The sequence below is a fragment of the Pantoea sp. MBLJ3 genome, from assembly GCF_000816655.1.
Lineage (GTDB): Bacteria > Pseudomonadota > Gammaproteobacteria > Enterobacterales > Enterobacteriaceae > Pantoea > Pantoea eucalypti.
Map to the genome: position 1 here is coordinate 459673 of NZ_JSUT01000029.1, position 56599 is coordinate 516271.

Genomic DNA, 56599 nt, shown 5'->3' on the forward strand with positions numbered 1-56599 from the left:
ACCACCGAGAACAGCGCACTGCTGGTCATTGCCACACCAATGGCGATCGGCGACATATGATAATTCTGCGTCATGATGACGGCGATAAACGGCCATGCCATGAAATAACTAAAGCGTATAACCAGCGTAAAAAAGAGAAGCGCATGAACTGTCGCCGGAAAAGATTTCAGCGTCCGGAATAATCCTGTTTCCGTACATTCCTCAGCCGCAGGTCTGGTCGTCATAAAATATCCTTATTTTGTTTCTGTAAGTGCTACGCAACGCAGTGTGCATAAAGCCTTAATATTAATAAGATTATTCTCCAGGACACGCAATCCAAATGTTAACTGATTGTTTATTTCCCCAGCTTATAGGGTAAAGGCTCCTGTTCGGAGAGCAATGTAAGGAAAAAAGTAATGCAGGGAATTAAATGCGGACATTACTGCTGGTCATGAAGGTGACCCGTTACCGAAGCCGTTCCGGTGAGCGCGTTGGCTGGCTTTAAGCGTTTAAATGTGGAGAAGAAATGAAAAACAGGGTGGCCAAAAATAGCCTGGGCAGGATTCAAAACTCATATTGCGGATAGCATTAAACGATTCGCGCAGTAAGCGCAACGCGGCGCTGATATCCACTGAATTGCGTTACTGCGCATCAACATGTTTATTTGTAAATATCAGCGGTGCCAAACAGGACGTTATTGCCTCCCGCCGCCACGATACGGTAGCTGCTTGCTCCCGCCGCCTGCGCTTTTGCTGCCAGATTGTCTTTTAATTCGGAAAGCGTAGTTGAGCCGCTGCTGTCAGAGACGCTACCGATAAGGGTCTTACCTTGTGGCATGGTGGTTTCCATTGCAGCAAAGCTGGATACAGAAACAGAGCCCAGAATTACAGCGGCCAGAATCATTTTTACGTTTTTCATATGTCACCTCAGAAAGTGGAATTCGCCAGGGGAAGCAAACGCTAAACTGTTGCTGCCCGATGTGAGAATTACACCATCGCAATGTATCGGTAACATATCGACCAGGGGTGAAAAGTGTACCGGAATTTCGCTCTTTGCCGTTATTACACACTGCGATACAAATCAGTGAAGGGTATCCGGCAATGTCACCGTCACCCGCAAACCGCCGTGTCGGCGGTTCGTCAGTGTCAGCTCACCGCTTAATGACGCCACCAGCTGCTGGGCAATGGCTAAACCCAGCCCGGTTCCACCGGTGGCCCGGTTACGCGAGTTCTCGATGCGATAAAAAGGCTGCATCACCGCATACATCTCTTCCGGTGGGATGCCGGGTCCGCGATCCAGCACCGCTATAGTGATCTGACCTGCATCCTGTTCCACCACCACTTCTGCGCTGCCCGCGAACTTCAGCGCATTATCGATCAGATTACTGAGCGTTCTGCGCAGCGCGTGCGGTCTGGTACTAAACGACCCGTGAAGTTTTCCCTGCAGCGTTACCTGCTGCCCCGTGTCCTGATAATCGCAGACCAGGCTGTCTATAAAAGCATGCGGCTGTATGCGGCACGGTTTTTCATCGCTGCTTTCACTGGTGCGCGCATAGGCCACGCCTTCGCGAATCAGCCGGGTCATCTCCTCAAGATCCTGCAGCAGTTTGCTCCTGACGTCTGTCTCACTCATCATTTCTGAACGTAGACGGATACGTGTTATCGGCGTTTGCAGATCGTGGGAGATCGCCGCAAGAATTTGCATGCGCTCTTTGAGATAGGCACTCATTCGCTGCTGCATGGCATTAAAAGCCCGTGCCGCATTGCGCACTTCAACCGGCCCCTCTTCCGACAGGCGCACCGTTTTATTTGAATCGGGATGCAACTGTTCTGCAGCCCGTGTCAGATCTGCCAGAGGCCTGACCGCGCTGCGCACCGCAAACCAGGCGGAGCCAAACAGCAGCACAAACTGCGCCACGAGTACAATCGGCAGCCAGCGGGCAAACGGCATATTACGCGGGGCCAGATCAATGCTGAGCGGGCTGCCATCACGTAAACGCAGATGCGCCATCATCTGAGCACTGTTATCAGGATTAACGCTGAAGCTCAGGGGATAGCGCGGGCCAAGCGCCCGCGTCAATGCGCTGGCCGTGTCCTGCAGGCGTTTTGTCTTTGGCGGCTGGCCCAATGGCGTAGCGTACATCAGATAATGATGATTACTGCGATCGAGACGTGTTGCCCATGCAGCGCGTTCACTGGCAGGAAGGCGATCGAGAATCGCAACGCTGGTGGCCACGTCATATTCCAGATTGCCCATCATCATGGCTTTGGCACTTTGCGCCCGCTCCAGCAGCAGCAGTCCCAGAGTTAATCCATTCGCCAGCAGTAACCCAAGCAGCAGGATCAGCATCAGCCGCGAGGCCAGGCGTTTAGGCCACCATTGCATCAGACGTTTCACGCGTTGGCCTCACGCAGTTCCACCGGCATCGCAAATACATAGCCCTCGCTGCGCACCGTTTTGATATAAAAAGGTTCGCGGGCATCATCGTTTAAGCGTTGACGCAAACGGCTGACCAGCAAATCAATGGAGCGCTCGAATAACTCGGCGTCTCGGCCCTGCGTCAGATTCAGCAACTGATCGCGATTAAGCACACGTTGTGGATGATCAACAAATACCCGCAGCAGGCGATACTCCGCGCCGCTGAGTGCCACCATCACGCCCTCTTTGTCCACCAGGTTACGCGACGTGGTATCCAGCACCCATTCGCCAAATGCCACAATTCGCGCCGCTTCTGAAATAACAAGATTGGGCGGCATCATGCGCGTACGGCGTAAGACGGCTTTTATTCTGGCAAGCAGTTCACGCGGGACGAACGGTTTGACCAGATAATCATCGGCGCCCATTTCGAGCCCGATGATGCGGTCAGTCTCTTCGCTTCGCGCTGTTAACATCAGCACTGGCGTGCCTTTATGTTTTCCACTGCGCAGTTCACGACAAAGTGTAAGGCCGTCATCGCCCGGCATCATCACATCCAGCACAATCAAATCAACCGGCATGCTATCGAGAAAGCTACGCATTTGCCGCCCGTCGGCGACCTCTGTCGTACGCAGACCGTTCTTTTTCAGGTATTCCGCAATCAGGCTACGAATTTCACGATCGTCATCCACGATCAAAATGTGATCGACATGTTCCACAGCGCAATCCTTATTTTCAGAGGGTGTGCAAACCGCTGTCAGCTTATCGCAGTTATATCGTTAGCGTTGCGGGCTTTGTACCGGAGTGTATCTCCCTTCCTCATCGATCCTGCGTCACCATCATGACGGGCGCGGCATTTGGTCAGAAACATTCCGTCATCCTGCTACATAAAAATACAAATCTCTTTCTCCGGGAAACAGTACCGATACAGGGCTTTGCTTTTATAGGCCAATGAAAGGCCAGTCCGGCCTTTGCTATCCTGTAAAGGGCTTGCTATGAACCGTACGCTTCGCTGTTTCCTGATTGCTAATAGCCTGCTGGTTTTGAGCCAGAGTGCAGGCGCACATGATCACCCCAGTGCCAATGCAACTGCCGTTCTTCAGGAGCAAGGCTTCTGGAAAGAAAATGAACAGGCTATGGACACCATGATGTCTCGCATGGCTATCGATCCTACCGGCAATGTTGATGAAGACTTTGTTGCCATGATGACACCGCACCATCAGGGCGCCATGGATATGGCCGTGGCTGAGTTGCGATACGGCAAAAACGAGCAGCTCAGGCGTATTGCGCAGGAGATCATTGTGACCCAGCAACAGGAGATCGTCGCGATGTATCAGGCGCTGGGTAAACCTCTGCCTCCGGCCGCACCCGCTCCCGATCAAGTCCAGCCAGATTCTGCGCCTGCGGCTCCGCAGGGAAACTAAGCCACACCCTGTGGCCTTTGAAACAATCGACAGTAAAAAGGGATACACCATGACAAGACCATTTGTATGCTCAATCCTTGCGGCAACAGTGGCGCTGGCGTCGTCGTTCGCCTGGGCGGGACAAGCGCCTTATGCTGCCTCTGCAGCGGACATCAGCGTGAGTCATCATGACCGCGTTTACGCAGCAGAGCAGTTCTCCAACACCGTTTCTGTTACCGACCCCGCCAGCAATACCCTGCTCGGGGTGATTAAACTGGGTGATGCGCAACCCGCCAACCTTAGTCCACTCTATAAAGGCCAGGTGCTGGTACATGGACTAGGTTTTTCGCCAGATGGCAAAACCCTTGCTGTTGTTTCAATTGGTTCCAACTCTGTCAGCCTGATTAATACCGCGACCAACGCAGTGAAGCATGTGACTTATGTGGGTCGATCACCGCATGAAGCGTTCTTTACTCCTGATGGCAAAGAAATCTGGGTCACCGTACGCGGTGAAAATTATATTGCGGTACTGGATGGCAACAGCGGGGAAGAGAAAACGCGTATTACCGTGCCTGGCGGTCCGGGCATGCAGATTTTCTCACCGGACGGTCAATACGGTTACGTTTGCTCCTCCTTCAACCCCGAAACCGTGGTGGTGGACGCAAAAGCGCATAAAATTATCGGCAGCATTAAACAGGTCAGTCCGTTCTGTCCCAATATAGCCGCCACGCCTGATGGCCGGCAGGTCTGGTTCACGCTCAAAGATGTCGGTAAAGTGCAGGTGTTCGATGCGCGCCCACCGTTTACACTGCTGAAAACCATCGACAGCGGTCCGATTACTAACCACGTCAATATCGTGCATAACGCTAAAGGCACCTTTGCTTACGTCACTATTGGTGGCCTGAACAAAGTAAACGTTTACCGTACCGATGATTTCCGTCAGGTCGCAACCATTCCGGTAGGCAATCTGCCACACGGCGTCTGGCCATCGGGTGACGGAAGTCGTGTTTATGTCGGTCTGGAAAACGCTGACGCCCTGACGGCGATTGATACCCTGAGCAATAAAGTGATCGCGACCATTCCAATTGGTCAGGCACCGCAGGCGGTGGTCTATGTGCCCAATGCCGTGCCGCAGGGCGATGGTAAGCAGAACCTTGTGCCGTTGGGCCTGGCAGGTAAGGCAGCACACCTGACACTGAAAGAGGTAAATGCTGCGCAAGGGGCGCAGCCTGCAACCACGCTGACCCTGTTCGATCAGGAGTTGACCCAGGTGTTGCAGGCATCTGCAACCGGGCTGGAACCAAAGCAGGCCTATCTGCTGGCGCTGTCGTCTGATGCTGAAGGAAAAGGTGAGCTGGAGCCACTGGCACAATTTATGACCAACCCGGCCGGTGCAGCGATCGTTAATGCCGTCGGTCCGATTCGTCAGGTGGTGAATAGCCATCATGCAGATGAACGACGTTATCTGGTGATTGTAAAAGGCACCGCCGATCAGCACGGTAAGCCTGTGCAGATTCAGGTGCGTTAATCCTCTCTTTGCTGCTGTCAGCCAGGTCTCCATGGGGATCTGGCTTTTTTATTGTTGCGGCAGTCAACAGACCAGCTCTGGTTCAGCGCTTCAGGTGTGGTCAGCGGCGATGGGCTACGTACCGGCAGACGATTTTTGCCTTTGCGACGAAAATTCAGTTTCAGCAGGCAGTAAATGCGGTGGATCCGCTTATGGTTCCACTGATATCCCTGCCGCTTCAGAACCTGAAAAAGCTTCGGGAAGCCGTATCGTGGATATCTTTCAGCCGCCGTCTGCAACGCGAAATAACGGGATCGTCAGCGTGCTGTCAGGACGGTAGTAGTAAACCGTTCTGCTCAGGTTCAGAGTCCTGCAGGCCTGACGGGTACTCCGTCCGAATGTCGTTATCAGATGCGTCACCCGCTCACGCTTAAAGGCTGGCTTCAGAGCTTTTTTTCGATAACGTCTTTCTGTGCCCGATTTTCAAGACTGAGGTCGGCAAACAGCTGCTTAAGCCGTCGGTTCACGTCCACAGGATTTTTTATCTTTTAATATCAGATGCTTCCATGCCACCCTATTTAGACTTCCAGTTATAGTATGTCGCTTCAGAGATCCCGGCCTCCCGGCAGACGTCTTTCACTGTTCGTGCGGCTTCAACCGACTTCATTACCGTGATGATCTGATGCTCAGTAAAACGGGCTTTACGCATAGCGATCTCCTTCGCTGGCGAAATGAGTATGCCGGAAGGTCTTTAAATGTGAATGGCACGATTATGCGGGATACTTACACTATCTAATACTGGAGGCAGAGCAGAATATTTGATTGCAGAATGTAAATAGCATAATGCTCGATTTTGGGTTGTTGAGTAGAGAATCGCCGAAAAAACACCACGATTAAGGACGGATTTTCAGTTTACATGCCTGAATAGAAAAGTATTGCAAAAAATATATATTATTATATTACAAGAACATATATCAATTTATAAAGCATGAAGGCACTCTAAATCTATTCTGTTTATATTCAGTTTAAAAGATCTGAGCAAAATTTATACCGTGCCGCGCTCAAGCAAAAGAAGAGACTTCATAATTATCAAGACCCATTCAGACAAATCAGATAAGTAGAACGATCATGATACAGAGTGGTCTTTGATAAGGATTTGCGGCTTGCGTCACGATATTTCTCTCAACTCAGAAATGCTGGAGTGTTGACCGATATGAACCCTGCGCTGAAACAACTTCACCCCTACCCGTTTGAAAAACTTCGAGCCTTACTTGCTGGAATTCAACCTGATAAAAATCTTACGCCTATATCACTGTCGATCGGAGAGCCTAAACATTCGGCCCCGGAAATGGTCAAACAAATGCTTATTTCCAGTCTCGATAAAATGTCGGTGTATCCCGCAACTCTGGGTATCCCTGAATTGCGCGAGGCAATCATAAACTGGTGTGAAAGGAGGTTTGGCGTCCCAAAGGGATGGCTTGATGCCAGTCGTCATGTTCTACCGGTAAACGGAACACGAGAAGCATTATTTGCCTTTACCCAGGCAGTTGTTGAACCTAATGTCGAAGGTTTGGTGGTCAGCCCAAACCCTTTCTATCAGATATATGAAGGTGCTGCGATCCTGGCGGGGGCGGCTCCGCATTACCTGCCATGCCTTGAGAGTAACGGTTTCATTCCTGACTTTGAGGCTGTTTCAGCGGATATCTGGACACGTTGTCAAATTGTATTCCTGTGTTCCCCAGGCAATCCTACCGGTGCACTTATCCCTCTTGAAACGCTAAAATCACTCATTAGCCTTGCGGATAAATACGATTTTATTATTGCAGCCGATGAATGTTACAGCGAATTGTACTTTGACGAGTTGTCGCCCCCTCCGGGTTTACTGACCGCATGCGCAGAGATGGGCCGTATCGATTTTAAGCGCTGTGTTGTTTTCCACAGTCTTTCAAAACGATCGAACCTGCCAGGCCTTCGGTCTGGATTTGTGGCTGGTGATGCAGAGATTCTCAAATCATTTTTGCTCTATCGCACATATCATGGCTGCGCAATGCCGGTGCATAGCCAGCTCGCAAGCGCCACGGCCTGGCGGGATGAGGCACATGTTCGCGACAACCGTTCTCTTTATCGGGAAAAGTTTGATGCGGTTCTTGAAATTCTGACCCCTGTTCTTAAGGTGAAGAAGCCTGACGGAGGCTTTTATCTTTGGGCCGAAGTCCCTGGTGACGATACCGACTTTTGCCGGCAACTCTTTAGTCATACAAATGTTACAGTCATCCCAGGCTCATATCTTTCCCGGGAGGTTGACGGCATCAATCCGGGCGCAGGCTGGATTCGAATGGCATTAGTTGCACCTGTTGCAGAGTGTGTGGAGGCGGCCACACGAATAAGGGATTTTCTGTCTACCTATCGTAGGTAAACGGTTACAGCATTTATGATAAACGCTAACCAGCCGGTGGTCTCAGATCATCTTCGACTTTGTTAACACCGGCTATTCTTAATTTTATCTGGTCAGGTTTTCATGCATACGGCGATCCATGCCAGCTGCAAGCTTTACTCCGCTTCACCGCGTGCCGTCGCATTAATCTGACTAAAAAGCCCTTTCGTCCAGGATGCATGACGTGCTTCGCATCCGATGAGAGTTGCTTTGACCCGCCCCAAATCACGAAAATTGCAGGCAGTAAGGAAAGATGTTATTCAGTTAAGACTTTTTTGCTAAACGATCTTTTTTGGGCGCTGCGCTTTCAGCGCAAAAATAACTGATTATTTTTGTCTTAAAGGCGGGGTCCGTCCTGTCGCCATATGCCTCACTTTTAATGCGCTCACGAAACTTACCTGCTAATTTCTCTGCGTTGATACCTCTTGCCGGGGCTCTCTCAGTGACATCAGGCAGAGCGTTGTGATCGCTGATAGAGAGTTCGCTTACTGATGGAAAGACTGAGGTGACCTCCTCAGGCGTTGAGGACGCCTGAAACGCACAGGTAACCCTGGCCGCAGACAGCCCTTCTACAGCAGCAAAATTTGACTGATTCATATCCGCAGGATGCATCAGCTTTAATCGTTAACCGGGTTCACGCAGCGTATGCTCTTTGGCCGTCTGAATGTCAGTGGCTAGCTGTCTTGCATCAGAATGAGATAACCGAAACGCGAATTCACCATGGATATCGCCGGGTATACGTGATGCTCAGGCGGGAAGGCTGTCGCAATAACCACAAACGGATCTACCGGCTTTTCAGCGAGCAGGCGCTGTTACTGCGCCTCAAACGTCCACGGCGCAATAAATCCGCGCAGCGCCGGCAGCCACAGCCTCAGGGACTGTATTCGAATCACGTCTGAGGCATGGAATTTGTCTCGGACGTGCTGTTTGACAGGCGACGACTGCGCCTGCTAAAGGTTATCGACCTTTACACCGACGAATGCCTGGGATCTGCGTCGGGCAGAATCTGCGTTCAACAGAAGTGGCAGAAATGCTGAACAGCATAACGCTCAGGCGTCCTTTGCCGCAGTAGCTAAAAACCGATAGTGATTCTGAATTTCAGGAAAAATGCTGGACAGATGGGTGTACGAAAGTGGGAGAAGGATCGACTTTCACGCCCGGGACCACCCTCGGACAACGCTACAGTCGAGTCCTTCAACGGCTGGTTGCGTCAGGAATGCCTGAATGATAACTGGCTCATGTCTCTGGAGGATGCACTGCACAAGATCGAGTCCTGGCGCATACTCTTTAACAAGAGACGTCCCCATTCTGCAGTGGGCTGGATGCCCCCTCCGAATTTGCCCAAAAATCTGCTGGTTGCCAGAATATGCAGCCATAATGAAGCCGGTTATTCCCGATTATGAATGGATCATATACGGGGTCAGAGTCACTTATGAAGACGTTACTAAAATCGGTGTATATAAATCAACGGGGAGCAGGTCAACAATGAATCTTCTCACTTTCTTATAGATATCCACTTTAGTTTTTAACTGTCACGAAAAATTCATTATAAAAGCATAATTCTGACTTTAATTTAAAATAAACAAAAATTAAATGAATGCAAAAAAAATAGCGTGGGATTTATTTTTAAGAACTTTTACCCTTGTAAAAAAACAACCGGGCGCTTGAGAATAATTTTCCAAATAAGGCCTACATTCAATCAGGATGGTTTTCAATATGTATTTTATGTTTTAATGAGGTTTGTGAAGAATAATTATCCCGCTCGTTAACTAAGACTAATGATTAGCAAAATTAACTACTATCACTTTCTCGGGGAGTTGGTATTACATCTCCTGTTATAATGAAAATGTACTTTACCTGCATAGTTAATCGTGATAAAAACAATCATTAGCCACTTCTCTAAAATCACTTAAAGCCAGCGTTAATAAGTGAAAAAAATTATTTTTTAAATGTTTAATCATGGCATAACGCTGTGCCTGTATTATATAAATCCTATTGTATCAGCAGCCTGTAATGATGACTATTTAGTTAAATGATTTTCCACACCTGGAGATGAAACATGCCTGATCATACTCATTTTATAGCTTTTGGTTTGATTGCACTTGCAATGGTGTTAACTCCTGGCCCAAACATGATTTATCTGATCTCTCGGTCTGTATGCCAGGGAAGACAAGCCGGGCTGATATCTTTAGGTGGTATCGCTTTTGCGTTTGTTTTATATATACTCTGTGCGGCATTAGGAATAACAGCTTTTCTGTTTGCCATTCCTTATGCATATGATCTACTTCGTTTTTCCGGAGTTGCTTATCTTTTATATCTGGCCTGGCAATCAGTTAAACCTGGAGGCAGGTCTACTTTCGCTGTTACAAATTTACCCATAGATTCCTCAAAGAAACTCTTTATCATGGGTTTCATTACTAATGTATTAAATCCTAAAGTTGCCATTATGTATTTATCTTTATTGCCACAATTTATCCAGCCAGAGCACGGGAGTGTACTGACTCAGTCTCTGGAACTCGGAAGCATACAGATTTCTATCAGCATGGTAGTCAATGCTACTATTGTGATGATGGCAGGAACTTTAGCCAAATTTCTTTCAAGCCGACCTGCATGGCTTAAAGCGCAACGCTGGATAATGGGTACTGTGCTTGCAGGATTGGCAGTGAGAATTGCTCTGGAATCAAAAAAATAAAAATTATGCGTTTGTGGCGATTTTGTTCAGCGTCCGGCTACTGCCGATTTGGGGCTTCTTCGTATCGCGACAGTCATTGAGATCGTCGGCGCAACTTGTAGTGAACTTAATATTACACTTTAACAAACTCGCCGCGCTCCGCCTGTTTCATTGACTCATTAATATGCGCAGCGTTCGCCGGGTTGCTAAAGAGATACACCGTTTCTATCAGTGCTTCATACTCTTCCGCATGAACTATCACAACATCAGGTGCCTCGCGGCGCAAAATGCGCACAGGCTCAGCGTCGTCGTTGACCCGCTTCATCGTATCTGCGAAATGTTTACGGGCATCGGTAAAATTGATTGAATACATGTTATTAACTTCCATCAGTTAAAGAGCAATATGCAACCTGTACTCAAGTAACTACAATTTAAAATTTGCCCGATTTCTTGTCAGGACGACGCCCTTGCAACGGAAAGATTAAGGAGGGAGCCAGGAAGTCTGATCTTTAAAATTCTTATGACATCAATTAAGTCTGTCGGTCCTCAGTTGGGAATGCATATGCTTGTCGTGCTACGCAGCCATAAATGCTACTCATTTATGGGTGTGGAGCCGGTTGAGAATCGCTGAGGCACGTCGGTACGTCGTCGTCCCCGCATGTCGAAATAGGTCCGTGACCTGATACCTACAGATTAGTACATCCCGATGTTAGCAACGTCCATTCCTGGTTTAAACCGAACTAACGCCAAGCCAATGTCCGCTAATAGCGAAAGGCGGACACTGGCAATTTTGCTCTCATAAAAGTGACTATAGAAACAGTTGAGATTCAAATAACGAGAATAAGGAAATTCAGGACGTTCTTATGAGTAACTTTTATTTTTAAAGGAGGTCGTCAACCTGTGTCATAAAAACTTCTCTGCAGTCGCTTTAGCAATGCAGATGGCAATTACCGTAAGTGCGAGTCTGAGCGTCTCTTTTTCGGGCCAGGAGGGGGCTAGCCGGAGCTGGGCATCGTAATCGTCACGCCTATAGGGATAACACGAGCCCGGTCTGGCAAATCGCACACCTGCCACAGCGGCTAGCTGGACGATGCGACTGGCAGTGCCGGGAAGTACATGCAGGCTGACAAAATATTCCCCTTCAGGACGGGACCATGATACGTGCTGCTGGCAGCCTAAAACCGAAGAAAAAATGGCATCAACAAGTTCAAACCTGGGCCTGAGAACCTGACGATGCTGTTCCATCAGAGCCCGTATATTCCCTGGGCTCTTAAGAAAACGAGCCTGCCGAAGCTGGTTGACCTTATCAGGACCGACACTCCTGACGGATGCATGCCTGAGCCACCATGTCTTATTGGTGCCAGACGCCCCTATAAATGCAACGCCGGCACCCGGGAGAGTCATTTTTGATGTTGAGGCATAAATCGGTACACGGTCAGGATTCCCATGACGCACGCAGTCATCATAAATACTCGCTATCATGCGATCGTTTTCTGCAAGCGGATGCACACAATATGCATTATCTCAGAAAATCCGGAAATCAGGCGCTGCCGGGGATCCAGTTTCTCCTGCTCAGCAGGTATGGGCTTCAGCGTGCCAGAAAGGTTCATGTATTATCCTGCAGAGCATCAAAAAAACGACTGTGTAAGAATCAGAAAGAGAGTTCAAATCGATAATTTATAGGCGCTTATTCAGTTGCTGAATAATGCTGAGTATCCCGGGCTGCCAACCTTGACGAAACCTTATGCCATCAGCAGGATGGCATTCCGGACATAAATAATGAGGAATGGTTCAGGATATGACACCTCTCGTACTGATCCCCGGGTTCATGCTTGATGAAACTTTGTGGGATGACTTCATCGACGTTTATCCGCCCGGTCAGACGTTCTGCCGCGTCAGCCTTGGTCAGGAAGAAAGTATTGCCGGGATGGCTGCCGGGATCGTCGCGTCGCTTCCTGAGCGTTTTGTACTGGCAGGGTTCTCGCTGGGAGGATATGTTGCCCGCGCTATAGCCGAAACGGCTCCGGAAAAAGTTGCCGGCCTGGTCCTTATTGCCACTTCACTGCGTGAAGACTCATACCGACAACGAGAACGGCTGGATGCTGCTGTGCTTTCGGGTGAGTTCAGGGGGATAAGTCCTGCCGCTATCAGGCATTCGCTTCATCCGAAATTTCATGATGATACAGCTCTGCTGGGGCGTATTCGCGAAATGGGAAAACGCCTTGGCCCGGAAGTATTCAGAGCCCAGTCCCTGCTGAAACGCGGAGGAATAACCGTCAGGCAACTGACCTGTCCGGTGCTGATTATTGCAGCCGGAGAAGACAGGCTCAGAAGCCTCAGTGAGGCGGCTGAACTTTCTGAACTTTTCCGGTGTCCGGCAGAAATCATTGAAGGCAGCGGGCACATGATACCGCTTGAGAAACCCAGGGAACTGGCTCAGATGATTTCAAACTGGATTAGCCTTAATGGCCTGTAATTACCTTAAAAGTCAGATTACCCTGCAAACCCTGTATATCTGCTCCCTCAGCCACAGGTGTGCCGCATTGTTCTCGTCACGCTTATGCCAGTAGAGGTTCCAGCTAACAGGCTGGGCTTCAAAGCGTAGTTCTATCCTCTGAAGCCCGGAAAAAAGAGGTGTGGATGCCATCTTTTCTGACACTACCGAGATGAGGTCGGTTTTCACTAATACAAAAGGCAGCGTCAGCCAGTGCGGTGTCGTGACGGCAATCTTTCGGCTGAAACGCTGACCTGACAGTATATTGTCCACAAAGCGAACATCCGCAGAACTCGTTGCAACGTGCAGATGACTGGCGCTAAGAAACTCAGACAGTGTCAGCGGTGCATCAGATAGCGGATGGTTCTGGCGCATTATACAGTTGAGCCTGTCGGTGATAACGGGGTCGCTGACAATTCCAGACGTGTGACGGAGTTGAGAGCTGACTATACAATCCAGGTCGACGTTTTCCAGGGCAGGAATTGTTTTATCGACAGGTGTGTGCTCAATATTAATTTAATACCCGGGGCTGACCTGTCACGATAGACAACAAATCAGGTAGCAGCATCAGGCCCAGCAAATCTGCCATACGGCCCGAGAATGACTGCGTACTTTTTGCCTGTACGAAGGTCACTTCAGACATCATCAGTCGCTCCGCTTCCTTCAGGATCTTCGTCACGCCAACGCTGATTTCCACCGCCCGCGGCGTAGAATAGTCCGCAGATTCATCATTTGAAACCGGTAGAGAGAGGGCCAGGAAATTCAGGATATTATTAGCTGAAGAATGCCCAGCGTCGCGACGGAAATAATCAGTGTTGGTAACATCGACAGCCTGATGGCACAGCCTGCCGCAACGATCAATGCAATGATTTGTGCCGGATTTCCGGAAGCAAAATAAGGAGCAATAGCAGAAATCATCACGCATCCCGGCGCACTTTCCAGCACGCTGCGCGTGCCGGGACTCAGGCTACGGTTCCTCAATATAAGATAACCCAGGATGCGCGTCAGATAGGTGACCACTGCCATACCCAGAATTGTCATGCATGCAGCCAGTGTCATTTTACTTTCACTCCCCGTACCCATGCTGAAAATATGCCGCTGAACGTCCCTGCCAGCACATAGGTATGGCCAGGTACCAGACGATAACAGACTGCGGCCACCGTCAGGCTGATAAGCCAGGGGATGGCTGCGTCCAGGCCTTTCCACATGCTACGCAGGAGGACGATAAAGGTGGCAGGAAAAGCAATAGCAAAACCGTACTGCTCAATGTTTCCAAGCACGGGGCCCGCAAGAAAACCCGTGACTGAAAATCCAACCCAGACGGGATAAAACGGAAAGCTGGCCCCCAGGTAATAAGCCATGGTAAACGACTGCTCAGGCGGTAAAGTGGCAGCGTTTTTTAGCATTTTCGCATAGGTGACCGCCCAGCCCTCATCGGCCATAAAAAATAAGGCAGGTAATATCTGACGACGGGGAAGATGCTTGATATAGGGCGTCAGGGCTGCCCCCATTATGATGTGGCGACTGTTAATCAGGAACGTCAGCAGAATAATGGTCAGCACCGGCAAGGGCTCGTGCCAGAGCTGTATAGCGGCAAATTCCGATCCTCCAGCAAAATTCAGCGCCGTCATGAAGCCTGTTTCGGGCAGGGTCAGGCCCGATCGGGAAGCCTGAGCCCCCAGAATAATTGCGTAAGGCGCAATTGCCATGAGCAAAGGAGACGCATCCTTAACACCCTGCAGGAAGGAATCGCTTCTCGTTATGCTGTTCATATTATTTTTCCGTAATGGATTAGTTGAGCCATGCGGGCCAGGCAATCTGAAAAGCCTGATACCGGCGGGCCTTCTGGTTTTCTGTTTACTTCATTTCGTTCAGCTGATGAGCGGCCAGGGCACCCAACCGCGATATGGCCATGCGGTGCCTGTCCGTCAGTTCAAAACACGCCGCCATACGGAAACAGTGATTGAATGCCCGGCTTCCGGAGCACAGAAGGCCTGGCATACATAGTATTTTTTCATCCAGGGCGGCATGAAATAGAGCCAGTGTGTCGGCACCTTCCGGCAGCTCAATCCATAAAATAAAGCCTGCCTGCGGGCGGCTGACACGAGTGCCTGCTGGAAAATAATCTGCAATACAGGCTCTTACAGCATCAATCTGTCGTTCATATAATCGCCTGAGGTGGCGCAGGTGCAGGTCATATCCGCCGTTCTCAAGGAATATCCCCAGGCTTTCACTCAATAATCCGGACTCAGCGACAGTGGAGGTAAACTTCATCTGCCTGGCGACATCGCGAAAGCGTCCGGCTTCCAGCCAGCCAATGCGAAAGTCTGGCGCAACCGTTTTGGTATAGCTTGCACACACCATCACCCAGCCATCACGATCAAAGGCACGAATGTTGGGTATGCAGGTATCGCCAAACTGCAGTTCGGCATATATGACATCCTCTATTACGGCGAACTGCCGGGTTTCAGCCATGCGGGCCAGGCGCTGACGATTTTCTGAAGGCATGACAAAGCCAAGTGGATTGTGGCCACTGGGTATCGTAATCACCGCGGAGATTTTTCGCTGCTCTGCAAGAGATTCAAGGGTATCCAGGCACATTCCGCTCTGAGGATGGGTAGGCAGATTCACAATACGACGGCCAAGATCCTCCAGCATAGGGTACAGGTTGTAAAAAGTAGGTGATTCAACGGCAACGGTATCACCGGGAAGGGTTGACGCCCGGACGGCCAGGCTAATGGCCTCCATGGTGCCGTGAGTGATGATTACGTCATCGGGAGAGAGGATCATGCCGGTGTGCAGACCGCGTCGGGCAATCTGTGAGCGCAGGCGGGGGGAGCCGGGCGGCATGGCGTAAGTTGTGCTGAACCCGGATGCTGAGCGCAGCAGCTGGGCTGTGATTTTTTTCAGCCGGCCGGCAGGATAAAACCTATCGCCAGACGGGCACGCAAGCGCAAGATCAGTACAATCCCCGCGCAGCTGATTTTCCAGAATAACGGATAGCAGCCGGTTCAGACCGGATAAAGGCACCGCGCTTTCTCTGCTGTTCACCGAACTTTCCTGCAGGTGGCAGAGTTCAGGCAGGCTGTCGCGGACATAATAGCCGGATTGAGGTCGTGCGGAGATCAGCCCGCGATCCTCCAGAAGCCGGTAAGCGGTTTTGACCGAGTTAACACTGACGTCATATTGTCCCGCATAATGTCTGACGGACGGAATACGTGTACCGGGCGTCAGTTGTCCGCGCAGGATTGAGCGCGCGATGTCATCCGCAATCGTTTCATATAGATGCATATATGTCATATTTCTTGATCAGGATGGACTCAATTTATATCAGGCCATGTGGCCTGACAATGCTGTTTTTATGACAATTTCACGCGTCAGTTCCCGCCAACTGTGACCATTAATATTGATGATTACTGTGGCTGTAACCATTCAGTCAGTTACGGTATTATGAGAAATATGTTTGCTATATTTCACGGCTTCGATGAAGGGGGCTGTTTTCAGACTGGTCGATCTTTTTTCTTCATTTCCAGCGTAATCCGTTTGCGGTCATCATGAATGCCCACTGTTTATCTGAGGGGCAGCTGATAAAGCGGATACAGGGCACGCGGACGTCTGTCTGAATGAGGTGCAGGCTGCTCCTTTCAGCTGGCAATCAGATAGCGGACCGCTGGCATGACGGAAAACCGGGCGGAAGAACCTGCCGGCCCCCTGACTCATCACGCGGGCACTGAGCCGCCCAGCCCTGTTGCCTGCCCGGGCTGGGTCGGTCAGACTGAGACAGTCTTCGTAAACGTTAAAGATCCATTCTCAGCACCATGCGAAACTTCACGTCCCCCGAACGCATGCGCTGATAAGCACTTTCAGCCTCAGCCAGCGGTGCCGTTTCAATCTGTGCACGTACGCTGGTCAGCAGACTGAATTTAAGGGCACGTTCTGTTTCGTAAGGTGTGCCGGTAAGAGAGCCCTCCAGCCTTAACTCGTTTCCGACCATTGCTCCGGGCATGATCAAAAGCGGGGAGCTGCCGGCACCCACAACCATAAATTTACCCTGTGGTGCGAGTGCTTTCACCAGCCCGGAAGCGGCCTCGCTGTTGGTAATAGTCGTCAGGATAACCTGCGCGCCGCCAGCCTTTTTAATTTCTGCAACGGGGTCCGACTTTAGCGTATCAATGTACTGATGAGCCCCCAGGTTAAGGGCATCCTGCCTGATATCACTTCCGCGTCCTACCGCGATAACTTTGTAGCCCATTTTTTGTGCATACTGTATGGCCAGATGCCCCAGACCACCGATACCCTGAATAACGACTGTATCACCGGGCCGGGCGCCTGATTTGGTCAGCGCGTTGAAAGTGGCAATCCCTGCACAGAGCAGCGGAGCCGCCTCTGCAGAGAGCAGATCGTCGGGAATGAGAACCAGCCCCGTGGCACGCGCCAGCATTATTTCCGCATAGCCGCCATCGCAGGAGCTGCCGGTGACAGGCTGATCAGTGCAAAGCACAAACTGACCCTGCCGGCACTGCTCGCATTCGCCGCAGTATCCCCCCAGGCGCCCTACACCGACCCGCTGCCCTTCAGAAAGGTACGAGGGAACGCCCTGCCCCAGAGAGAGTATGCGCCCCACCACTTCATGGCCTGGAATGCGCGGATAAGTCGTATTCTTTTCAAGCCCCTCAACTGCGCCGGAATCCGCCCCGCAGATGCCACAAGCCTCGACCTTCAGAAGAACCTCGCCATAACCAGGCACGGGCACTGGGCGCTCTACCAGTTCCATTCTGCCTGGCTCGGTAATCTGCATTGCCTTGAATGTATTCATTTTTCATCCCACTGTTTGATATAAAAAAGTATTTAAGGGCTGTCGGACGAGCAGCATTTTTGCAGTGGTGCTGCCGGTACGCGGGAATCTGATTTCAGAATTGGGCAGAGGCAATATCGCTCGCTGTGCCCCTGCGCCGGGCCTATCGCTCCTTAGTCTGATAATGCCGGCCGGTTCTTCCGCTCAGGCTTTTCAGCCTTTCATCGTGACGAACTCTTCGGCAGCGGTGGGATGAATTGCCACGGTATTGTCCAGATCTCGTTTGGTCGCGCCCATTTTGAGTGCCACAGCAAAGCCCTGAAGGATTTCGTCCATACCTTCTCCGATGCCGTGAATACCCACAACCTTCTCATCGGGCCCGGCGCACACCAGTTTCATCTTTGTCGCCTGACGGTGGGACGTTACTGCAGTGAACATCGCGGTAAATGACGCACTGTAAATTTTAACGTTCTGGTCGCCGAATTTTTCACGGGCCTGGGGTTCAGTAAGACCGACAGTGCCGACAGGTGGGTGGCTGAATACGACAGTGGGGACATTCTGGTAATCCAGATGCTCATCCGGCCTGTTGTTGAACAGGCGCTCAGCCAGGCGACGACCGGCGGCAACGGCAACCGGCGTGAGTTCAAGCTGACCGGTAATATCACCAACGGCATAGATGCCTTCCGCAGAGGTGTTCTGATATTTATCCACAGTGACGTAACCTTCATCACTGAGCGCCACCCCTGCTGCCTGAATGTTTAAGCCGGATGTATTGGGTTTACGGCCGGTTGCCCAGATCACGACATCCACTACAATTTTTTCCCCTGAAGCCGTGACCACCGCCACAGAACCATCCGGCTCTTCTGACAGAGACGTGGTAATGGCCTGACGGTGGAGGCGAAGCCCTGATTCATCCATCATGGCAGCCAGGGTATCCCCGAGCAGAGGATCAAAATGGCGCAGAGGTTTATCACCGCGAACCAGAAGATGTGTTTCCGTACCGAGAGAATGCAGCACGCCCGCGAGCTCAACGGCAATATAACCCGCGCCGATGACGGCTGCCCTACGGGGCTGTGCGCTCAGTTCAAAGAAACCATCCGAATCAATTCCCAGCTCTGCGCCGGATACAGAAGGACGAACGGGGTGCCCGCCGGTGGCGATAAGAATATGATCGGCCGTCAGCGTTTCGCCATTGACCTCAATACTGCGGGGGCCGATAAAGCGGGCTGTTCCCTGAATGACTTCAACCGCGTTCCTGCTGAGCACCGCATCATAGGAACCGTGAATGCGCTCAATGTACTCACTGCGGTTTTTCACCAGCGTAGCCCAGTCAAATTCACACCCCGACACGCTGAAGCCATAGCCGGAACTGTAAGTGCGGATGGTTTCTGCCACCTGTGCGGCATACCACATCACTTTTTTTGGCACACATCCCACGTTTACGCAGGTTCCGCCGATGGGCCCCTTCTCAATAAGGGCACATTTTTTTCCATGCGCAGCCGCGCGATTAACGGAGGCGATTCCGGCGCTGCCGCCGCCAATTGCAATGTAATCAAAATGTCGGGTCATAGATATTCTCCAGCCAGCCTTCAGAAACGGGAAGCCGGCGCGTGCTGATTCACGCCCCCGGCCGTAGATATTCAGTTCTTTCTTACGAGTTTCTGCTGCACCTGCCTGACGCCCTCCAGAGAGGCCTCAACTGCACCTGCAAGGTATCCCGGAAACTGCGCTGACCATTCACTGCCTATTCCGCGCAGGCAGTCCGCCCACGCTCCGTGGTCAGGGTAAGCAGCTGGAACCGTATGTCCGGCCTGAATGAGTAAATCTTTTTCCGTGGCGGTAAAGGGGTCATCTGCCCAGTCCTTTAAGTATTCAGCAACGGGCTCCCCGGCTTTCTCTCCAAACAACCGGATGAGCTGCGCCCGGCATAACAACTTCAGGTTTTCCTCACTGGTAGTCCACCGTGACCGTGCCGGGATGCCGATAAAGCCGAAAAGGGCACTAACCCGGCCTGGAACGGAGGCATCATGGATCTCAGCCATGGGGCCGACGCCACTCCGGGCTTCACCTGACAGTCCTGCCTGTTGCCAGAAGTCATGCTCATAGATGGCCACATATTTGGCATGAGGGGCCATCCAGGTGCCGGTACCGGCCCACTCCCCGGTCAGCCGGGCAGGAAGTGCCGGAAGGTATTCGATACGGGCGGCGAGAGCAGGAGGCAAGGCCAGCAGAACGGCCTGCGCCGTAAACATACGACCGCGTTGGTCAGACGAAACGGTATGTACCTGAACCTTACCGACGGTCCGTTCAATGCGTATGACGCGGGCGTCGGTGACAACCTGTTCAGCTGCTATCCGCGCCTCCAGGCGCTCCGTGAGCTGGCGCATCCCGCCGGCGATCCGCATAGACGGAGGAGACGAAACATAGCCGGGATGACGGGAGGGGGACTGATGGTGAGCGCGTTCATAGAGCATGTCGCCGTCTTCAGCCTGTGGTATCAGCGCAATATCCAGCTCGGCCGTCAGGGCTGCCAGTTGGGGTTGAAAAGAGGGCCAGATCCAGGTTGCGCCAAGGTCAACCCGCCCTTCCGCTTCCGCCCCGCTTAGGGAGGGAGCCGGTCCGCCTGCGCAGGAAATGATCCTGCCTCCGGTCTGCGCCCGTGCTTCCAGTACCACATAGCTGATACCGGCCTTTTCAAGCTGGTAAGCGGCATAAAGTCCGCTGAGACCCGCGCCGATAATGGCGACCTGCACATGTTCATTCATGCCGGGAACCCGTCAGCGCCGCCTGACCCAGATGGCCGGTTTTAAGATAAATTAAGGTACTGGTCTCTCCGGATGTCAGGCAGGGAATGTCACCCGCGGGAAACCGTAGCCAGCTGCCGGCAGGCCATGCCTCTCCGTTTTCATAAAGGGTGCCGCTGAGCACGAGAATTTCCGCTCCCCTGTTCAGGGCATCCGGCAGGATCGGGCTGTGAGGGTGGAACCGGCGGAGCGTCGCCTTTTCATACGCATTGCTGAAAAGCGGGCATTCCTCGCCGTTAACCGCGTCATGCCAGTTATCACGGTCGTTCGTGTCCAGCCTTAAACGGGCATGCTCGCCCTGCTGCATCTGCCGCAGTTTCACAAAGATCGTGGCGCCACTGACACTTGACGGCCTGTGCGCAGAGTCAGGCGGATTCCGCATATACCAGCCAGCAGGATAGTGATCCTCACCCTCTGAAAATACGCCGGAAAGCACCAGAATTTCTTCTCCGTCCGGATGATAATGTTCAGGAAAATGAGAATCAGGCAGGTATTTAACGATGCTGGTTGCGCGCGCTTTTTCTGCGCCGGTCCGATCAAGCATGACACGATCGACTCCCGTCCGGGGGGAAGAGACCCAGTCATAATCTGCGGGTCTGACAGAGGCCCGGCGGGCGAAATCGTGATTAACTAACATTGTTTTATCCATTTCAGCACGACGGCGCTCAGCACGCGGGTGCGAGGCGCCGTCGTCAGTTGCTTACGGTTTTGGTAATGCATCAAACGCATCAAGCGCGTGTGCCGTATAGGTCAGAGCCGCACCGGTATTCAGTGAAATTGCGACGGCGAGGGCTTCGGCGATTTCTTCCCGGGTAGCGCCATGTTTCGCCGCCGCTTTAACATGAACGGACAGACATCCGTCACAGCGGGTAGTGATAGCCACGGCCAGCGCAATCAGCTCGTGCGTTTTCTTATCCAGATGCCCCATCGCCGACGCACCGGCATCCATTTTCATCAGGCCTTTCATGAACTCTGGCTGCAGTTTTGCATACTCGCCCACTACGCCAAGCAGTTCATCGCGATGGCCATTCCAGTCTAAAAGCATAATAATCTCCGGTAGTTAATGCAGAGTTAAGGCGAAGCGTTCGCCAACACGTCAGGCAACGGTGTAAATACGGACGTCCGGTGCGCTGTTAAGATAGGGTTTCAGCGCGGCTACCACGTCCTGTGTGAACAGCGGGGATGTCAGGTAGGCTTCCGCCTGAACTGCAGACGTAAAGCCATGTAAAACCTGAACATCTTTATCCCGCACGAGCAGTTCTTTGGACTCAGCACCGTCAATACTTTTCAGAAAAGACGCTTTATATTTCTGATAAATACCGGCGGCGGCTTCACGATGTTCTTCACTGATATTCAGCGTAATTTGCAGATAAGCCATACGGTACTCCTTGTCGGAAGTTGTGGCGGATCCGGTCTCCGTAACCTGGAGCCGGAATAAATTGATGCGACTTAACATTTTCAGGGAGGGATTTGTTCTGCCTCATCATGCATTACCCTGTCTCTGTTGCGCATTATGGGAAGGTTACCTAAGGTGGACAACCCAGATAATCTTGACTGTCGGAAAAGAATTTCTTTCTCATATCAAAATCTCTGTCCATCTCAATGCATTGCGTGCATACGAAGACAGCGCGCGCCACCAGAGTTTTTCAATGGCGGCTGAAGAATTACATGTCACGCCTGCAGAGCCGTCGGACAACTGGTCAGAACGCTCGAGGATACGGTGGGCTACCTTCTCTTTCAGAGGCACGGTAACCGTCGGGCGGGTCTGGTGCTTACTGAACCGGCATCCAGAGCCCTGCCTGACATACAGGCGGGGTTTGACAGACAGAGTCTGGGAATGACGCGTCTGCGGGAAGGCGCTACGGGCGGGACACTGAACATCACCCTGAGTCCTGCGCTTGCGGTGAATTGCTGCTGCCGCGCATCGAGGATCTTCAGAGTCGCTGGCCGGATATTGATATCCGGCTTCCGGCATTGAGTGTTCAGGACGATATCAGAAGCTGGCGGCGGGTGCGGTTGTGCCCGAACGTTTCTCTGCATTCACCGCGGGCCTGGTATTTTGTCTGTCAATACGGTTGTGAAAATCTGCCCAGAATTGCACTTTTTTCGGCAGTGGATACGTGAGCAGGCCGCACAGTGAATTTTAACTGCTGAGTTGACTGTCACTGACGTCCTGAACCAGCCAGTCGTGCAGTATTTTAACTTCAGGTCGCATCCTTGAATGCTCTGACATGACGAGATAATAAGACCACGTCAGGGGCCAGCGGTGCTCCGGGAAAAGCAATACCAGCTGGTTGGTATCGATCAGTTGTTGCACCAGTGCGCGCCGCACGACCGCCACGCCACGCCCGCTGAGGGCGGTCATGATCGCCGCTGCCGTTGAGTTGATGTGTAAAGTTGTGGTGCCTGCAGGTGGTGCCTTGAGCCGTTCGAAAATGGTATCCCATGAAGGAAATCCGGCACCTGGATGGGGGGTGTCATCCTGTATCCGTTTTTCACCGGCCAGCCACTGCGGCGAGGGACGGGCACCCGTTCCAAGAAGCCGCGGGCTACAGACGATGACGGCTTCCTCATCCATCAGCCAGGTTTTGCTGAGGCCTGCCCAGTCGCCAGGTCCGCACCTCACGCCAAGATCGGCCTCGCCATGAATCACGTCAGACAACCGTTCCGTAACGTCAAGACGGATATCAATGTTCTGATGTTGCTCTGAAAACCGGTTGAGGCGCTCCATTAGCCAGTTCATCAGCAGAACCTGGGAAGCCGTTAACAGGATCACCGAGCGCGCTCTGCGCCCGCGCAACTTGTTCAGCCCTGACTCAAGCTCATCCAGGCCATGTGAGATGTCCTGCAGGGCATCCTGAGCCTCACTGACCAGCGTTAATCGTGTTTTTCCGCTCCGGGAGCGCAACAACAGGGGATGTCCGACCCACTCTTCCAGTGCCCGGACCAGTTGCCCAACGGCTGCAGGCGTCACGCCCAGCTCGTCAGCCGCCCCTTTAAAACTTCCATGACGCGCGGTTGCTTCAAAGGCATGAAGCCATTTCAGTCTGTTAAGTGATCGCATAGGTTTCCTCCGGCCTCTATGCTGCCACACAGATTCCTGTCGAGATAGCTTTTCTTTCCCGTCGTGCAAGTTCTTATGCCTCGCTCGGCCCCTGGTCTCATGGCAATCTCTTTCTGGCAGGGAGATGACGGCCTTTTCCGTTACTCCATAAATTAATTTAAAGATTGAGGTATAGGATGACAGCATTATTTTCAGGTAAAAAACTTCTGGTTGTTGGCGGTACAAGCGGCATGGGCTTTGAAACTGCGCGTCAGGTGCTCAGAAATGGTGGCAGCGTGGTCCTGGTAGGAAACCGTCAGGATAAAGCCGAGCAGGCACGCAGCACGCTGTCAGCTGAAGGTCAGGTCTCGATCATCGTCGCCGACCTCATGACGGAAGAAGGCATGCATCACGTGACTGACGTCATTAACCGCGAGCATAAAGACATCAGCCTGATGGTTAACGCTGCCGGCGTTTTCTTCCCGAAACCGTTCACCGAACATGAAGAGGCGGATTACGACATGTATATGTCCATTAACCGTGCGTCATTCTTCATTACCCGTGACGTGGTCCGCAATATGGTAAGCGAGAATATCAAAGGCTCTATCGTGAATATCGGTTCTATGTGGGCACAACAGGCTATCGGCGCAACGCCGTCATCTGCTTATTCAATGGCAAAGGCTGGCCTCCATGCGCTGACGAAAAACCTGGCCGTTGAACTGGGTGAAAAAGGGATCCGCGTGAATGCCGTTTCGCCAGCAGTGGTTCATACGCCTATCTATGAAGGCTTTATTCCAAAAGATGACGTTAAGGACGTCATGAACAGCTTTGACAGCTTCCATCCGATTGGTCGTGTCGGTACGACGCAGGACGTCGCTGAAGCCGTATGTTTCCTGCTGTCTGACAAAGCCGGCTGGGTCACGGGCGCCGTATGGGATGTTGACGGTGGCGTGATGGCTGGTCGCAACGCCTGATTTTACCCGGCCCGGACCCATGCGTCCGGGCCAGATAGGTTATTCACATGGACACATACACGAATAAGGCTGCACCGGTCCCGCGGCATCATCAGCCGGACGACAGTTCAGCTGAAAAGACTCCCGGACAGGCGGTTTTCAGCGTCAGTACCTGCTGGCAGGGTGGACTGCAAAGTGAGACGGTCTGTAATGCATCCATCGTAGATGGACAGACACTGAGCGGCACGGGGCACCGGATTCTTTCTGATGAACCTGAGCTGCTGGGCGGTAGCAGTTCAGCACCCGGCCCGCAGGAGCTGCTGCTGGCTGCTTTTAATGCCTGCCTCACCGCATCCTATGTGACGGCTGCGCGGGCTGAAAACGTATATATCGACAGGCTGAACATCATCACGTCAGGCGTGCTCGATGTGAGCCGCTTTCTGGGTCTGGAAACGTCAGGGACACCGGAACAGGATATACTGCGCTATGTCATTACCGTAAGCGGTTCCGGCTCCGTTCCCCAGTTTGAAAAGATCCATCAGTCCGTCATAGCCACCTCGCCTAACCGATGGATTATCGGTAAAGGGATGCTCATTGAAGGTGATCAGGTCATTACGTAATTTACGGTCCTGCCTCCCCTTGTTTCTGAACACTAAGGAACGCCTATGTACAGTCGGGTAGCACTGGCAATGGTGGCTTTTGCGGCTAATTCAGTACTGTGCCGCCTTGCACTAAATCAGCAGCACATCGATCCCGTCAGCTTCAGCGCACTCAGGATCGCCGGCGGCGCGTTAATGCTTGGTCTCATGCTCCTGTGTTCCCGCCCGCGACACTCTCCGGAATTCAGCTGGGTCAATGCATCGCTGCTGTCAGCGTACGTGTTTGCCTTTTCTGTGGCCTACGTCGCGATAGACACCGGAACAGGGGCCCTGCTTTTATTCGGCACGGTTCAGCTGATTATGTCGGCGTGGGGGCTGTATAAGGGTGAGAAAATGACGGTGCTGAAAGCAACAGGGGTGGCAATGGCTGTTGCGGGAATAGGCATTTTACTTCTTCCATCAGCCGCGGCGCCATCACCCTCCGCGGCACTGCTGATGGCGATATCCGGTGCGGCATGGGCGGCTTACTTTATTACCGGTAAAAAAGTCAGACATGCAACCGCGGCCACCGCCGGCAATTTTTTGATGGCAGCCCCCCTGGCTGCCCTGTTCATGCTGCTGAACCGGCATGATGTGCACGCGGACAGCGCCGGTGTTCTGCTGGCGATCACTTCCGGTGCCATCACTTCCGCCCTTGCCTACGTACTCTGGTATTCGCTCCTGCCCCGCCTTTCCTCCACGATGGCTTCCGCTGTTCAGCTGAGCGTGCCCTGTCTGGCCGTGCTGGGCGGCGTCCTGTTTATGGAGGAAACTCTCGACCTGCACATCGTCGTGTCTACCGTCATTATTCTGGGCGGCATTGGCCTGATCGGTAGCGCTGAAAAGTCCCGCAGGCCGTGAGTCAGTACCGCCACCGTAGCCGGGCAGCACGTTCACTAAAAGAGCGGATAGGCGAAGCAACACCGATCTTCAGGCGGGCTCGTCCCATGGTTACATCAGAAAGTGAAGGGAATAACCCATGAAAAGAGAAAAGTTTCTGTTTGAGAATGACGAGGGGAAAAAACTTGCTGCCCTCCTTGAAATGCCTGACAACGTCCGGGCGTTTGCCCTGTTCGCACACTGTTTTACCTGTGGCAAAGATCTGAAAGCGGCATCCCGAATTGCCAGGATACTGACGCAGCATGGCATCGCGGTTCTCCGGTTTGATTTTACCGGGCTGGGCGGCAGCGACGGAGACTTTTCAAATACCAATTTCAGCTCGAATGTTGCAGACCTCCGGTCGGCGGCTGCACACCTCCGGGATAACTTTCAGGCGCCGTCTCTTCTTATTGGCCACAGTCTCGGAGGATCAGCCATCCTGTCCGTTGCGGGCGATATTCCGGAAGCCAGGGCGGTCGTTACCGTTGGATCGCCCGGAGAGATATCCCATGTAAAGCGGCTGTTTGAGGACGATCTTTACGCCATTGAAAAGCTGGGCGCCTATCCGGTCAGGCTTGCCGGCCGAACCTTCGTTATCCGCCAGCAGCTGGTTGATGACATTCAGCAGCAAAAAGTAGCGGAGAAAGTTTTCAGAATGAACAAGCCCCTTCTTGTCTTTCACGCGCCGGAAGATGATACGGTTCTGATTGAGCAGGCTGAGCACATATTCAGATCGGCGCGGCATCCGAAAAGCTTCATTTCCCTGCACGGTGCCGATCACCTCCTGTCGGACAATAAAGATGCCGACTATGTCGGGGAATGCATCGTGGCCTGGAGCTCACGCTATCTTGACATGACGCCCTGAGGGAACGGCAGAAGATCCGCCCTGTTCGTTCTCTCTTTACAGGATTTAGTCACGTCCGCGCCTGAAACTGGTGGCTCAGCACACTGAATATTTACCGGCTGCATGCCATTGTCAGCAGGAGCATTACTCACCATGAGCCCCCTCCGGACAGTTGGGTATATCCAGGCGCGGAATGCCGGGTCAGCATCCGGTGTACATTTTGCAGAACGCGTTACCCCTCCGGTGCACGTTATAAGACTGCAGAAACAGGACGCGGCCCAGCCACGGGTTCCGGCGCGCCCACACGGCCTACCGGCTTTTATCCACCTCGTCAGTATCCTCTCCTCCCCTGAACCCCTCGCAGATCGTCATATGAAAAACAACGGAGAGAACAGCCTTCCTTGTCCACCTGGTGACAGGGCGTAAAACGCCTGGACATTTGATAACGCCAGGATGGCAGAGCGCCGCCTGACAAAGAATTTCCCCGCTCCAGGGGATCATCCGATAAGGCCATCTGACGCAAAAGTGAGAGCTGTGTAACGTTCCCATATTTCGCTGATTGACGGGGGAATTAGTATCAGTATTGTCACTACATTAACAAACGAGCAAAACAAAGTGATCATATGAGCAAAAAAGCAGGACCACGCATTCTCCCTGCTCAGTTGCTTTCCGTCTGATTAGGCTTTCGTTCAGCTCTGCCATTTCTCAGAAATCATTCAGAGGTAATTCAATGAAGCGGGACCTTGTTGCAGGCATCGACTCATCCACCCAGTCGTGTACCGTCATGCTGCGCAGTCTTGAAAATGGCGAAGTGATTGCCCTGGCACGTCGGCCGCACCCTCCGACGACACCACCCTGCAGCGAGCAGGCCCCGGAAGCCTGGTGGGATGCCCTTGTTACCGCGCTGGGCGAACTGAAAGCGTGGTGGCCCCGGATTGCAGGACTCGCTGTCGGTGGCCAGGGGCATGGCCTCGTCATGCTTGATGAGTACGACACGCCCCTGCGCCCGGCCAAACTCTGGAATGATACGGAATCGGCCCCACAGGCACGCGAATTGTGCCGGCAAATTTTGCCCGCAGAGTGGGCACGTCTCACCGGATCGGTGCCGGGGCCTGCGATGACCATTTCAAAGCTGGCCTGGACTCATCAGCACCATCCCGGCGTCCTGCAGAAATGCCGCCGCATCATGCTGCCGTTTGACTATCTGGTATACCGCCTGAGCGGCAGTTTTGTGTGTGAACGTGGCGGGGCTTCGGGCACTGGCTATTTCAATCCTTTCTCAGACCGCTGGGAGCCGCAGCTGGCGGCCGCAGTTCAGGGTGACATCGACTGGCTTTCACGCTGGCCTGCTGTCATTCCATCACACCATCCGGCTGGTGTGGTCAGGAAAATCAGCGGACTGGAAGCGCTGGCCGGTGCCATTGTGGGGGTCGGAACCGGCGATAACATGTCCGCTGCGCTGGGCATGAACCTGAAACCCGGTGATACCGGTATATCAATCGGTACCAGCGGGACGTTATACGGCATCACCGCCACGGGCATAGCCGACAGCAGTGGCACCATCAATGGTTATGCGGATGCGGCGGGTCGCTTTATCCCCATGATTACTACGCTTAACGCCGCGAAAGTGACCGATGCGTTTCGCAAATTATTGTGCGTAACGCCGGATGAGTTCGACGAACTTGCGCTGGGATCGCCACCCGGCGCAAACGGACTTCAGCTTGTTCCCTGGCTCGACGGCGAGCGAACACCCAATTTACCTGATGCAACCGGACACATGCGTGGATTGCGCACTACCACAACACGACAGGACATGGCCCGTGCGGCCACGGAAGGCGTGCTGTGCGGCCTGCTGGCCGGCGGCCGGATGCTGAAAAAGCATGGCTTCAGTGATGAGGGGCGCCTCGTTCTTACCGGCGGTGGGGCGAAGTCACGGGCCTATCGTCAGGTTCTGGCTGACCTGACGGGGAAACCCGTCTGGGTGTCTCCGGTGGGAGAAACGGCCGCCGCAGGAGCGGCCATTCAGGCTGCCGCGGCGGTGCTGGGAAGCACTAACGCCGAAATGGCCGATCGCTGGAGTCAGCCGCTGGAGAAGGTGGCCGACCCCCGGCAGGATGCGCGCCATGTTCTGGACGCTTACGTTAACTATGTCAATGAATTATCAGGAGAGCTGCAATGAGTTCTGTCACGACCCCTGCCAAAATCAAGCCCCCAAAACAGCCTCTCAGAGTACCTGCTGAAGCGGGTATCGCGGTGGTTTTTCTGCTGGTGATGCTGGGTGGTTTCATCGCCACGCCAAACTTTCTGACCGTTTCAAATATGATGGTTCTGCTGCTCAACGGCGCGGTGATTGGGTTTCTGTGCCTGGGGCAGTCTTTCGTACTGCTGACGGGCGGTATCGACCTCTCCTGTGGCTCAATCGTGGCCATGACCTGCGTGGTTGCAGCATTGCTGATGGAAAAATTTGGTATTCCCTGGCCGCTCGCAGTGCCTATGGTTCTGGCGGTGGGTGCCCTGAGCGGCCTGATTAACGGCCTCATCATCGAACGCACCGGTGTGCCCCCCTTTATTGTGACCTTTGCAATGATGGGCGTGGCGGCCTCCATTCCGCAGATCATTACCGGTGCCGAATCTATCCGCGTGACGCAAATCGGTTACAGCCTTATCGGCCAGTCAAAACCCCTGGGGATACCGTTCCCGGTCATTGCGCTGCTGCTGGCCATCGTGATTGGCGTCATTTTTCTACGGCGAACCATCACCGGCACCCATATCTATGCAGTTGGCGGCAATGCGGATGCAGCACGTTTATCCGGCATCAGCATTCCGCGCATCACACTGCTGGTTTATGCAATTTCCGGACTCTGCGCCGCCTGTGGCGGGCTGATATACGGATCGCGTCTGATGACCGGATATCCGACAGCAGGCCGCGGCGATGAACTGTTCTTCTCCATTGCGGGGGCCGTCGTCGGGGGTGTCAGCCTGTTTGGCGGCACAGGGAGTATCATCGGCGCGATGATTGGCGCCATGCTGATTGCCGCCATATCGAACCTGATGAACGTGCTGAACGTCAGCGCCTACTGGCAGCCGCTGGTTATCGGGCTGATCATCCTGTTCGGCGTCACCTTTGACACGCTCCGGACCTCGAAAAAAATTGCTATCCCCTGGCTAAAGGTCAGGAAACCCCGAAAGACACAACAATAATGCTCTCTGCCCTACACCTTTTCCGGAGATGACCATGAAAATCCGTACCACCTTATCCGCCTGCGCAGCGGTCGTTGCCCTGTCCTGCCTGCTGTCAGGCTGTAACCGCGATGATGCAGAATCAACAGCCGGCCCCGGCAAAAAAACGCTGGGCGTGACGCTGCCTAATCTTACCAATCCTTATTACGTGGCCATGAAAAAAAGCTTTGAAGACAGTGCGGCTGCCCAGGGTATGAACGTAAAAATTTCGATTGCGGATAACGACGACGCTAAACAACTGTCGCAGGTTCAGAACTTCATTGAACAGAAAGTGGATGCGGTGGCGGTGAATTGTGTCTCCTCCGGACCCTGCGTTTCCATCATCAGCCAGCTTAATCTGGCAAAAATACCGGCGTTTGCCGTGAATATCCTTCCCGACCCCGCAGGGCTGAAGCAACAGGGCGTGGTCCTGGTTCAGGGAGTGCAGACCGATCAGCGGGAAGGCGGCAGGCTGATTGGTCAGCAGTTGCTGAAAGATATCGGTGAAAACAGCCCGGCCACGGTGGGTATTGTGGGAGAACCTACCTCCATTGCCGCGAACGCGCGCGACGAAGGCTTCAAAGAAGCCGTAGCCTCCAACAAAAATATTAAGTTTGTTGCCCTGGTCAATGGCAAGGTCGAAGAAACAACCTCCCTTAAGGTGACGACCGAGATGCTTCAGGGGAGGCCGGAAATTGATGTGGTGTACTCAGATACTGAACCTTCCGCTCTGGGATCGCTGGCGGCTATTCAGCAGCTGGGGGTCAGTAACAGGGTGAAGCTGTATGCGTTTGTGGATAAGGAGGGTGTTAAAGCCGTTCAGGACAACAGCATCCTGAAAGCCGGTGCAATTCAGGAGCCAGTTAAACTGGCTCAACTGCTGGTCGAAAATGCCCGGAAAAGCCTGAGCGGTGAGCAGGTTCCTGCCATGATCAATAATCCGCCACTGCTGGTCACCAAAGATAATGCGGCTTCCGTGATGGGCTCAGCGTACTGATCCGGTAAAAGGTGAAGAAAAATGAATTATGTGGCGAAGCAGGTAAAAATAGGGTTTTCGGGGGTTCAGGTCCTTCACGGCGTGGATTTCAGCGTCAGACCTGGCGAGATCCATGGCCTTTTTGGCCATAATGGCGCAGGTAAGTCTACGTTGCTCAAAATACTGGCCGGTGTGAACTCGCCGGACAGCGGGGAGCTGACTATCGGGGATGAACCGGTTCATCTGGCCTCACCCCGCGATGCACTGAACAGTGGTATCGCCTGTGTCTATCAGGAACTCCGGCTCATTCCCGGCATGAGTGTCTGGCAGAACCTTTTCCTCGGGCGTGAGCGGCGGAAAGGAAACGGTTTTATTGATGACGACAGCATGATCGCGCATACCGAAAGCGTGCTGAGAGAGTATCACCTGAGCTTCAGCGCGACTGAGCTGGTGAGAAACCTGTCACATCCTGACAAGCAGATGCTGGAAGTGGTGTCGAACCTCGATCGTGAGGCGCGGTTTCTGTTTCTCGATGAACCCACGACCGCACTGGAAGGTGCGCAGGCAGAGGCGTTACTGCAGGCGGTACAGCGCATCGCGCGTGAAAAGCAGATTGGAGTCGTGCTGGTTTCTCACAAGTTAGACGAGGTACTTGGCGTCTGTGATGAAGCAACCGTCATGTGCGGTGGCCGCGTGATCTATAACGAAGGTAAAGCAACGCTGAGCAAAAGCGCCATTATCGACGCTATTGTCGGCGACGCGAATGCCTATCAGGCGGCGGCTAACAGCCGCGGCCTGATCCGGGGGGCGCTGGGCAAACCCTGGCTTACCGTAAGTAATCTGCAGACCGACCGCCTTAAGGGGGTAAATCTTGAGGCCTATCGCGGCGAGATCCTGGGGATTTACGGACTGGCCGGTGCCGGCCGGACGCGCCTGTGCCAGACGCTGTTTGGGCTTGAAACCGTAACCGGCGGTGAAATACGTCTGGGGCATAAAGTTTATCACCCCACCTCCCCCGCCAGGGCCATTGCACAGGGGATTGCCTACCTCACCGAGGAACGTAAAAAAGACGGCTTTATTCCTCAGATGTCGAGCTATGCCAATGCCACTCTGCCTGTCCTGAAAAAATTTCGTGCCGGTGGCTTCGTCAGCCACGGCGCCGCCCGCCAGGCGGCGGCGGCGCTGCTGAGTAAAATGAATACGCTAGGTTCGCTGGATGGGCCGATTAAGTCCCTCTCCGGTGGAAATCAGCAGAAGGTGCTGCTCGCCCGGGTGATTGCCCAGAATGCTAACCTGGTACTGCTGGATGAGCCGACCAAGGGGGTTGATATCGGAGCCAAAGCCGATATCTACCGCATTATCCATCAGCTGGCGGACAGAGGTTGCTGCGTCATTGTGGTCTCAAGCGAGGAAGAGGAGCTGCTGGACGTGGCCGATAACATTACGGTGTTCCGCCACGGCAGGTGCGATGGTGTGATCGTGCCCGCGCGTGATCTTAAACCTGCCGACCTGCGTAAAGCCGCCTGGGAACACTCAGAAACGGCTGCTTAACCTGCTGCGGTAAATGGCTGCCAGCCTGGCGTTCAACACACCTTTCTTAGCGTTACACCAGGCCCCTGCCACATAACCCAGGCCGGGGCCTGCCTCAAAGCACTGACGGCAGTAAGTGGGCTTTTGGGCAGTATCACATCCGTTCATGTTACTGATACTCCCTGCCTGACAACGTTTCCAGATACCCTCCAGGGACGATACTTCTGGCAGATTATCTCTTTTTCAGGGATGTCATAAACAAATGAGCGCTTCCGGGGAAGCGCTCTGGGCTATTACTCAAAATCAGCGTGCCGTTCAAACATCGTTTCGCTGGTTTCTCCCATCTGCTTCATCAGCTCAAGTACGATGGCGTCATAAGTGATGAAGCAGAGCTGTTCAAAGGCCGACCCCATCGGCTGTGAAAACTGCCCCGCCTGATTGGCATGTCCCGTTTTCACGGTACCTGGCAAGACCAGTACGCATCCGGCCAACTGACCAATCGTCGACTCTTTTTTCAGGGTAACCAGCGCAACCTCAACGCCTCTTTCTGTGGCCGTCTGCGCAAGACTTCTAAGACTTACCGTTTCACCGCTGCCGGAACCAATGATCAACAGGTCACCCGGGCGTGAATGCGGAGCGGAAATTTCCCCCACAACGCTTACCGATAACCCCAGGTGCATCAGACGATTAGCGAATGCCCGTATGGCTATTCCGCTGCGTCCGGCTCCCTGCAGAAAAATGTGGTTTGCGCTGCGGATCCGGTCAATGAGCTGCAACGCCTGCCCGTTATCGATATCCTGTGCATTGCGCTCCAGCTCCCTGAGAATGCTGATCGTGTTTTCCTGAACGCCCATGCCCTATCCTCCCGTCAGGCTACCGTACGGCCGCCATCCATAAGGATGGTCTGACCCTGAATGTAAGAGTTCGACTTATCTGCCAGAAAAACGGCCAGATTCGCCACGTCATCAACGGTACCCAGGCGACGGACCGGAATTTTCTCCAGCACGGCGTCCAGATCGGCCTGCGTAGGGTAGTTAACACGCATCATTTCGCCAGTGTCGATCAGGCGTGGCGCAATGGCATTAACGTTAACGCCTCGGGGGCCCAGTTCTTTCGCCAGGCCGCGTATCAGGCCTTCACCGCCGGCTTTACTTGCCGGATAACTCACGCCGCCGCCGGTTCCGGACAATGCTGATCCCGATGAGATATAGACAATGGCACCCTGGTTAGTCAGAAAGTCATTATAAAACGCTTTAACCGTATTAAATAAACCGCTCAGGTTAATGGAAAGCGTTTTATTCCACTCCTCGAATGTAATATCGCTGACTTTATTGGCAAATGCGACGCCTGCATTCAGGACCAGAATATCGATACGGCCAAACGTGGCGAAAACGGTATTACGCGCATCCACCATCGCCTGAGGATCGGCTACATCCGTTTTTATGAACAGCGACGTCACGTTTTCCGATGTCAGTTCTTCGGCAGTCTGACGGCCGTTAATGTCGTTGTAGTCGGCGATGACCGTATGCGCTCCGCGCGCGGCAAACTGTTTTGCGATGCCTTTACCGATCCCGTGTGCGCCACCCGTGATTAGCACGACTTTCCCTTTAAAATTACTCATCAGTCTTTTCTCCTGAAACCTCGCCTGGGCGGGAGAAGACGCTCACCCAGCCCGGATAATATGAATGCTGTTAATTAATATGTCGGTGCCCTGTTAACAGAAACTTCGCTTTCAGAGCATGGCAGTTTTTAATTCCCGGTAGCTTGATGCAGGGTCCTCGTTAAATAACGCCCCGCCAACCACGATTAAATCAGCCCCGGCTTCCTTAACTTTACTCGCAAGGGTCAGATTAATGCCGCCATCGACCTCAATCTGAATATTCCGTTGCGCAATCATTTTTCGGGTGTTACTGATTTTCTCCAGGCTTTTTTCGATAAAAGTCTGCCCCGGCTGGCCCGGATTAATCGTCATAATAAGGATGTAATCAATGTCGTCCAGCAGATAGCTCAGCACACCTTCAGGTGTGCCTGGATTAATGACCACTCCCGCTTTTCGACCGGCTTTACGGATCTTCTGCAGAATATAATGTACGTGTGGCGTTGATTCATAATGCACGGAAATCATTTCCGCGCCGGTACCGATGACGGCATCAATATGCTTTTCCGGATCGGCCAGCATCATATGGACGTCAAACTTCATCCTGCTGGCTTTTTTCATCGCCGTGATCTGGTTAGGCCCGAACGCGATATTGCTTACGTATGTGCCGTCCATTAAATCAACGTGCAGTATTTCTGTATTTTCTTCTTCTAAAAACCGGATCTCATCCTCCAGGCGTAGAATGTTTGCACCGAAAATTGAAGGTAAAATCTGTGCCATGGTAAGCGAACCTCATCTCTTGGGATCAATGGAATACCGTGCTCAGCCAGTACGTCAGGACTTCCCAGGGGCCGGTTAATACAAAGTCGGTTCCCTGACCCTGTAAGCCCACACCTGCACCATGAAGGAACCGGGTCGCGCCCGGCGCCACATACCCGCCGAGATACATCACGACGATAGTGAAGAGCAGGGTTGTGATAACTGAACGCACGACGTTCCCTTTGCAGGCCATGACAGTCATGGTCGTCATATAGATAATTGACATCAAAACACCGATGGGGAAAATCATGATCCCCGGCAGAACCAGTGCACAGAGCATGGTCAGCGGGATGGTAATGACGGTAACGGTGACGGTTGCCGGATCGCCTAGTGCCAGTGCACAGTCCATACCGATGTTCAGCTCAGCATCCTTCCCCATCTGTCGCTGCATGATTTCTTTGGCGCTTTTGCCAATCGGCGACAGGCCTTCCATCAGGACGCCAACCACCTTGGGCAGCAGGACCATTACGGCGGCCACGCCCATCGCCATAGGCACTACGGTAGTCACCGGCTGTTTCGTGAGAAGCCCCAGCAGACAGCCGACAATGACGCCAATAATCGCGGGTTCACCGAAAACGCCCAGTCGTTTCTGCACGCCCTCCAGATCCAGATCTATTCTGTTCAGGCCCGGAATAAGGTCGATGATTTTATTGACTATAAGCGCAAAGGGCAGCGTCCAGCCTGTATGGATCACGGTGGTACAGGTTGTGCCTTCCAGGCCATAATATTTCTGCCAGCGGGGGGCAAACAGATCGCCGATGAACAGTGCCATAACGCTGAGTGCCACTGCCACGCCAAAACCGATCATGAAACTGTCGAATACAAAGTACGCCAGCGCGCCCGGAACCAGGAAATGCATGTAGTTCCAGATATCGACGTTCAGGGTCCGGGTCAGCTTAAGCCGGACCAGAAGCAGGTTCAGAATGATACCGACCGGCACGACCAGCGCAGCAAACGGTGCCACCCAGGCCGCCGCGCCCACGGCAGGCCAGCCGATGTCAGCCACGGTAAAACCGCTTCCGATTTTCGAATAATACGCAATAGCCGGCTGCAGGGAGGTGCTCAGAAGATTGACGACTAAGCCTAAACCTATAAAACCGATACCTACGGTTATACCTGATTTAATGGCGGCACCCACTTTCATCCGGAAAACCAGGCCCAGAATAAAGATGACAAGCGGCAGGATAGCGGTTGCGCCCATGCCTGTTATTGTCAGCATTATATGTTTTAACGTTTCCATCCTGACACCCTCGGTATGCTGTTATTATTTCCCGGCAAGCTCAGTTAACAATTCACCCAGTTTTTTGCGTAAGGTACTTTCATTAATTCCGGTGATAAAACCTGCCACGCTCATGTGGGGCTTACCGATTTCGCCTTTATAATTATTTGTGGTTAAAACAATATCGGCATGCTGTAATTCAGAGGGGAGCTCTGACATGCTGCATTTGTTAATTTTGTACTGAGAAATACCATATTCAGCACACACAGATTTAACCTCGTCGGCCGCCAGGGTTGACGTGGCCACCCCACTTCCGCAGGCTACAAGAATATTAATCATCATTTTTCTCCGGGGTTGTTATTGCATAATTTTTGAAATAAATAACGCTTCCGCCTTTCCGGACGGCAGCTCCAGCAACTGCTGGTAAAACTCCCCATCCTGCAGATTATTAAACAGGGCCCTGAGCAGCTGCAGCTGATCCGCAGGTTCGGTCACGACCAGATTGATAACCAGTCTGACAGGCAGTCTGTCATCGCCATCAGCCTGATGAACCTCAACAGATTCAGGCAGGCGGATAATGTAAATGGACGGCCTGCGGGCATGACTGCTGTCACAGTGCGGGATTGCCACTGAATAACCTTCCAGCAGAATACCTGTCGGATACATGGCCTCACGCTCACGCAGCGCGTCCAGATACGACGCTTTTACTGTCCCTTCTGCATGCTGGCGCTGATGAATATGCTGCAGCACCTCGTCGTAATTTCTGAACGCCGCGCCGTCTGCCACGTCTACCGCTACTGTCGTCATTATACCTCCCCGCATCACGCCATTGCTCACATGAGCGATAAATTTAAATCATATGAGCAATTTATAGCACAACGCCGTCACGCAAAAACGTGCAGAGCGCAAAATTCAAAGGCCGATCACAATAAACCACAAAAGAGCAAAATAAAAAAAGCTCATATGAGCAAAATAAAGTTATAAGATTGCCTTAAAAATTATTCTTATTTATTTAAAAACAGATAGTTAAATATAATGTGTGTCAGAAGTAGAGGTCTGCACTCCGGTAGTGCAATTACTGCAGATAGAACAGGCCGTCACGCCGTTCAGCACGCGTGGCATACCGCGGGCCGTCAGAATGAAAATGAATCCGTGAGGTCATCGGGCAAACGGCAGGGCAAAAAAGTTGGCGTTGCAGGAAGCGCCCGGATGATGAGGATAAAGGGGGAAATGACGCGGCATAATGGAAAAGCATGACCAGGACGCCTGCGGCGCCCTTAATGAAAGCCGGTTAAGTCGTAATCATGAGGCGTTAGCGAGCTTCACTGCCGTATCAAAATCCGTGATCAGCACATCAAGCAGGCCAGATTTTAGCGACGCCACGATGCCTTCATATTTCTGCTCTCCTCCTGCTACGCCAATCACGGTTTTGGTATTACGCAGCTGCTCTGTTGAAATCCCGAACCCCAGCCGGCTCATCGGACTGTCAAGGATCTCTCCTTTGCTGTTAACGAGCGTTATGCAGACGTCAGCCGCAATATCATCCCGGAAAAGTGGCGCCTGCCATTCTTCCGGAAAAATATCACACAGGCTTGACGATCCCGTTTTCCAGGCACCAATGCCCGTGATCACGACATCCAGCCGGGAATAATACTGCTGGGTGTCCATCACGGCCGGATCGCTGGCCAGCTTTTCTGCCAGGCTTTCATCATCCACCCACATTGGAACATACATAGGATGCGCCTTTCCCTGCGAGATGGTCGACAGCCTGTGGATGAGATCAATCGGTCCCTGGCTGAATTCTATACCGGGATGCACACCTGACAGCTGCACAACATCCAGCGCCGGCAGGCTGGTCAGTTGGTTCACAGTGCTGGATAATACCCGTCCCCAGGCAATGCCGACCGTCATTCCTGCGGTGAGGTAGTTGCTGAGATAACTGGCCGTAATGCCACCCAGCTTCTCATTGAGCTGCTCCTGACTTGCCCAGGATTCAGATACCGAAAGCACAACCGCGTTCTGCAGGCCGTATTTCTGGCAGAGACTGTGCGCAATTTCCTCATCCAGCATCTGCTGCTTTGGAAACAGAAACTTCACATACTCCTGCTGAATCGCCTCATCAATCAGACGGGCAGCCTTGAACCGCGAAATCTCCAGCTCCTCAGCAATTTCTGTTTTCGTTTTCATTTCCACGAAATAACGCCGCACAACGAGCGAATAGATGTAGCGGGGATCGTAACCGGACCAGCGGCTGTTCTTGATACGTTTAGGCATAGCGAATTCCGTTTTAGTCAAAAGTAAATCTCATTCAGGATAACCTGACATCCCTGCATTTTATTCAGAAGAGTATCGTTTTATGCGCTCATATGGTATCTGATGTGCTTTGCATTTTCCTACAGTGTGACTGCTGGCACGCAAACTGTGACCGGCGTGGTGAGATGTTCTTTGCCGTCATACAGCGACGCTTGATATACGCATAGTCCTGCGAAAGACGGGCGCGGAGACCAGCATGAAAGCGAAAACCAGGCAGATCCGTTACCAGGCCGGGCGATCTGCTGTCGTTCATGTCGCTGTTAAAGGACTCCGTACAGGCCGCGAGCGCAGCCGCTGGTGATGGAGTCACGTTTTCCGTGCCGCTGACGCCGCATACTTTCCGCCACAGCTACGCCATGCACATGCTCTTTGCGGGCATTCCGCTGAAAGCGCTGCAGAATCTGATGGTTCATAAGAGCATGAAGTCCACCGAGGTCTATACAAAGGTGTTTGCGCTCGACTTGGTGGCCCGGCACCGGGAGCAGTTTCATATGCCGGGCAATGAGGCGGTAGCAATGCTCATAAAAACAATCTGAGAAGTGGTCATTAGCCGGGCGGGTTCAGTTCAAAGCAGTTATGGCTTTGTACGCACAGGAGTAGCAGGTACTTATCCTGCGCGGCCACAGGTTATTTTTGCTTTACGGCAGCGGCATATTTTCAGGGAGCAGCTTCTATGGATTTTTTACACTCAAATCCTGATTGTCGAAATAGCGTTTCTGCAGGACGGAATAGGTGCCGTTGCGGATAATGTTTTCGAGACCCTTATTGAGCAGCCGCTTCGTGCTGCTGTCACCCTGACGGATGCCGTAAGCAGATCCCCTGCTGAACAGATCCGCATCCGTCACTTCCGGCCCTTTCAGTTCAAAATCAATGCCCTGGGGCGTCCGAAGAAAGCCATATGTCAGCGCAACGGAAGGTACCAGGGCCCCCTCCACCCGGCCGGCATAAAGGTCCTCGTATATAGCCTCAAGGTCAGGATAGTTTTTTACAAACACACCTGCAGGCCGCCAGTATTTATCCGCATACGCTTCCTGAATGCTGCCCTGCTGTACGGCAATATTTTTTCCCCTAAGGCTTTGCGTCTCAGGCAGAAGATGAATTTCCTTTCTGGCTACCAGACGAGTTGGTAAATGAAATACGTAACGGCTGAAGTCGATAGCGTCCTGTCTTTTCCTGGTGACGCCGAGTGGCAGTATCACATCCACTTTTCTGGCCAGCAGCGCCGGAATTTGTGCATCGAAAGTATTAACGACATAGATGCATCTGACGTTAACGGATTTACATACAGCCTTCGTGACGTCAATTTCAAACCCCCCCGGCTCCCCGTTCTTGTCCCTGTACTGAAACGGGGGATTAGTCAGATCGGCCCCGATGCGAAGAGCGTCACGGACGGCGGAGGCTGCCGGAAAGCTCACAAATATGATGATGGCCGTCAGCAGGCCTGTTTTTTTATGCATGGTAATGTCTCTCGCTTTACTTTTGTGTCAGGAAAATGATTTATCCTGCAGACACCATGTGAACGGCGTAGCACTGATGCTGCGCAGATTAGTCCTGCTGTTGCGCCTTATACCTCCAGTATCAGGCCGTATATCCGGCCGGCGGGTCAGCTGTACCAGGAAAATGAGCTCCATTCAGGAAACACAAGCCGTTATCCCATACCACCGCCGGAGGACAGGCTGCACCCCGAGACGCAGAATATTCAGGATTGCTGCTAAGAAACAATGCCGGGTTACGACTGGCTGTATCCCGGTTGAAAACAGGCTGGTTATGCGCACAAGAATACGGACCACCAACTCAGTTTCATCAAGTGGCATTCGTAAGAGCGTCCGAAGGGAGCCGCTATCGCGGATGCACTCAGCTATTGCAGGCCCTGAACCCTGTACATTCTTTTTCATAACAACCCTGATCCCCCTCTCCAGTAACATGTCTTCTACTGGCAAATGATGCCTCGCCTTATCGCCTGTCAATTTGTGCATAAATGGCATGCGCCTATTACGTGCAGATGACAGTTCCCCGAGCGATACGGAACTCAATCAACCGGCAGAAACGTTACTGCACATAAGCAGTGAAGAAAGAAAGTGACCTGCTCCCCGAAAACTAACATGCCATGATGCAGGCAACGTCCGCTTTTGGCACAAAGCGGACATGAATCATGTATAAAACTCGTTAAGAGAGAAATTGATATTAACAATCTTTCCTACCTCTTATGAGGTAATTAGTAACATCAGCATGGGCTAATTACTGGGTGACAGGTTAGACCTTGTTGCAATTCAACCTAAACATTCCCTTTCTTACGCCTGCTATAAAGTTAATGAACAGTTAACCGATAATGATGATTAAGATGCTTTCAATCTGCATTATTTTTGTTCTTATAATAATTAATTCAGCAGGATGTAAAAATGAGTAATATTCTTAACAATATTAATCTTACCGCTAAGTTTGCAATTCTGGGCTTGTTTTGCCTTGTTCTTTTTTCAGTTCCTACCGTGCTTTTTGTGTCAGAAGGTAATAAATATATTCAGGACAAGCAGAAAGAAGTAACAGGAGTGCCTGCTGAAAACAAAATCCTTGCCCTGTTGAATCTGATACAGCGCCATCGCGCTGAAACAGCCCTCGCTATTGCGCAAAAAAATCCTGCCACCTCATCGCGTCTAAGTGTTAGAGATGACATTGTTACTATCACCGATGTCATCAAGAAAGAGATGGCGCAGACAGAAGGCAGTGCGGGTTTAATCGATAAAATTAATGGGGTGCGTGCACAGTGGGACGCGCTGCAGCAGGACATTGATGCTTCGAAACTGGATCAAACGGCCAGCCTTGACGCACATGCGCAACTCATCCGCAAACTTCTTAACACAAACCGCGACGTGCTGGATTTTTACGGTCTGTCGCTTGATTCAGATATCAGTACGTACCGCCTGATTACCAGCAATTTCTCATCATTGCCTGAGCTTACCGAAAGTCTGGGTAAAATTCGTGCGTTCGGGACTTCACTGCTTGCCAGGAAAGAAGCCGTTAGTGAGGCTGACTCTGTCCGTATGGAATCATTAATCAGCACGGGTGCCTATAATCTGGATATGTTTGCTCAGGACTCAGAGAAGCTTTTTTCGTCTGATACAGGGCTGAAGCAGAAATTCAGTGCCGATGCCGACGGGGCCGTACAGGAAGCCCAAAATGCCCTGAAAACTGCAGGTGAGTTATTTATTAGCCGCAGTATGACGAATCAGAGTCCTCAGGACTATGCCGCACTTTTTACCAGCGCGATTAACAGATTCAGCACCTACGCGATTGCGGGCGGTAATGAACTGAATGACATGCTGAACCAGCAGATTACGGACCACCGGCATGCACAGTATGGTTTGCTGAGCGTTCTTCTCTTTATGGTCCTGCTTTCTGTCGTTTTCGCATTGATTATTATCCGTTCTGTAACACGACCTATCGGTGCCGCGTCCAAGCTTGCGCTTGAAGTGGCAGAAGGCGATCTGACCGCATCTTTTTCCGTGACAGGACGCAATGAAACAGCCGGTCTGCTTAAGGCATTACTGCAGATGAGTCAGCGCCTGACGGTGACGGTAGAAAACATTAAAAGTAATGCTGTCACCATTGCCACCTCATCTGAGGAGATTGCCCGCGGTAACGGCGATCTTTCTGCGAGGACGGAAGAACAGGCTGCATCGCTGGCTGAAACAGCCGCCAGTATGGAACAACTCTCTTCGATCATCGGCAACAATGCTGAAAACACCCGCCATGCTGCAGAAATGGCCAGCTCGGCTACCAGCGCGGCATTGCGTGGCGGTCTGGCAATGGAATCAGTGCTGGGTTCCATGGAGAAAATCAGCAGCAGTGCAGGGCAGATTAAGGAAATCATTTCTGTCATTGATGGGATTGCGTTTCAGACGAATATTCTCGCGTTAAACGCGGCTGTTGAAGCTGCCCGGGCCGGTGAGCACGGTAAGGGCTTTGCGGTTGTTGCGGCGGAAGTCAGATCGCTGGCACAGCGCTCGGCTGGCGCGGCGAAAGAAATTAAAGGACTGATCGAACAGTCTGTGGAGAATGCTGAGCAGGGCATTTCGATGGCCCGGGATGCAGGTGAAAAAGTGAAGGAGAGTATGGATGCGATTGAACAGACAGCACAGCTGGTGAGAGAGATTTCATCTTCTTCAGAAGAGCAGAGTGCAGGCGTATCGCAGATAAATATTGCCGTTACTCAGATGGATCAGGTCACACAGCAGAATGCCGTGCTCGTTGAAGAATCAGCATCGTCTGCTGATGAACTTGCAAGTCGAGCCGCTAATCTGAGGGACGCGGTTAGCGTGTTCCGCACAAACGCTGGTTAAAATTTCTGTTAAGTGCTTTTTTATATGTCTGTAAACGGCGTGCTGCCAGGCGCATTTCTTAGGCCTGTCATCTCAGTAACAGTATTCCATAAGCCATCCTACGGGATGGCTTAATTCCTTCCTTACGTAACGTTGGCACAAAGCGGACATACGTGCTGCAAGGTCCGCTATGAGCGAGAAGCGGACTTTGTATTACTGGTATCATTGAACTCTTAGAGCATTCCACTCATCGCGGGTGATTTCCCAAAGCTCAGAATCCAGAAGGCCGCTGACATACTCCTTCTTAACAGTTTTGATAAGCCGCATTCCGCTAGTGACCGAAATACGCTGAGAGCGGCTGTTAAGGGCTGCTTTAGGTGCGCGTAACACCGGCTTATTCAACACATTGAACCAGTAATCTGTAGCCGCAATACTAGCCTCACGCATATAACCCTGACCCTGATATTCCGGTGCGAGCCAGAATCCGCGATTGTTGTCTTCTTCGTCGTAAAGACAGATCAAGCCCATGACTTTATCTGGTATCTCACGATTTCTGATAGTCCAGAACCATGCAATTCCTTTCGCCATGTCAGGCAGAGCAACGTTATTGACGTAATTCTCTGCACCATTCTCTGGATAAGGCCAGGGGACCGATGCCACCATATAGCGGACTATTTCCCAGCGGGGATAAAGCGTCTGGATCTGCTTAGCATCTTCGGCGACTAATGGTTTTAAAAGCAACTGATCTGTTGTAAGTGTGGGGGTTAGCATAGGCAATCATCCTTACTGGTTAATAAATTCCTGATCAGATTTTGTTTACCTTACGAAAAATATGCACATACCGTCATCTGTTACATCATGCAAAGATGGTATTACGGCTTCAGCGTCCGCTTCTGGCAGCAAAGTGAAATGCGGCAGGCTAAGGTCCGCTATGAGCGAGAAGCGGACATCACGATTCATTCACCTTTTGCAAAAAGGAAAATTTTCTGTTTATGACATCAGGTCTTTCAGCGATGACTTTAAAGCATCAAGGAAGACAGTAACGCGGCTCGGTAGATAGCGCTTTGTGGGAAATAATGCCCATATCGCCAGCATGTGAGGCTCTACATCAATAAGAGGTATTTCAACGAGTTCTCCGGCTGCAAGTTCAGAGTGAACATCTGCTTTTGTTAATTGAGCCAAACCCGCACCGGCCTTACACATGCTTCGGACACCTTCAACATTGTTGCAAATTAACCGTGGCTCAAATAGATGGCTGAGTTGATTTCCATTCTTTGCAAACGTCCACTGAGACACCATTGTTGTTCTCAAACATTGGTGATTACTCAGTTCTGCAAGACTGCCGGGTCTCCCGTATCGTGACAGATAAGCCGGTGAAGCACAGAGAACCCGGGGATTGCTACTGAGTCTGTGTGCAATCAGATTTGAATCACTGAGGGGGGCGACCCTGATGGCCACATCGTATCCCTGACCCACGATATCCATCACATCATCGCTGAGGTTGAGATCGATTTTTATTTTAGGATTTTGTTCCATGAGATCAGGCAGCAGGGGAAGTATGTAACGTCGGCCGATACCGGAAGGAGCCGTAATTTTCAGCAGTCCTGAGGCCCCGCCAGCGTCCTCGCTGAATATAATCCGCGCGCCCTGCTCTGCTTCCATCATGGTTCTGGCATAAGGAAGAAATTCTTCGCCCTCACTGGTCAGCGAGACGGCGCGGGTCGTACGCTGAAATAAACGCACACCTAAATCCTTTTCCAGTTGAGCGAGATGTCGCGACACGCTCATTGCACTCATATCAAGCCTGCGGGCGGCCTTAGAAAGATTGCAGGTTTCCGCAAGAATGGTGAACAGTTCGACATCGCGCAAATTCATTTTATCGACTTCCGTTATACAGTGATGCATTTTCTACCAGTATTACATTCATAATAACGGGATTATAATTATTTTTATTATAATTGTTATCGGAGAGTCATCGTGTATCACGCATCTTTATATCAAGCCAAATCCATTAACAGTATCCTATTCCGTAATCGAATTATGGTTGCCCCTATGACGCGTATCTCCGCGTCTGAAACTGGCGTGCCGGGTGAAAAAATGCAGGACTATTACTCCCGCTTTGCCCGTGGGGGTTTCGGTGCCATCATCAGTGAAGGTATCTATATTGACCAAGCGTGGTCACAGACCTATGCGTTTCAGCCGGGCATTGTGAATGAAGAACAGATCTCAGGCTGGAAAGTTATCGTCGAAAATGCTCATCAGAACGGTGCATGCGTTATAGCTCAGCTTATTCATGCCGGGGCACTGTCTCAGAAAAATATCTATCGGCCGGACTCTGCCGGTCCTTCTGCTGTAAAGCCTAAAGGTAAGCAGCTTGAGTTCTATCATGGTTCCGGAGAGTACTGCACACCCCAGGCGCTTAGTGAAGAGCAGATCAGCGACGTCATCTCCAGTTTTGCTGAAAGCGCAGAGCGGGCCGTCGGTGACGCAAAATTTGACGGGGTGGAGATCCATGCGGCTAACGGGTACCTGCTTGACCAGTTCCTGACAGACTATACAAACCAGCGTACAGATAAATGGGGCGGTTCACTGGAAAACAGGCTGGCCATTACGCTGGAAGTTATCCGCGCAGTGCGTCGCAGAATTGGCGCAGACAAGGTTCTGGGCGTCAGAATTTCACAGGGAAAAGTGAACGATTTCCATCATAAATGGAAAGAAGGTGAAGAAGGCGCCAGGACAATTTTTGGTCTGCTCGCAGATGCCGGCGTGGACTATATCCATGTTACCGAATACAAATCCTGGCTCCCTGCATTCGAGAACGGCGATAAGAGCCTGGTTGAGCTTGCCCGTGAGGCCGCTCCGGAGACAATTATCATTGCTAACGGTGGGCTGGATGACGGTGAAACGGCAGAAAAACTGCTGGGTATGGGGGCTGACTTTGTTTCCATTGGTAAAGCTGCGCTAGCCAATTCTGACTGGCCACGTAGGGTCGGTGGCGGTCTGCCACTCCACGAGCTGCCTCAAGACATTCTCTCTCCGGTTGCGGACATCAAGGAAAAAGAGCGCTTTTAATTGTTATCACCAGTAGTTCTGAAACCGAGGAGTTAAAATGACTGATAACACGAAAAAAACGATCAGGATCTTATTTCCGCAGTGGCAGGGTGGCAATCAGGAGCTTTACGGGTTTGGTGCCCGACTTCTGCACTGGCTTTCCCCGGAAACATGCTCCCCTTTGTACACTATCAACGTACCGGAATTCAACCCGGACTCACCTGAGCCTGAAGATGGGCTTCTTTATCGCCGGCAGTTACTCAGCCAGCATGATGAGGCCTGGGCGGTACTGGAAAAAGAAGATCCAGATCATATCGTGGTATTTGGCGGTGACTGCCTTGTGGACCAGGCCCCTTTTGCCTGGATGAACCACAAACACAATGGCGAGATGGGTGTACTGTGGATTGATTCACACCCTGATGTGAAGACTCCGCGCGATTTTACAAACGGCCATACTATGGTACTGGGCAATCTTTTGGGCGGCGGTGATCCGGAGTTTGCTTCTAAAGTACAGACCCCGGTAGAACCCTCACGCGTCATGTATGCCGGCCTGATTAAAGAGGGGCTGACAGAACAGGAAATGGCCGTTATCAGCGAGCTGGGTCTGCAGGTAGCCCGACCGGAAGAGCTTTATGAAAGCAGTGGCAGGATCACCCGCTGGATAAAAGAACAGAACATCCACAAACTTGCCGTGCATCTGGACCTGGACGTCCTCAATCCGGACGTTTTCCGTTCGCTGCTGTTTGCGGAGCCTGAACCTGAGTTTGACTGGCAGGCGGTGTACCCGGTAGGAAAACTAAATCTTGCTCAGACGCTTAAGATCATCCGTGATGTCTCTGCTGAAACAGAAATTGTGATTATAGGTATTACCGAACATCTGCCGTGGGATGCCTGGAATCTAAAAGAGTTTCTTAAAAAACTCCCTATTATGAATGAGTAAGTCCCAGGACTGATGTTTTCATCATGTTCAACTTCAGGATGGGCGAGCTGCTGACACTAAACATCAGGATCAAAAGAACCTTAACTCTCATTACCAGTGATGTCCGCTTCTGGCACAAAGTGGACTAACGCAAGACATATGTCTGCTATGAGCGAGGAGCCGACGTTGTTGTTACGGTCATGCTGTAACAATCGGTCATTATTTAGCGATCAGAAGAGGTTGCGGTTGATGTGTCCAGAGAGTGACAATTCTGCTTTTGCACCTGCGATTTTCTGGAACGATGCCAAATCACCTTGCCCAAGACTGGCCTACTAAGTGGAAAGTTCTAGCTCCTTTGCTGATCAGGATAGGGAATCAAATTTCCTAACTCTGCCTTGAAATTAAGATCTTATGACCTGATATGATTTGTAGCGATTGCATATCGCAGTCGTCCTCTGGAGAAAATAAAAATGACAGACTTCTACATTTCAGCAATCCGTATGGATAGTAAAGGGCAGCATATCGAGTGGGTAAAAACCCATAAAAATATTGATAATAAATCACTTGATCGTGAAGGTTCTGTGAACTCAAGAAAGTTTGTTAGTGAGTTGATCAGTTCCGGTAAAATTACCTTTAGAACCGTAACTTGGAACCAATCCACTAAGAAATGGGATATCGGCGCTGTCGTTGAAGTTATGGACAGTGGGTATATTACGACTGACCCAAACAAAACTGAACTAGATAACTTGGGGAACTTACCCAGATTTTAATCTGATATACAGAGCAACCAAGTTTGAAACCGCCTTACAAAGGCGGTTTTTTTGTTCACACTTTTAACATGCAAATCAATAATTAATGCAACGTCCGCTCCTGGCACAAAGCGGATGGAGTCAGATGAACGTCCGCTATGAGCGAAGAACGGACCTTGCTAAAAGAAGGTGTATCAGAAGCTGAGCACCACAGAGGGTCTGATATTCTTTTAGATACAGAAGCCCGGAGAAACCGAACCTCTGTAAAGCCTTATTAAGCGTAGATAATCACTAGATTTGCGCTGAGCCACCGTCAACAAACAGTTCGCTTCCGTTAACGAAACTGCTGTCATTCGATGCCAGGAACAGTGCCGCAGCGGCCACTTCTGCGGGGTCAGCCAGCCGGCCCAGCGGCGTGGTGGATTCAACCGCACGGATCATTTCACTGTTGAATGTCTCGTCAGGTGAAAGACCATGCCAGCCTGGAGTCGAGGTTGCGCCTGGCACCAGAATATTAACCCGAATCTTTTTCGGTGCCAGCTCAAGGATCCATGCCCGTGCAAAATTGCGCACGGCAGCTTTGCTGGCGCTGTAAACGCTAAATGCCGGCACGCCGGTCGTGGCACTGGTAGAACCGGTCAGTATGACTGAAGCTCCCTCTTTCAGTAAAGGCAGCGCTTTCTGTACGGTAAAAAGTGTGCCTTTAACATTGGTGTCAAAAATTCGGTAATAATGCGCTTCAGTAACATCCGCCAAAGCGGCGAAATCTCCGCCGCCAGCGTTGGCGAAAAGTACGTCAATATGCCCGGCCTGCCGCTGAACTTCCTGAAAAAATGCCTCAAGATCCTGCATTTTAGAGATGTCGCTGGGTATCCCCACCGCATTATGGCCCACTTCCAGAACAGCTTGTTCGAGTTCGGCTGCACGACGTCCCGTCATAAAGAGCTGCGCGCCCTCCGCGGCAAAACGCTTCGCCGATGCCAGTCCGATGCCACTGTTAGCGCCAGTAATAACCACAACTTTTCCTGTCAGTTTGCCCATGTTTTTGTCCCAATTGCGAAGTAAAAAAAGATAGTAACGCTATACCTTCTTATGTAACAGTACCTACCTAAAGGTATGTATAAGGAAAAAGTTATGGAGCCGATCTGCGGCCTTGATGTGGCCTTTCGTTATATTGGCGGTAAATGGAAACCCATTATGTTATTCCATCTTCAGTTTGGTCCGCGTCGTTTTGGAGAACTCAAACGACTCGTTGAAGGTATCAGTGAAAAAGTGCTGATCCAGCAACTCAAAAATTTAACAGAGGACGGCATTCTGGTAAGACATGATTTCCAGGAGGTGCCGCCTAAGGTTGAATACAGCATCACTGAGTTTGGTCGTTCGCTGGCGCAGGCGTTACAACCTCTTTGCGAATGGGGAAACGCTAACCGCTTTCGCCACCAGGCTGAAGAACAGCAGTAAAGGGATGCCTGACAGGCATAGGGTGCGTGTCTGAAACCAGATAATATTCAATGGAGAGAATGGCAATCGATAGGGATGAGGTGATTGCTGATTTTAACAGCAAGATTGACCTGCTCCCCGTTGATAGATATACGCATCTGGCACAAAGCGGACAAGCTAACTGAGCTGAGGTCCGCTATGAGCGAGAATCGGACATTGCAGATATCGCGATGTATAAATCTTTGGAAAGCAGGTCACAGATCCATGTTCTCATGACCCCGCAAAGAGTGACTCCCGGCTAATTAGCAAATCGGATTAAAATGGGTGCTCATGAGGGAGGATTTTTATCTGCTGCCTCACCACGTATGACCATCCAGATCCCGACAGAAGAAATCGCCATACCGAAAGCCATCTGCCAGGAAAGGGGCTCATTGAACATAGCCCATGCCCAGATCATTGTGACAGGTGGACTGAGGTACAGCACGGTGGTAACACGGGTTGCTGAGCTCCGGCGTAGACAAATCCAGTAGAGACCGTAGCCACCAAAAGTTGGCAGAGTCGCCGTCCATAAGACGCTGAGCGTGAATCCCAATGTGGGGATTGGTGCCAGGTCGCCGTTAATGCCGCCAATTACAGCAAAGGCAATTACCGCGACGAAACACTGGAGCCAGAGATTGGGCAAGAGATCCATTGACTGTGAATCATTACTGCGTTTCTGCCAAAGCGTTGCTACTGCAAGCGACAGCATACCCGCTACCGGCAAACCATAAGCCCAGAGTGGGGCGTTGCCAAAAGTGAGCACGTTACGGGTCACCCATATCACGCCGAGCAGTCCCGTGAGAAGCCCAAGCCAGACCCGGGTGGCTAACCGTTCCCCCAAAAATGCTGTCGCCAGCAGCGCCATTCCCAGCGGAAGCAGGTCAGCACACAGGGCTGCGAGTCCCGCCGGGACACCTAATGCAATCCCCTGGGTCACACCGATCATGTATCCGACCATGGCCAGCAGGCCGATTCCGGCATTTATCATTAGTACTCTGGAAGGTATTTTTAACAGGGGTCGGAACACGAAGGGTAAGAGGAGCAGCGTTAACAAAACATAGCGCCAGAACACGACCAGTAATGCTGGGGCGTAATTAATCGAAAAGCGTGCGCCGATGAAGCCTGAACTCCAGGAAAACAGTAAAGCTACCTCAAGCAGCGGCAGAGGAATGGTATAAAGCCAGTTAAGGCTTAACGACTTTTTTCTTTGAAATTGATTTAGTTTGCTCATTCCAAAAAGGTAATAGATGGGTGTAATCTGGTAAATCAAAATGATATGTACAACTGGTTTAAAGAAGGTAAACATTGACCACAACGCTTTCTATCGAGCTACTTCGCACTTTTCATGCTGTCGTACGAACAGGAAAATTCAGCGCTGCAGCTAAACTCCTCCATAAGAGTCCTGCGGCAGTGAGCATTCACATTCAGCGTCTGGAGGCCGTTGCAGGTGGGCAGTTACTGCAACGCGATAATCAGTCCGTAATGCTGACTGCACTAGGGAAAAAGCTTCTGCGCTCAACAGCAGAGCTCCTGCGCTCGCACGATCAGATACTGGCTGACCTTCATGGGGCGAATCTTACCGGGCGAATCATCCTTGGCATGCCTGATGAGTATGCTGCTCAGGTTATCCGGGAGATACTTCCTCCATTTAGTGCGGCGTGGCCGAACGTTGTAATGGAGTTGAAAATGGGGCCCAGTAACGAGCTTGAAGAGTGGATAGATCGAGGAAAACTGGATGCGGCAGTGGTCGTCCAGCCTAAAGAAAAAACCAGTCCCAATGCGCAGTTGTTAATGTCAACCACGCCCGTCTGGGTAGGTCCTCTGAACAATACTGTGGCGCTTGAAACCCCCTTGCCTCTGGCTGTCTACGCAGCGCCATGTATTTATCGTAAGGCTATTACCGCCTCGCTCAAAGCTTCAGGTCGACGTTCGCGCATCGTGCTGGAGAGCCATTCAAGTAAGGCGGTCCAGGCATGTGTCGAAGCAGGACTGGCCGTAAGTTTAATGGATCGGGGAAAGGTATCAGGCCACATGGTTATTCTTGAGAATATGCCTACTATTCCTGACCATAATATCGTGTTCATACGAAGCGCCCAATCATATGGGGACGAAGCTGTAGATCTGCTTTCAAAAGCGCTTCATCAATCATTCCGGCTTTAAATGGCTAATAACATGATGCAATCAGATGTTCTTATCTCATCATTACTGTGTGAAAGATTTCCTTGTAAAAAGCACTCCTGTTTCTTTTCTCCAGTTATCGATTAGTCTTTGGCAAATATCGCTGATATGTCCCTGTAACATAAAAATGCTCTGTTATGTTGGATTTTATACATAAGTAATGTCCGCTCCTGAAATAAGGCTGCAGTTGCAGCCCTCGCAAGTCAGACTTTAATTGACGCAGATACCTCCAGAACATCAATTTCGCAGGCTGCATCAGAAACTTTCAGCAACAGTCCCTGCCATCATCATTAATCGTCCGCCGGTCCGAGCCATGACATAACCTGTCAGCGGCGAAACCAGCCCCATGACCAGCATGGCAACGGTAAGGCCAGAGAAAGTCACCACCGGAGACCAGCCCGTCTCTGCCAAGATGGCGGTTCCGAAAACGCCGGGCATGTAGAACGTAATTCCCCAGTTGATAAGCTGTGCCATACCAACGCAGAAAATATTGCGCCCGGTCAGATGTCCGTCTGTCATCAATTGCTCTCCGCAAGCGTTGCGTCGCCCTGTCCGAGCGCGCGCTGCAGAATGACCGTATCGAGCCAGCGCCCATGCTTAAATCCTACCGACCGGAGTGTGCCGGTGATGCTGAAGCCTGCAGCACTATGCAGAGCAAGAGAGCCCCTGTTTTCGCTATTTCCCACCACGGCTACGAGCTGGCGAAAGCCACGGGCTTCTGCCCAGGCTATCGCATGGGATAACAACATTTTGCCGGTGCCTCGTCCCTGATAATTGACATCCATATAGACGGAATCTTCCAGGGTAAAACGGTAGGCGCGACGTTCCCTGTAAAAGGAGAGGTAGCAATACCCCCGGACCTGTCCGTCCTCAACCGCCACAAACCAGGGCAGTCCTGCTGAACGCACCTTTTCCAGTCGGGCTGCTATTTCAGCTGCATCCGGCGGTTCGGTTTCAAAAGTAGCGGTGCCCTGTAATACGTGGTAAGCATAAATCTGCTGGATAGCAGGAATATGTTTTTTATCTGCTTCTGTTATTTCCATCGGTAAGGCTCTTTTTCTTCTGAGAAACAAAGACTAACCCGGGTAAATAATTTCAGTCAGACTGCGGGACTTATCAGCGGTATAAGGAAAACTTTGACATGGCAAACCTGAACCTGGATCACCTTACGACTTTCAGGATGGTCATCAGCCGGGGCAGTTTCTCTGGCGCAGCAGACGCTCTCGGACTCTCACAACCTGCTGTCAGCCTGCAGATAAGACAGCTGGAGCAGACACTCCAGGTCCGCCTGATTGAGCGAACCAGCCGGGGAATAAGACCCACTCCAGCGGGGCTGACTTTTTCTGAGCACTGTATAAAAATTGATTCAGTAATCAATACAGCCATTGAGTCAGTGTCTCTGCACTCAGACGACATAACCGGCACCGTTACTGTCGGCATGGGGGCAACGGCCTGTATTCATCTTCTGCCTCCCGTACTGCAGCAGCTGCGACAGGCACATCCTCTGCTAAAAGTAGACGTCCGCACGGGCAATACTTCCGATATTGTCCGGAGCGTGGAGGAGAATCGTATAGATATTGGGCTTGTAACACTTCCAGCTAACGGCAAATGCCTGAGAGTAAGCCCGCTAGGCACTGATGAGTTTGTTGTGATCATGGAAAAGGATGCACCAGATCAGAGCGTGAAACCGCTGTCTCCCGATGCCCTTTTGTCACTGCCGCTGATTGTTTTTGAACCTGGGAGCGGGACACGCGCCTTGATCGACGAATGGTTTCATAATGCCGGGCTAACTGTCAGCCCCATGATGGAGCTTGGCAGTATTGAGGCCATTAAAAAGATGGTACGTTCCGGTCTGGGCTACAGCATCGTTCCCCGTATGTCTGTTGCAAATATTGATGAAAGGCAGGGTCTGAGTCTTTACTCTGTGACGCCCTCGCTTCATCGAACTCTGGGGACAGTAATGCGAGAGGATCGGATTGTCAGCAGGGGCATGAGTGTCATACTGAAAAGACTACAGGCTGGTTTTGCAAAAGATGAAATCAGCTAAGTATTTCCGGATAAAGTTGTCTGGCAGCGGCGGCTGGTTTGCTCCAGACAATATCCCTGCAGCTTAAGCCACCGGTGGCCTCTTCCGGCACACCGCGGCGGTCAGAATAGATCTCCCGCCACCTTAAGCTCTCCGGCATACCGGGACGTTGGCCTGATTACGCTAACTGGCAGACAGCTTAACTTCGCCGAACCGCCAGAAGCGGCGTTTCGGGTCTTATGGCCTGGGTCTGTTAGAAAGTAAGTAGTGACATTCGATATGTAACGAAGAATGGCGTTTGCATCACGTGCGGGAACAATGTCGGTTAAGGGCTAAATGCAGTCTTTTGCTAATTACTCAGTAACAGAGTTGGTATGCTTTGGCTTTCCTCTAAATGAAACTCTCACAGCGGGACGGATATCATGAAGCAGGTCAGAATCTATACACTCAAAGACAGACAGTCAGCAGAAATTTATTTTCACAGACACTGGCCCCAGCACATGGTCTCTCTTCCGGCCTTTGGTATATATGTCAATCATGTTTATCTGGGGAAAGAATGTCAGGTCATTGCAACAGTGACGTATCAGGAAGGGGCCGAAATAGAAGCCTTAAATCAGAAATATATGACCAGCAAGGAGTTCATGTCTGACATGGACGGCTTTGATATGTCTTCAATCCTTCGCGTGGATGAAATCAGCATTAAAGAATCGCTTTTCTGACTTCGTAACGTTCTGAACCAGCACGAGTGTTCCGGTCTCAGTCATTTAAATTAATACGCAGCCACCAACCAGCCCTTAAGGCGTGGCTCAGATACAAAGCATTTTACCGGTCCGCTTACGGTATCAAGCGGACTGACGTCAGGCTAAGGTCTGCTATTAACGATGATCAGGCATCACCGATGTAAGGGCCTTACCTGTCGGTAACACGTTTATACAAAAATCTGGCGACCCGGCCTGGAATGCGTCCAGCCAGGCTTGCCCCAGTCTTGTGCGTTTCTCAATCTTATCCCACTGGCGTGAAGTGATGTCAGCCATACGCTTTTGAGTGGCGTTAGCCTTTCCATTACCCGAAGCGTTATATTGCGCAATGCAAGTTCAGTATCAAGGTTGGAAAACGCTTTCAAGTCAGTTGGGATAACATTATTTTGAGATACCCACATACCGACCTCTCCTGTTGGTTCAAAGCCATCTACTGGCAATTCATATCTGTAAATTTTCCCGCTTTGAAAACGTGATAGCCATGCATGTTCAATACAAGCAATCGCCGTGGCCTGGGAGTCACTGCCCATCCATTTTTCAATGTCCACTCTGTTTGTGTCAGGTCGTGGCCAGTAAATGATACGTGGGCACTCACGAGGGAAAAGATAAAGTAATTCATGCGCTTCATCCGTAGCCCATATCAGTGAGCCGTTTAACCACTCCTGCCCGGCAGGTCGATCAACATGAACCCTTAACTGGCGAGGTTTAAATATAGTAATATCAGAATTATCACTGAAATGAAAAAGACGCATTAAGACTCCGTTTAAAATGAATCGAGCACGCCAAACTACTAATATTGAATAAATAAAGTTTCGTCTTTATGAATGATTTCTTAAATTAATTTTTCAGGCAGGCAGATATTGATCATCTTTGAAACTGGATGCGTGAAGCGTCCATTTCTGGCACATAACTGCTGATGCAAAATGAGGTTTGTAAAAAAAATGCCCCTCTGTACATAAAGTCACCCTGGATGGGGGCTGGTCAGATGAGAATGAGCAGCACGTCAGGAGATTGTCATATAAAAATTTCAAGGAGTCAGGAGAGACGATTATAGTTATCCGAGACGAGGAAAAACATGAGTTAGCCTCATGACGATCAGGCAATTCTGCCCTTTAAAAGATAACTACTCATGTTTGTAATCCGTCATTGAAGACAGCCGTCTGAAGTGTTCTCTCAGGATATCTGTTAACTCAAAAATACACTCGAGATGTGTGCTGCCCTCAACAATTCGCCTGGTTAAATGCGGATTGCCGCAGCTCCTGAAAAACTCATCCATTCTGCTTACATCAAACAGTTCGTCATGCTCAGCAAGCATGATTGTTAGTGGAATCGAAATCGCTTTGAGTTGCCTTGCTGGATTACGAGGGGTAAGGGCATTAGCCATATTAACGCTATAAGTCTGAACGAAGTCCGGCCTCGAATTGATCACCTCACAGGGAAATTTAAGCCTTACTCCCGTAGAATGACCACAAAGAAAACCCCCACTCATTGCATTGATTATGAAGCTCCAACGGTTTATCGATGCAAAGGGAATGGAAGAATCCCGGTTCAGATTCGGGGGTAAAAAAGGGCCTAACGCTGGGGCTAGCAAAATCAGGCTTTCAACTTTCCGCGATAGAGAATATTGCGTAAAGTAGTTGATCAGCATGCCACCGCCACTGGAATGACCAAGCAAATGAACCCTGGCATCGCTAAAAGAAGCGCGAGCATAATCGATGACTTTATCAACATCCTGCCAGATTTGCTCAGGGCTTGAAGCATCCCCTCGGATTCCCGTTGAGCGACCGTGCCCACGGAGATCAATGAGATAAACACAGACGGGTAGAGCGGAGCTCAACTGTCTTGCAAGAATGTCGTAACCAGCATCAGAGTTAACACCACCACCGTGATATACGATGAGAACCTCATCCACGATCGTTTTTGGCTCATATCTCCTTATATACAACCCATTGAGTTGTCTTTCGATGACTTTAGCAGGAGGAAGTAACTGAGCATTGAGCTGTTCAAAGCGCTCGATAAAACGGGTGAAATCAATCACGTTTGAATTCCTTATTAACAAGATTCACTGCCTGTGAAGTTCTAACATCAAGCATGCACATTGTACTGTATGTGAGGGAAAGCTTTTATCATAAGCGTTCTTTGACGCTCCCCTACTGAGACTCATGGAGCATTTCTGCGGACTGACGTCTGCGAGGAGCGAGCATTGTTTATACGTATGCCTTAGAATCAGAGGCTCGGCTACATTACGTGCATAATTGATATGCTATCGGAACAGGAAAATCACGGAAAAACTCATGGACAACACTTCGCTGGTTACACTCTTAAAATTTAAACGCTGGATTGATGCTGAAACGCTAAAGGTGATTAAAGGCATCAGTGAATCTGCCTATGCAGAAAAGCGTCATCTGATGCTTAGACTGATGAACCATATTTATGTGGTTGATATGATCTTTAGAGCAAATATTTCGGGGCATAAGCATGGCTACACTGCCCTCAACACCCCTGAAACACCCTCAGCAGATGAACTTGAAGTTAAAATGAACGACTGTATAAACTGGTATATCCAGCGCGTAAGTTCGATGTCTCCTGCC

General features: G+C 51.4%; 60 protein-coding genes and 2 pseudogenes (2 of these 62 running past the window's edge). 25 read left to right on the forward strand and 37 right to left on the reverse strand.

Going from position 1 to position 56599, the window contains the following annotated elements; genetic code table 11:
• The 4 genes from NP77_RS21330 to NP77_RS21345 all read right to left on the reverse strand — a co-directional run.
• Positions 1 to 224, reverse strand: the 5' portion of a protein-coding gene (locus tag NP77_RS21330; RefSeq protein WP_039661621.1) for an MFS transporter. 1027 nt of this gene lie to the left of the window's left edge; only the first 224 of its 1251 coding nucleotides appear in the window; its start codon is at positions 222 to 224; its stop codon lies beyond the left edge, outside the window.
• Positions 225 to 639: 415 nt separating this feature from the next.
• Positions 640 to 897 carry a YdgH/BhsA/McbA-like domain containing protein gene (locus NP77_RS21335; protein ID WP_003848120.1) on the reverse strand — a complete coding sequence of 86 codons (258 nt, stop codon included), beginning with the start codon at positions 895 to 897 and terminating at the stop codon, positions 640 to 642.
• A 162-nt stretch (positions 898 to 1059) separates the two neighbouring features.
• Positions 1060 to 2376 carry an ATP-binding protein gene (locus NP77_RS21340; RefSeq protein WP_003848117.1) on the reverse strand — a complete coding sequence of 439 codons (1317 nt, stop codon included), beginning with the start codon at positions 2374 to 2376 and terminating at the stop codon, positions 1060 to 1062.
• On the reverse strand, positions 2373 to 3113 hold the full coding sequence (locus NP77_RS21345; protein ID WP_039661624.1) for a response regulator: 741 nt from the start codon (positions 3111 to 3113) through the stop codon (positions 2373 to 2375). Before NP77_RS21345 ends, NP77_RS21340 begins: the two co-directional genes overlap by 4 nt.
• A gap of 276 nt (positions 3114 to 3389) precedes the next feature.
• On the opposite strand from NP77_RS21345, the gene NP77_RS21350 reads away from it, so the two are divergent.
• Complete coding sequence (locus NP77_RS21350) at positions 3390 to 3818, forward strand: DUF305 domain-containing protein (RefSeq protein ID WP_008924551.1); 429 nt, start codon at positions 3390 to 3392, stop codon at positions 3816 to 3818.
• A 49-nt stretch (positions 3819 to 3867) separates the two neighbouring features.
• A complete protein-coding gene (locus tag NP77_RS21355) occupies positions 3868 to 5325 on the forward strand; it encodes a YncE family protein (protein ID WP_039661627.1) in 1458 nt (485 codons plus the stop codon).
• 62 nt (positions 5326 to 5387) lie between these two features.
• Here the strand turns inward: NP77_RS21355 and NP77_RS23590 are convergent.
• Positions 5388 to 6013, reverse strand: a pseudogene (locus NP77_RS23590) (transposase); the annotation flags it as partial.
• A gap of 504 nt (positions 6014 to 6517) precedes the next feature.
• On the opposite strand from NP77_RS23590, the gene dapC reads away from it, so the two are divergent.
• A complete protein-coding gene (gene dapC / locus NP77_RS21365; RefSeq protein WP_039661630.1) occupies positions 6518 to 7720 on the forward strand; it encodes a succinyldiaminopimelate transaminase in 1203 nt (400 codons plus the stop codon).
• Between the two features lie 282 nt (positions 7721 to 8002).
• Here dapC and NP77_RS21370 read toward each other — a convergent pair whose 3' ends face one another.
• Positions 8003 to 8335 carry a hypothetical protein gene (locus tag NP77_RS21370; RefSeq protein ID WP_219848848.1) on the reverse strand — a complete coding sequence of 111 codons (333 nt, stop codon included), beginning with the start codon at positions 8333 to 8335 and terminating at the stop codon, positions 8003 to 8005.
• 86 nt (positions 8336 to 8421) lie between these two features.
• On the opposite strand from NP77_RS21370, the gene NP77_RS24095 reads away from it, so the two are divergent.
• The 3 genes from NP77_RS24095 to NP77_RS21380 all read left to right on the forward strand — a co-directional run bounded on the left by NP77_RS24095 (position 8422) and on the right by NP77_RS21380 (position 10430).
• Positions 8422 to 8637, forward strand: coding sequence for an IS3 family transposase (locus NP77_RS24095; protein WP_369700128.1), 216 nt, complete (start codon positions 8422 to 8424; stop codon positions 8635 to 8637).
• Between the two features lie 219 nt (positions 8638 to 8856).
• The gene (locus tag NP77_RS24100) at positions 8857 to 9141 is read left to right on the forward strand and encodes an integrase core domain-containing protein (RefSeq protein WP_156137319.1); all 285 of its coding nucleotides are present in this window, start codon (positions 8857 to 8859) and stop codon (positions 9139 to 9141) included.
• A 656-nt stretch (positions 9142 to 9797) separates the two neighbouring features.
• Complete coding sequence (locus NP77_RS21380) at positions 9798 to 10430, forward strand: LysE family translocator (protein ID WP_039661632.1); 633 nt, start codon at positions 9798 to 9800, stop codon at positions 10428 to 10430.
• A gap of 112 nt (positions 10431 to 10542) precedes the next feature.
• Here NP77_RS21380 and NP77_RS21385 read toward each other — a convergent pair whose 3' ends face one another.
• From NP77_RS21385 to NP77_RS23990, 3 genes are all read right to left on the reverse strand, one after another.
• Positions 10543 to 10782: a type II toxin-antitoxin system Phd/YefM family antitoxin gene (locus NP77_RS21385; protein ID WP_039661634.1), complete on the reverse strand. Its 240-nt coding sequence runs from the start codon at positions 10780 to 10782 to the stop codon at positions 10543 to 10545.
• 530 nt (positions 10783 to 11312) lie between these two features.
• Positions 11313 to 11891, reverse strand: a complete 579-nt coding sequence (locus tag NP77_RS24105) for a hypothetical protein (RefSeq protein WP_052250692.1) — start codon at positions 11889 to 11891, stop codon at positions 11313 to 11315.
• The gene (locus NP77_RS23990) at positions 11888 to 12019 is read right to left on the reverse strand and encodes a hypothetical protein (protein ID WP_008924543.1); all 132 of its coding nucleotides are present in this window, start codon (positions 12017 to 12019) and stop codon (positions 11888 to 11890) included. Before NP77_RS23990 ends, NP77_RS24105 begins: the two co-directional genes overlap by 4 nt.
• Before the next feature lie 188 nt (positions 12020 to 12207).
• On the opposite strand from NP77_RS23990, the gene NP77_RS21395 reads away from it, so the two are divergent.
• Positions 12208 to 12885, forward strand: coding sequence for an alpha/beta fold hydrolase (locus NP77_RS21395; protein ID WP_052250699.1), 678 nt, complete (start codon positions 12208 to 12210; stop codon positions 12883 to 12885).
• Between the two features lie 12 nt (positions 12886 to 12897).
• Here NP77_RS21395 and NP77_RS22670 read toward each other — a convergent pair whose 3' ends face one another.
• The 12 genes from NP77_RS22670 to NP77_RS21450 form a co-directional block, all read right to left on the reverse strand.
• On the reverse strand, positions 12898 to 13419 hold the full coding sequence (locus tag NP77_RS22670) for a LysR substrate-binding domain-containing protein (protein ID WP_082040863.1): 522 nt from the start codon (positions 13417 to 13419) through the stop codon (positions 12898 to 12900).
• On the reverse strand, positions 13415 to 13582 hold the full coding sequence (locus tag NP77_RS22675) for a hypothetical protein (protein ID WP_181162235.1): 168 nt from the start codon (positions 13580 to 13582) through the stop codon (positions 13415 to 13417). The genes NP77_RS22670 and NP77_RS22675 overlap by 5 nt, the downstream gene beginning before the upstream one ends.
• A gap of 83 nt (positions 13583 to 13665) precedes the next feature.
• A complete protein-coding gene (locus NP77_RS21405) occupies positions 13666 to 13986 on the reverse strand; it encodes an AzlD family protein (RefSeq protein ID WP_071778528.1) in 321 nt (106 codons plus the stop codon).
• Positions 13959 to 14675, reverse strand: coding sequence for an AzlC family ABC transporter permease (locus NP77_RS21410; RefSeq protein ID WP_008924539.1), 717 nt, complete (start codon positions 14673 to 14675; stop codon positions 13959 to 13961). The genes NP77_RS21405 and NP77_RS21410 overlap by 28 nt, the downstream gene beginning before the upstream one ends.
• Before the next feature lie 85 nt (positions 14676 to 14760).
• Complete coding sequence (locus tag NP77_RS21415) at positions 14761 to 16194, reverse strand: PLP-dependent aminotransferase family protein (RefSeq protein WP_039661638.1); 1434 nt, start codon at positions 16192 to 16194, stop codon at positions 14761 to 14763.
• 505 nt (positions 16195 to 16699) lie between these two features.
• Positions 16700 to 17719: an alcohol dehydrogenase gene (locus tag NP77_RS21420; RefSeq protein WP_039661640.1), complete on the reverse strand. Its 1020-nt coding sequence runs from the start codon at positions 17717 to 17719 to the stop codon at positions 16700 to 16702.
• A gap of 192 nt (positions 17720 to 17911) precedes the next feature.
• Positions 17912 to 19267: a glutathione-disulfide reductase gene (gene gorA, locus NP77_RS21425; protein ID WP_039661642.1), complete on the reverse strand. Its 1356-nt coding sequence runs from the start codon at positions 19265 to 19267 to the stop codon at positions 17912 to 17914.
• A gap of 71 nt (positions 19268 to 19338) precedes the next feature.
• Entirely contained in the window at positions 19339 to 20463 is a 1125-nt protein-coding gene (locus NP77_RS21430; protein ID WP_039661645.1) for an FAD-dependent oxidoreductase, read from the reverse strand.
• Complete coding sequence (locus NP77_RS21435; RefSeq protein ID WP_039661647.1) at positions 20456 to 21139, reverse strand: cupin domain-containing protein; 684 nt, start codon at positions 21137 to 21139, stop codon at positions 20456 to 20458. The genes NP77_RS21430 and NP77_RS21435 overlap by 8 nt, the downstream gene beginning before the upstream one ends.
• Positions 21140 to 21202: 63 nt before the next feature.
• Positions 21203 to 21547, reverse strand: a complete 345-nt coding sequence (locus tag NP77_RS21440) for a carboxymuconolactone decarboxylase family protein (protein ID WP_039661650.1) — start codon at positions 21545 to 21547, stop codon at positions 21203 to 21205.
• 51 nt (positions 21548 to 21598) lie between these two features.
• On the reverse strand, positions 21599 to 21880 hold the full coding sequence (locus NP77_RS21445) for a hypothetical protein (RefSeq protein WP_039661652.1): 282 nt from the start codon (positions 21878 to 21880) through the stop codon (positions 21599 to 21601).
• Between the two features lie 765 nt (positions 21881 to 22645).
• Positions 22646 to 23566, reverse strand: a complete 921-nt coding sequence (locus NP77_RS21450; RefSeq protein WP_039661662.1) for a LysR substrate-binding domain-containing protein — start codon at positions 23564 to 23566, stop codon at positions 22646 to 22648.
• 176 nt (positions 23567 to 23742) lie between these two features.
• Between NP77_RS21450 and NP77_RS21455 the strand changes: the two genes are divergently transcribed.
• The 8 genes from NP77_RS21455 (at position 23743) to NP77_RS21490 (ending at position 32605) form a co-directional block, all read left to right on the forward strand.
• On the forward strand, positions 23743 to 24519 hold the full coding sequence (locus NP77_RS21455; RefSeq protein WP_039661665.1) for an SDR family NAD(P)-dependent oxidoreductase: 777 nt from the start codon (positions 23743 to 23745) through the stop codon (positions 24517 to 24519).
• 47 nt (positions 24520 to 24566) lie between these two features.
• Positions 24567 to 25118 carry an OsmC family protein gene (locus tag NP77_RS21460; protein WP_052250695.1) on the forward strand — a complete coding sequence of 184 codons (552 nt, stop codon included), beginning with the start codon at positions 24567 to 24569 and terminating at the stop codon, positions 25116 to 25118.
• 45 nt (positions 25119 to 25163) lie between these two features.
• The gene (locus tag NP77_RS21465; RefSeq protein WP_039661666.1) at positions 25164 to 25997 is read left to right on the forward strand and encodes a DMT family transporter; all 834 of its coding nucleotides are present in this window, start codon (positions 25164 to 25166) and stop codon (positions 25995 to 25997) included.
• A 118-nt stretch (positions 25998 to 26115) separates the two neighbouring features.
• Complete coding sequence (locus NP77_RS21470) at positions 26116 to 26880, forward strand: S9 family peptidase (protein ID WP_039661669.1); 765 nt, start codon at positions 26116 to 26118, stop codon at positions 26878 to 26880.
• Between the two features lie 709 nt (positions 26881 to 27589).
• Positions 27590 to 29038: a xylulokinase gene (xylB, locus tag NP77_RS21475; RefSeq protein ID WP_039661671.1), complete on the forward strand. Its 1449-nt coding sequence runs from the start codon at positions 27590 to 27592 to the stop codon at positions 29036 to 29038.
• The gene (locus NP77_RS21480) at positions 29035 to 30060 is read left to right on the forward strand and encodes an ABC transporter permease (RefSeq protein WP_008924533.1); all 1026 of its coding nucleotides are present in this window, start codon (positions 29035 to 29037) and stop codon (positions 30058 to 30060) included. Before xylB ends, NP77_RS21480 begins: the two co-directional genes overlap by 4 nt.
• A 34-nt stretch (positions 30061 to 30094) precedes the next feature.
• Positions 30095 to 31075, forward strand: a complete 981-nt coding sequence (locus NP77_RS21485) for a substrate-binding domain-containing protein (RefSeq protein WP_039661674.1) — start codon at positions 30095 to 30097, stop codon at positions 31073 to 31075.
• Between the two features lie 21 nt (positions 31076 to 31096).
• Positions 31097 to 32605: a sugar ABC transporter ATP-binding protein gene (locus tag NP77_RS21490; RefSeq protein WP_008924531.1), complete on the forward strand. Its 1509-nt coding sequence runs from the start codon at positions 31097 to 31099 to the stop codon at positions 32603 to 32605.
• 272 nt (positions 32606 to 32877) lie between these two features.
• Here NP77_RS21490 and hxlB read toward each other — a convergent pair whose 3' ends face one another.
• From hxlB to NP77_RS21525, 7 genes are all read right to left on the reverse strand, one after another.
• The gene (gene hxlB, locus NP77_RS21495) at positions 32878 to 33438 is read right to left on the reverse strand and encodes a 6-phospho-3-hexuloisomerase (RefSeq protein WP_008924529.1); all 561 of its coding nucleotides are present in this window, start codon (positions 33436 to 33438) and stop codon (positions 32878 to 32880) included.
• 14 nt (positions 33439 to 33452) lie between these two features.
• Positions 33453 to 34205 carry an SDR family NAD(P)-dependent oxidoreductase gene (locus NP77_RS21500; protein ID WP_039661677.1) on the reverse strand — a complete coding sequence of 251 codons (753 nt, stop codon included), beginning with the start codon at positions 34203 to 34205 and terminating at the stop codon, positions 33453 to 33455.
• A 111-nt stretch (positions 34206 to 34316) separates the two neighbouring features.
• Positions 34317 to 34961, reverse strand: a complete 645-nt coding sequence (gene rpe / locus NP77_RS21505; protein WP_039661679.1) for a ribulose-phosphate 3-epimerase — start codon at positions 34959 to 34961, stop codon at positions 34317 to 34319.
• Positions 34962 to 34986: 25 nt separating this feature from the next.
• A complete protein-coding gene (locus NP77_RS21510) occupies positions 34987 to 36240 on the reverse strand; it encodes a PTS transporter subunit IIC (protein ID WP_039661681.1) in 1254 nt (417 codons plus the stop codon).
• Positions 36241 to 36264: 24 nt separating this feature from the next.
• The gene (locus NP77_RS21515) at positions 36265 to 36558 is read right to left on the reverse strand and encodes a PTS sugar transporter subunit IIB (RefSeq protein ID WP_008924525.1); all 294 of its coding nucleotides are present in this window, start codon (positions 36556 to 36558) and stop codon (positions 36265 to 36267) included.
• 18 nt (positions 36559 to 36576) lie between these two features.
• Positions 36577 to 37026: a PTS galactitol transporter subunit IIA gene (gene gatA / locus NP77_RS21520; protein ID WP_039661683.1), complete on the reverse strand. Its 450-nt coding sequence runs from the start codon at positions 37024 to 37026 to the stop codon at positions 36577 to 36579.
• Positions 37027 to 37521: 495 nt separating this feature from the next.
• Complete coding sequence (locus tag NP77_RS21525) at positions 37522 to 38493, reverse strand: sugar-binding transcriptional regulator (protein WP_008924523.1); 972 nt, start codon at positions 38491 to 38493, stop codon at positions 37522 to 37524.
• A 314-nt stretch (positions 38494 to 38807) separates the two neighbouring features.
• Between NP77_RS21525 and NP77_RS21530 the strand changes: the two are divergent.
• Positions 38808 to 39068: pseudogene (locus NP77_RS21530) on the forward strand (tyrosine-type recombinase/integrase); the annotation flags it as partial.
• Between the two features lie 135 nt (positions 39069 to 39203).
• On the opposite strand, the gene NP77_RS21535 reads toward NP77_RS21530, so the two are convergent.
• The gene (locus NP77_RS21535; protein WP_039661687.1) at positions 39204 to 39989 is read right to left on the reverse strand and encodes a transporter substrate-binding domain-containing protein; all 786 of its coding nucleotides are present in this window, start codon (positions 39987 to 39989) and stop codon (positions 39204 to 39206) included.
• A gap of 942 nt (positions 39990 to 40931) precedes the next feature.
• Between NP77_RS21535 and NP77_RS21540 the strand changes: the two genes are divergently transcribed.
• Complete coding sequence (locus NP77_RS21540; RefSeq protein WP_039661689.1) at positions 40932 to 42869, forward strand: methyl-accepting chemotaxis protein; 1938 nt, start codon at positions 40932 to 40934, stop codon at positions 42867 to 42869.
• 201 nt (positions 42870 to 43070) lie between these two features.
• On the opposite strand, the gene NP77_RS21545 is transcribed toward NP77_RS21540, so the two are convergent.
• Both NP77_RS21545 and NP77_RS21550 read right to left on the reverse strand, forming a co-directional pair.
• Complete coding sequence (locus tag NP77_RS21545) at positions 43071 to 43619, reverse strand: GNAT family N-acetyltransferase (RefSeq protein WP_008924515.1); 549 nt, start codon at positions 43617 to 43619, stop codon at positions 43071 to 43073.
• 219 nt (positions 43620 to 43838) lie between these two features.
• Positions 43839 to 44723 (reverse strand): LysR family transcriptional regulator, encoded by an 885-nt coding sequence (locus NP77_RS21550; protein ID WP_039661691.1) that lies wholly within the window; start codon positions 44721 to 44723, stop codon positions 43839 to 43841.
• A 102-nt stretch (positions 44724 to 44825) separates the two neighbouring features.
• On the opposite strand from NP77_RS21550, the gene NP77_RS21555 reads away from it, so the two are divergent.
• The 3 genes from NP77_RS21555 (at position 44826) to NP77_RS21565 (ending at position 47588) form a co-directional block, all read left to right on the forward strand.
• On the forward strand, positions 44826 to 45920 hold the full coding sequence (locus tag NP77_RS21555; protein WP_039661692.1) for an NADH:flavin oxidoreductase: 1095 nt from the start codon (positions 44826 to 44828) through the stop codon (positions 45918 to 45920).
• Positions 45921 to 45957: 37 nt separating this feature from the next.
• Positions 45958 to 46839, forward strand: coding sequence for an arginase family protein (locus NP77_RS21560; protein WP_039661694.1), 882 nt, complete (start codon positions 45958 to 45960; stop codon positions 46837 to 46839).
• Between the two features lie 449 nt (positions 46840 to 47288).
• Positions 47289 to 47588, forward strand: a complete 300-nt coding sequence (locus tag NP77_RS21565; protein ID WP_039661696.1) for a DUF3892 domain-containing protein — start codon at positions 47289 to 47291, stop codon at positions 47586 to 47588.
• 270 nt (positions 47589 to 47858) lie between these two features.
• Here NP77_RS21565 and NP77_RS21570 read toward each other — a convergent pair whose 3' ends face one another.
• Positions 47859 to 48608: an SDR family NAD(P)-dependent oxidoreductase gene (locus tag NP77_RS21570; protein ID WP_039661699.1), complete on the reverse strand. Its 750-nt coding sequence runs from the start codon at positions 48606 to 48608 to the stop codon at positions 47859 to 47861.
• Between the two features lie 93 nt (positions 48609 to 48701).
• On the opposite strand from NP77_RS21570, the gene NP77_RS21575 reads away from it, so the two are divergent.
• Positions 48702 to 49028, forward strand: coding sequence for a helix-turn-helix domain-containing protein (locus NP77_RS21575; protein WP_039661702.1), 327 nt, complete (start codon positions 48702 to 48704; stop codon positions 49026 to 49028).
• Between the two features lie 307 nt (positions 49029 to 49335).
• Here the strand turns inward: NP77_RS21575 and NP77_RS21580 are convergent, their stop codons facing one another.
• On the reverse strand, positions 49336 to 50352 hold the full coding sequence (locus NP77_RS21580) for a DMT family transporter (protein WP_003854311.1): 1017 nt from the start codon (positions 50350 to 50352) through the stop codon (positions 49336 to 49338).
• On the opposite strand from NP77_RS21580, the gene NP77_RS21585 reads away from it, so the two are divergent.
• Entirely contained in the window at positions 50352 to 51206 is an 855-nt protein-coding gene (locus NP77_RS21585) for a LysR family transcriptional regulator (RefSeq protein ID WP_039661705.1), read from the forward strand. The two genes, NP77_RS21580 and NP77_RS21585, sit on opposite strands and share 1 nt — an antisense overlap.
• A gap of 273 nt (positions 51207 to 51479) precedes the next feature.
• Here NP77_RS21585 and NP77_RS21590 read toward each other — a convergent pair whose 3' ends face one another.
• Complete coding sequence (locus NP77_RS21590) at positions 51480 to 51743, reverse strand: hypothetical protein (RefSeq protein ID WP_003854315.1); 264 nt, start codon at positions 51741 to 51743, stop codon at positions 51480 to 51482.
• A complete protein-coding gene (locus tag NP77_RS21595) occupies positions 51743 to 52267 on the reverse strand; it encodes a GNAT family N-acetyltransferase (RefSeq protein ID WP_003854316.1) in 525 nt (174 codons plus the stop codon). The genes NP77_RS21590 and NP77_RS21595 overlap by 1 nt, the downstream gene beginning before the upstream one ends.
• A gap of 98 nt (positions 52268 to 52365) precedes the next feature.
• Between NP77_RS21595 and NP77_RS21600 the strand changes: the two genes are divergently transcribed.
• Together NP77_RS21600 and NP77_RS21605 are read left to right on the forward strand one after the other, a co-directional pair.
• Positions 52366 to 53271 carry a LysR family transcriptional regulator gene (locus NP77_RS21600; RefSeq protein ID WP_003854318.1) on the forward strand — a complete coding sequence of 302 codons (906 nt, stop codon included), beginning with the start codon at positions 52366 to 52368 and terminating at the stop codon, positions 53269 to 53271.
• Between the two features lie 401 nt (positions 53272 to 53672).
• Positions 53673 to 53969, forward strand: a complete 297-nt coding sequence (locus NP77_RS21605) for a hypothetical protein (RefSeq protein WP_039661708.1) — start codon at positions 53673 to 53675, stop codon at positions 53967 to 53969.
• Positions 53970 to 54178: 209 nt separating this feature from the next.
• Here the strand turns inward: NP77_RS21605 and NP77_RS21610 are convergent, their stop codons facing one another.
• Both NP77_RS21610 and NP77_RS21615 read right to left on the reverse strand, forming a co-directional pair.
• Positions 54179 to 54760, reverse strand: coding sequence for a DUF6886 family protein (locus NP77_RS21610; RefSeq protein ID WP_033763136.1), 582 nt, complete (start codon positions 54758 to 54760; stop codon positions 54179 to 54181).
• A 371-nt stretch (positions 54761 to 55131) separates the two neighbouring features.
• Positions 55132 to 56046: an alpha/beta hydrolase gene (locus tag NP77_RS21615; RefSeq protein ID WP_003854325.1), complete on the reverse strand. Its 915-nt coding sequence runs from the start codon at positions 56044 to 56046 to the stop codon at positions 55132 to 55134.
• A gap of 256 nt (positions 56047 to 56302) precedes the next feature.
• Between NP77_RS21615 and NP77_RS21620 the strand changes: the two genes are divergently transcribed.
• Positions 56303 to 56599, forward strand: partial view of a DinB family protein gene (locus tag NP77_RS21620; RefSeq protein WP_003854327.1) — the 5' portion only. The gene runs 192 nt beyond the window's last position; the window shows 297 of its 489 coding nt (coding positions 1–297); it begins with the start codon at positions 56303 to 56305; the stop codon falls past the right edge of the window.

Excerpts from the sequence above, each read along its gene's own strand:
- NP77_RS21335 (WP_003848120.1), bottom strand. The coding sequence starts at position 897 with ATGAAAAACGTAAAAATGATTCTGGCCGCTGTAATTCTGGGCTCTGTT.
- NP77_RS21350 (WP_008924551.1), top strand. The coding sequence starts at position 3,390 with ATGAACCGTACGCTTCGCTGTTTCCTGATTGCTAATAGCCTGCTGGTT.
- NP77_RS21355 (WP_039661627.1), top strand. The coding sequence starts at position 3,868 with ATGACAAGACCATTTGTATGCTCAATCCTTGCGGCAACAGTGGCGCTG.
- dapC (WP_039661630.1), top strand. The coding sequence starts at position 6,518 with ATGAACCCTGCGCTGAAACAACTTCACCCCTACCCGTTTGAAAAACTT.
- NP77_RS21370 (WP_219848848.1), bottom strand. The coding sequence starts at position 8,335 with ATGAATCAGTCAAATTTTGCTGCTGTAGAAGGGCTGTCTGCGGCCAGG.
- NP77_RS24100 (WP_156137319.1), top strand. The coding sequence starts at position 8,857 with ATGGGTGTACGAAAGTGGGAGAAGGATCGACTTTCACGCCCGGGACCA.
- NP77_RS21380 (WP_039661632.1), top strand. The coding sequence starts at position 9,798 with ATGCCTGATCATACTCATTTTATAGCTTTTGGTTTGATTGCACTTGCA.
- NP77_RS21385 (WP_039661634.1), bottom strand. The coding sequence starts at position 10,782 with ATGTATTCAATCAATTTTACCGATGCCCGTAAACATTTCGCAGATACG.
- NP77_RS24105 (WP_052250692.1), bottom strand. The coding sequence starts at position 11,891 with ATGATAGCGAGTATTTATGATGACTGCGTGCGTCATGGGAATCCTGAC.
- NP77_RS23990 (WP_008924543.1), bottom strand. The coding sequence starts at position 12,019 with ATGAACCTTTCTGGCACGCTGAAGCCCATACCTGCTGAGCAGGAGAAA.
- NP77_RS21395 (WP_052250699.1), top strand. The coding sequence starts at position 12,208 with ATGACACCTCTCGTACTGATCCCCGGGTTCATGCTTGATGAAACTTTG.
- NP77_RS21405 (WP_071778528.1), bottom strand. The coding sequence starts at position 13,986 with ATGGGTACGGGGAGTGAAAGTAAAATGACACTGGCTGCATGCATGACA.
- NP77_RS21410 (WP_008924539.1), bottom strand. The coding sequence starts at position 14,675 with ATGAACAGCATAACGAGAAGCGATTCCTTCCTGCAGGGTGTTAAGGAT.
- NP77_RS21415 (WP_039661638.1), bottom strand. The coding sequence starts at position 16,194 with ATGCATCTATATGAAACGATTGCGGATGACATCGCGCGCTCAATCCTG.
- NP77_RS21420 (WP_039661640.1), bottom strand. The coding sequence starts at position 17,719 with ATGAATACATTCAAGGCAATGCAGATTACCGAGCCAGGCAGAATGGAA.
- gorA (WP_039661642.1), bottom strand. The coding sequence starts at position 19,267 with ATGACCCGACATTTTGATTACATTGCAATTGGCGGCGGCAGCGCCGGA.
- NP77_RS21430 (WP_039661645.1), bottom strand. The coding sequence starts at position 20,463 with ATGAATGAACATGTGCAGGTCGCCATTATCGGCGCGGGTCTCAGCGGA.
- NP77_RS21435 (WP_039661647.1), bottom strand. The coding sequence starts at position 21,139 with ATGTTAGTTAATCACGATTTCGCCCGCCGGGCCTCTGTCAGACCCGCA.
- NP77_RS21440 (WP_039661650.1), bottom strand. The coding sequence starts at position 21,547 with ATGCTTTTAGACTGGAATGGCCATCGCGATGAACTGCTTGGCGTAGTG.
- NP77_RS21445 (WP_039661652.1), bottom strand. The coding sequence starts at position 21,880 with ATGGCTTATCTGCAAATTACGCTGAATATCAGTGAAGAACATCGTGAA.
- NP77_RS21450 (WP_039661662.1), bottom strand. The coding sequence starts at position 23,566 with ATGCGATCACTTAACAGACTGAAATGGCTTCATGCCTTTGAAGCAACC.
- NP77_RS21455 (WP_039661665.1), top strand. The coding sequence starts at position 23,743 with ATGACAGCATTATTTTCAGGTAAAAAACTTCTGGTTGTTGGCGGTACA.
- NP77_RS21460 (WP_052250695.1), top strand. The coding sequence starts at position 24,567 with ATGGACACATACACGAATAAGGCTGCACCGGTCCCGCGGCATCATCAG.
- NP77_RS21465 (WP_039661666.1), top strand. The coding sequence starts at position 25,164 with ATGTACAGTCGGGTAGCACTGGCAATGGTGGCTTTTGCGGCTAATTCA.
- NP77_RS21470 (WP_039661669.1), top strand. The coding sequence starts at position 26,116 with ATGAAAAGAGAAAAGTTTCTGTTTGAGAATGACGAGGGGAAAAAACTT.
- xylB (WP_039661671.1), top strand. The coding sequence starts at position 27,590 with ATGAAGCGGGACCTTGTTGCAGGCATCGACTCATCCACCCAGTCGTGT.
- NP77_RS21480 (WP_008924533.1), top strand. The coding sequence starts at position 29,035 with ATGAGTTCTGTCACGACCCCTGCCAAAATCAAGCCCCCAAAACAGCCT.
- NP77_RS21485 (WP_039661674.1), top strand. The coding sequence starts at position 30,095 with ATGAAAATCCGTACCACCTTATCCGCCTGCGCAGCGGTCGTTGCCCTG.
- NP77_RS21490 (WP_008924531.1), top strand. The coding sequence starts at position 31,097 with ATGAATTATGTGGCGAAGCAGGTAAAAATAGGGTTTTCGGGGGTTCAG.
- hxlB (WP_008924529.1), bottom strand. The coding sequence starts at position 33,438 with ATGGGCGTTCAGGAAAACACGATCAGCATTCTCAGGGAGCTGGAGCGC.
- NP77_RS21500 (WP_039661677.1), bottom strand. The coding sequence starts at position 34,205 with ATGAGTAATTTTAAAGGGAAAGTCGTGCTAATCACGGGTGGCGCACAC.
- rpe (WP_039661679.1), bottom strand. The coding sequence starts at position 34,961 with ATGGCACAGATTTTACCTTCAATTTTCGGTGCAAACATTCTACGCCTG.
- NP77_RS21510 (WP_039661681.1), bottom strand. The coding sequence starts at position 36,240 with ATGGAAACGTTAAAACATATAATGCTGACAATAACAGGCATGGGCGCA.
- NP77_RS21515 (WP_008924525.1), bottom strand. The coding sequence starts at position 36,558 with ATGATTAATATTCTTGTAGCCTGCGGAAGTGGGGTGGCCACGTCAACC.
- gatA (WP_039661683.1), bottom strand. The coding sequence starts at position 37,026 with ATGACGACAGTAGCGGTAGACGTGGCAGACGGCGCGGCGTTCAGAAAT.
- NP77_RS21525 (WP_008924523.1), bottom strand. The coding sequence starts at position 38,493 with ATGCCTAAACGTATCAAGAACAGCCGCTGGTCCGGTTACGATCCCCGC.
- NP77_RS21535 (WP_039661687.1), bottom strand. The coding sequence starts at position 39,989 with ATGCATAAAAAAACAGGCCTGCTGACGGCCATCATCATATTTGTGAGC.
- NP77_RS21540 (WP_039661689.1), top strand. The coding sequence starts at position 40,932 with ATGAGTAATATTCTTAACAATATTAATCTTACCGCTAAGTTTGCAATT.
- NP77_RS21545 (WP_008924515.1), bottom strand. The coding sequence starts at position 43,619 with ATGCTAACCCCCACACTTACAACAGATCAGTTGCTTTTAAAACCATTA.
- NP77_RS21550 (WP_039661691.1), bottom strand. The coding sequence starts at position 44,723 with ATGAATTTGCGCGATGTCGAACTGTTCACCATTCTTGCGGAAACCTGC.
- NP77_RS21560 (WP_039661694.1), top strand. The coding sequence starts at position 45,958 with ATGACTGATAACACGAAAAAAACGATCAGGATCTTATTTCCGCAGTGG.
- NP77_RS21565 (WP_039661696.1), top strand. The coding sequence starts at position 47,289 with ATGACAGACTTCTACATTTCAGCAATCCGTATGGATAGTAAAGGGCAG.
- NP77_RS21570 (WP_039661699.1), bottom strand. The coding sequence starts at position 48,608 with ATGGGCAAACTGACAGGAAAAGTTGTGGTTATTACTGGCGCTAACAGT.
- NP77_RS21575 (WP_039661702.1), top strand. The coding sequence starts at position 48,702 with ATGGAGCCGATCTGCGGCCTTGATGTGGCCTTTCGTTATATTGGCGGT.
- NP77_RS21580 (WP_003854311.1), bottom strand. The coding sequence starts at position 50,352 with ATGTTTACCTTCTTTAAACCAGTTGTACATATCATTTTGATTTACCAG.
- NP77_RS21590 (WP_003854315.1), bottom strand. The coding sequence starts at position 51,743 with ATGACAGACGGACATCTGACCGGGCGCAATATTTTCTGCGTTGGTATG.
- NP77_RS21595 (WP_003854316.1), bottom strand. The coding sequence starts at position 52,267 with ATGGAAATAACAGAAGCAGATAAAAAACATATTCCTGCTATCCAGCAG.
- NP77_RS21600 (WP_003854318.1), top strand. The coding sequence starts at position 52,366 with ATGGCAAACCTGAACCTGGATCACCTTACGACTTTCAGGATGGTCATC.
- NP77_RS21605 (WP_039661708.1), top strand. The coding sequence starts at position 53,673 with ATGAAGCAGGTCAGAATCTATACACTCAAAGACAGACAGTCAGCAGAA.
- NP77_RS21610 (WP_033763136.1), bottom strand. The coding sequence starts at position 54,760 with ATGCGTCTTTTTCATTTCAGTGATAATTCTGATATTACTATATTTAAA.